Annotated in this window: 54 protein-coding genes, 1 pseudogene and 1 riboswitch (1 of these 56 only partly in view); of the genes and pseudogenes, 30 read left to right on the top strand and 25 right to left on the bottom strand. The window is 69.7% G+C overall.

Annotated features, from left to right (window positions below):
* Positions 1-538 precede the first annotated feature (538 nt).
* From LGR54_RS18465 to LGR54_RS18480, 4 genes are all read left to right on the top strand, one after another.
* The gene (locus tag LGR54_RS18465) at positions 539-964 is read left to right on the top strand and encodes an HIT domain-containing protein (RefSeq protein WP_230363435.1); all 426 of its coding nucleotides are present in this window, start codon (positions 539-541) and stop codon (positions 962-964) included.
* Positions 965-978: 14 nt separating this feature from the next.
* Positions 979-1,947 carry an NAD(+) diphosphatase gene (gene nudC, locus LGR54_RS18470; protein WP_230363436.1) on the top strand — a complete coding sequence of 323 codons (969 nt, stop codon included), beginning with the start codon at positions 979-981 and terminating at the stop codon, positions 1,945-1,947.
* Positions 1,948-2,059: 112 nt separating this feature from the next.
* Entirely contained in the window at positions 2,060-2,479 is a 420-nt protein-coding gene (locus tag LGR54_RS18475; protein ID WP_230363437.1) for a MerR family transcriptional regulator, read from the top strand.
* Positions 2,424-2,894: a carboxymuconolactone decarboxylase family protein gene (locus tag LGR54_RS18480; protein WP_230363438.1), complete on the top strand. Its 471-nt coding sequence runs from the start codon at positions 2,424-2,426 to the stop codon at positions 2,892-2,894. Before LGR54_RS18475 ends, LGR54_RS18480 begins: the two co-directional genes overlap by 56 nt.
* Before the next feature lie 10 nt (positions 2,895-2,904).
* Here LGR54_RS18480 and LGR54_RS18485 read toward each other — a convergent pair whose 3' ends face one another.
* Complete coding sequence (locus LGR54_RS18485) at positions 2,905-4,047, bottom strand: 2'-deoxycytidine 5'-triphosphate deaminase (RefSeq protein ID WP_230363439.1); 1,143 nt, start codon at positions 4,045-4,047, stop codon at positions 2,905-2,907.
* Between the two features lie 226 nt (positions 4,048-4,273).
* Positions 4,274-4,355: riboswitch (SAM riboswitch) on the top strand.
* A gap of 47 nt (positions 4,356-4,402) precedes the next feature.
* Here LGR54_RS18485 and LGR54_RS18490 point away from each other — a divergent pair.
* The 5 genes and pseudogenes from LGR54_RS18490 (at position 4,403) to argE (ending at position 9,907) form a co-directional block, all read left to right on the top strand.
* Entirely contained in the window at positions 4,403-5,617 is a 1,215-nt protein-coding gene (locus LGR54_RS18490; protein ID WP_230363440.1) for an O-succinylhomoserine sulfhydrylase, read from the top strand.
* A gap of 438 nt (positions 5,618-6,055) precedes the next feature.
* Positions 6,056-6,160, top strand: a pseudogene (locus tag LGR54_RS18495) (IS5/IS1182 family transposase); the annotation flags it as partial.
* Positions 6,161-6,710: 550 nt separating this feature from the next.
* The gene (apaG, locus tag LGR54_RS18500; RefSeq protein WP_230363441.1) at positions 6,711-7,103 is read left to right on the top strand and encodes a Co2+/Mg2+ efflux protein ApaG; all 393 of its coding nucleotides are present in this window, start codon (positions 6,711-6,713) and stop codon (positions 7,101-7,103) included.
* Between the two features lie 101 nt (positions 7,104-7,204).
* Entirely contained in the window at positions 7,205-8,656 is a 1,452-nt protein-coding gene (locus LGR54_RS18505; protein ID WP_230363442.1) for a TrkH family potassium uptake protein, read from the top strand.
* A gap of 87 nt (positions 8,657-8,743) precedes the next feature.
* Positions 8,744-9,907, top strand: coding sequence for an acetylornithine deacetylase (gene argE / locus LGR54_RS18510; protein WP_230363443.1), 1,164 nt, complete (start codon positions 8,744-8,746; stop codon positions 9,905-9,907).
* Positions 9,908-10,376: 469 nt separating this feature from the next.
* Here the strand turns inward: argE and LGR54_RS18515 are convergent, their stop codons facing one another.
* From LGR54_RS18515 to LGR54_RS18535, 5 genes are all read right to left on the bottom strand, one after another.
* The gene (locus tag LGR54_RS18515; RefSeq protein ID WP_230363444.1) at positions 10,377-11,426 is read right to left on the bottom strand and encodes an Hsp33 family molecular chaperone; all 1,050 of its coding nucleotides are present in this window, start codon (positions 11,424-11,426) and stop codon (positions 10,377-10,379) included.
* Between the two features lie 135 nt (positions 11,427-11,561).
* Positions 11,562-12,503 carry an ornithine carbamoyltransferase gene (gene argF / locus LGR54_RS18520; RefSeq protein WP_230363445.1) on the bottom strand — a complete coding sequence of 314 codons (942 nt, stop codon included), beginning with the start codon at positions 12,501-12,503 and terminating at the stop codon, positions 11,562-11,564.
* On the bottom strand, positions 12,500-13,702 hold the full coding sequence (locus tag LGR54_RS18525; RefSeq protein WP_230363446.1) for an aspartate aminotransferase family protein: 1,203 nt from the start codon (positions 13,700-13,702) through the stop codon (positions 12,500-12,502). Before LGR54_RS18525 ends, argF begins: the two co-directional genes overlap by 4 nt.
* Before the next feature lie 235 nt (positions 13,703-13,937).
* Entirely contained in the window at positions 13,938-14,456 is a 519-nt protein-coding gene (locus tag LGR54_RS18530) for a Spy/CpxP family protein refolding chaperone (RefSeq protein WP_230363447.1), read from the bottom strand.
* A gap of 24 nt (positions 14,457-14,480) precedes the next feature.
* On the bottom strand, positions 14,481-14,762 hold the full coding sequence (locus tag LGR54_RS18535) for a GCG_CRPN prefix-to-repeats domain-containing protein (RefSeq protein ID WP_370638183.1): 282 nt from the start codon (positions 14,760-14,762) through the stop codon (positions 14,481-14,483).
* Between the two features lie 506 nt (positions 14,763-15,268).
* On the opposite strand from LGR54_RS18535, the gene LGR54_RS18540 reads away from it, so the two are divergent.
* The 3 genes from LGR54_RS18540 (at position 15,269) to LGR54_RS26085 (ending at position 17,566) form a co-directional block, all read left to right on the top strand.
* Positions 15,269-15,778, top strand: a complete 510-nt coding sequence (locus LGR54_RS18540; protein WP_230363448.1) for a GcrA family cell cycle regulator — start codon at positions 15,269-15,271, stop codon at positions 15,776-15,778.
* A gap of 141 nt (positions 15,779-15,919) precedes the next feature.
* Positions 15,920-16,699, top strand: a complete 780-nt coding sequence (locus LGR54_RS18545) for a M48 family metallopeptidase (protein ID WP_230363501.1) — start codon at positions 15,920-15,922, stop codon at positions 16,697-16,699.
* A 366-nt stretch (positions 16,700-17,065) separates the two neighbouring features.
* Positions 17,066-17,566: a transposase gene (locus LGR54_RS26085; RefSeq protein ID WP_370638235.1), complete on the top strand. Its 501-nt coding sequence runs from the start codon at positions 17,066-17,068 to the stop codon at positions 17,564-17,566.
* A gap of 96 nt (positions 17,567-17,662) precedes the next feature.
* On the opposite strand, the gene LGR54_RS18555 is transcribed toward LGR54_RS26085, so the two are convergent.
* The 7 genes from LGR54_RS18555 to LGR54_RS18585 all read right to left on the bottom strand — a co-directional run bounded on the left by LGR54_RS18555 (position 17,663) and on the right by LGR54_RS18585 (position 26,956).
* A complete protein-coding gene (locus LGR54_RS18555) occupies positions 17,663-19,816 on the bottom strand; it encodes a transglycosylase domain-containing protein (protein WP_230363450.1) in 2,154 nt (717 codons plus the stop codon).
* Positions 19,817-19,995: 179 nt separating this feature from the next.
* On the bottom strand, positions 19,996-20,331 hold the full coding sequence (locus LGR54_RS18560; RefSeq protein ID WP_214011070.1) for a multidrug efflux SMR transporter: 336 nt from the start codon (positions 20,329-20,331) through the stop codon (positions 19,996-19,998).
* A gap of 17 nt (positions 20,332-20,348) precedes the next feature.
* A complete protein-coding gene (locus LGR54_RS18565) occupies positions 20,349-23,198 on the bottom strand; it encodes a [protein-PII] uridylyltransferase (protein ID WP_230363451.1) in 2,850 nt (949 codons plus the stop codon).
* A 224-nt stretch (positions 23,199-23,422) separates the two neighbouring features.
* Complete coding sequence (locus LGR54_RS18570; protein ID WP_230363452.1) at positions 23,423-23,974, bottom strand: PRC-barrel domain-containing protein; 552 nt, start codon at positions 23,972-23,974, stop codon at positions 23,423-23,425.
* A 132-nt stretch (positions 23,975-24,106) separates the two neighbouring features.
* A complete protein-coding gene (locus tag LGR54_RS18575; protein WP_230363453.1) occupies positions 24,107-24,703 on the bottom strand; it encodes a hypothetical protein in 597 nt (198 codons plus the stop codon).
* A gap of 115 nt (positions 24,704-24,818) precedes the next feature.
* Entirely contained in the window at positions 24,819-26,144 is a 1,326-nt protein-coding gene (locus tag LGR54_RS18580) for a sensor histidine kinase (RefSeq protein ID WP_230363454.1), read from the bottom strand.
* A gap of 8 nt (positions 26,145-26,152) precedes the next feature.
* On the bottom strand, positions 26,153-26,956 hold the full coding sequence (locus tag LGR54_RS18585; protein WP_230363455.1) for a response regulator: 804 nt from the start codon (positions 26,954-26,956) through the stop codon (positions 26,153-26,155).
* Positions 26,957-27,205: 249 nt separating this feature from the next.
* On the opposite strand from LGR54_RS18585, the gene LGR54_RS18590 reads away from it, so the two are divergent.
* On the top strand, positions 27,206-27,403 hold the full coding sequence (locus LGR54_RS18590; protein ID WP_230363503.1) for a NepR family anti-sigma factor: 198 nt from the start codon (positions 27,206-27,208) through the stop codon (positions 27,401-27,403).
* Positions 27,400-27,954: a sigma-70 family RNA polymerase sigma factor gene (locus LGR54_RS18595; RefSeq protein WP_230363456.1), complete on the top strand. Its 555-nt coding sequence runs from the start codon at positions 27,400-27,402 to the stop codon at positions 27,952-27,954. The genes LGR54_RS18590 and LGR54_RS18595 overlap by 4 nt, the downstream gene beginning before the upstream one ends.
* A gap of 181 nt (positions 27,955-28,135) precedes the next feature.
* Here LGR54_RS18595 and LGR54_RS18600 read toward each other — a convergent pair whose 3' ends face one another.
* From LGR54_RS18600 to LGR54_RS18610, 3 genes are all read right to left on the bottom strand, one after another.
* Positions 28,136-28,309, bottom strand: coding sequence for a DUF1328 domain-containing protein (locus tag LGR54_RS18600; RefSeq protein ID WP_230363457.1), 174 nt, complete (start codon positions 28,307-28,309; stop codon positions 28,136-28,138).
* A gap of 133 nt (positions 28,310-28,442) precedes the next feature.
* Positions 28,443-29,342 carry a LysR family transcriptional regulator gene (locus LGR54_RS18605; RefSeq protein WP_230363458.1) on the bottom strand — a complete coding sequence of 300 codons (900 nt, stop codon included), beginning with the start codon at positions 29,340-29,342 and terminating at the stop codon, positions 28,443-28,445.
* Between the two features lie 111 nt (positions 29,343-29,453).
* Positions 29,454-30,629 (bottom strand): DNA recombination protein RmuC, encoded by a 1,176-nt coding sequence (locus tag LGR54_RS18610; RefSeq protein ID WP_230363459.1) that lies wholly within the window; start codon positions 30,627-30,629, stop codon positions 29,454-29,456.
* Between the two features lie 100 nt (positions 30,630-30,729).
* Between LGR54_RS18610 and def the strand changes: the two genes are divergently transcribed.
* The 3 genes from def to LGR54_RS18625 are packed head-to-tail and all read left to right on the top strand — an operon-like array spanning position 30,730 to position 32,691.
* Complete coding sequence (gene def, locus LGR54_RS18615) at positions 30,730-31,275, top strand: peptide deformylase (protein ID WP_230363460.1); 546 nt, start codon at positions 30,730-30,732, stop codon at positions 31,273-31,275.
* A 55-nt stretch (positions 31,276-31,330) separates the two neighbouring features.
* Positions 31,331-32,248, top strand: coding sequence for a methionyl-tRNA formyltransferase (fmt, locus tag LGR54_RS18620; protein WP_230363461.1), 918 nt, complete (start codon positions 31,331-31,333; stop codon positions 32,246-32,248).
* A complete protein-coding gene (locus LGR54_RS18625) occupies positions 32,248-32,691 on the top strand; it encodes a GNAT family N-acetyltransferase (RefSeq protein WP_230363462.1) in 444 nt (147 codons plus the stop codon). Before fmt ends, LGR54_RS18625 begins: the two co-directional genes overlap by 1 nt.
* 102 nt (positions 32,692-32,793) lie before the next feature.
* Here LGR54_RS18625 and LGR54_RS18630 read toward each other — a convergent pair whose 3' ends face one another.
* Positions 32,794-33,429 (bottom strand): peroxiredoxin, encoded by a 636-nt coding sequence (locus tag LGR54_RS18630; RefSeq protein WP_230363463.1) that lies wholly within the window; start codon positions 33,427-33,429, stop codon positions 32,794-32,796.
* A 177-nt stretch (positions 33,430-33,606) separates the two neighbouring features.
* Here LGR54_RS18630 and LGR54_RS18635 point away from each other — a divergent pair, with 177 nt between their 5' ends.
* On the top strand, positions 33,607-33,870 hold the full coding sequence (locus LGR54_RS18635) for a hypothetical protein (RefSeq protein ID WP_370638228.1): 264 nt from the start codon (positions 33,607-33,609) through the stop codon (positions 33,868-33,870).
* Between the two features lie 67 nt (positions 33,871-33,937).
* Here LGR54_RS18635 and LGR54_RS18640 read toward each other — a convergent pair whose 3' ends face one another.
* Positions 33,938-34,585 carry a helix-turn-helix transcriptional regulator gene (locus LGR54_RS18640; RefSeq protein ID WP_230363464.1) on the bottom strand — a complete coding sequence of 216 codons (648 nt, stop codon included), beginning with the start codon at positions 34,583-34,585 and terminating at the stop codon, positions 33,938-33,940.
* A gap of 169 nt (positions 34,586-34,754) precedes the next feature.
* On the opposite strand from LGR54_RS18640, the gene LGR54_RS18645 reads away from it, so the two are divergent.
* Entirely contained in the window at positions 34,755-35,102 is a 348-nt protein-coding gene (locus tag LGR54_RS18645; protein ID WP_230363465.1) for a DUF952 domain-containing protein, read from the top strand.
* The gene (locus LGR54_RS18650; RefSeq protein WP_230363466.1) at positions 35,099-36,172 is read left to right on the top strand and encodes a quinone-dependent dihydroorotate dehydrogenase; all 1,074 of its coding nucleotides are present in this window, start codon (positions 35,099-35,101) and stop codon (positions 36,170-36,172) included. The genes LGR54_RS18645 and LGR54_RS18650 overlap by 4 nt, the downstream gene beginning before the upstream one ends.
* Before the next feature lie 21 nt (positions 36,173-36,193).
* On the opposite strand, the gene LGR54_RS18655 is transcribed toward LGR54_RS18650, so the two are convergent.
* Genes LGR54_RS18655 through LGR54_RS18670 form a run of 4 tightly spaced genes read right to left on the bottom strand, consistent with a single transcriptional unit; the run spans position 36,194 to position 40,877 of the window.
* The gene (locus LGR54_RS18655) at positions 36,194-37,525 is read right to left on the bottom strand and encodes an MATE family efflux transporter (protein WP_230363467.1); all 1,332 of its coding nucleotides are present in this window, start codon (positions 37,523-37,525) and stop codon (positions 36,194-36,196) included.
* Between the two features lie 4 nt (positions 37,526-37,529).
* Positions 37,530-37,799, bottom strand: a complete 270-nt coding sequence (locus LGR54_RS18660; protein ID WP_214011087.1) for a DUF6460 domain-containing protein — start codon at positions 37,797-37,799, stop codon at positions 37,530-37,532.
* Between the two features lie 19 nt (positions 37,800-37,818).
* A complete protein-coding gene (locus LGR54_RS18665) occupies positions 37,819-39,765 on the bottom strand; it encodes a cisplatin damage response ATP-dependent DNA ligase (protein ID WP_230363468.1) in 1,947 nt (648 codons plus the stop codon).
* Complete coding sequence (locus LGR54_RS18670) at positions 39,762-40,877, bottom strand: ligase-associated DNA damage response exonuclease (protein WP_230363469.1); 1,116 nt, start codon at positions 40,875-40,877, stop codon at positions 39,762-39,764. Before LGR54_RS18670 ends, LGR54_RS18665 begins: the two co-directional genes overlap by 4 nt.
* A gap of 92 nt (positions 40,878-40,969) precedes the next feature.
* On the opposite strand from LGR54_RS18670, the gene LGR54_RS18675 reads away from it, so the two are divergent.
* From LGR54_RS18675 to pdeM, 3 genes are all read left to right on the top strand, one after another.
* Positions 40,970-41,899: a class I SAM-dependent methyltransferase gene (locus tag LGR54_RS18675; RefSeq protein ID WP_230363470.1), complete on the top strand. Its 930-nt coding sequence runs from the start codon at positions 40,970-40,972 to the stop codon at positions 41,897-41,899.
* A gap of 64 nt (positions 41,900-41,963) precedes the next feature.
* Complete coding sequence (locus LGR54_RS18680; RefSeq protein WP_230363471.1) at positions 41,964-44,477, top strand: ligase-associated DNA damage response DEXH box helicase; 2,514 nt, start codon at positions 41,964-41,966, stop codon at positions 44,475-44,477.
* Positions 44,455-45,183, top strand: coding sequence for a ligase-associated DNA damage response endonuclease PdeM (gene pdeM, locus LGR54_RS18685; RefSeq protein ID WP_370638229.1), 729 nt, complete (start codon positions 44,455-44,457; stop codon positions 45,181-45,183). The genes LGR54_RS18680 and pdeM overlap by 23 nt, the downstream gene beginning before the upstream one ends.
* 57 nt (positions 45,184-45,240) lie before the next feature.
* On the opposite strand, the gene LGR54_RS26090 is transcribed toward pdeM, so the two are convergent.
* Entirely contained in the window at positions 45,241-48,369 is a 3,129-nt protein-coding gene (locus LGR54_RS26090) for a tetratricopeptide repeat protein (RefSeq protein ID WP_230363472.1), read from the bottom strand.
* 332 nt (positions 48,370-48,701) lie between these two features.
* On the opposite strand from LGR54_RS26090, the gene LGR54_RS18695 reads away from it, so the two are divergent.
* The 3 genes from LGR54_RS18695 (at position 48,702) to LGR54_RS18705 (ending at position 50,526) form a co-directional block, all read left to right on the top strand.
* Positions 48,702-49,130 carry a MerR family DNA-binding transcriptional regulator gene (locus LGR54_RS18695; protein ID WP_230363473.1) on the top strand — a complete coding sequence of 143 codons (429 nt, stop codon included), beginning with the start codon at positions 48,702-48,704 and terminating at the stop codon, positions 49,128-49,130.
* Between the two features lie 220 nt (positions 49,131-49,350).
* The gene (locus tag LGR54_RS18700) at positions 49,351-49,971 is read left to right on the top strand and encodes a 2-hydroxychromene-2-carboxylate isomerase (RefSeq protein ID WP_230363474.1); all 621 of its coding nucleotides are present in this window, start codon (positions 49,351-49,353) and stop codon (positions 49,969-49,971) included.
* A 48-nt stretch (positions 49,972-50,019) separates the two neighbouring features.
* Positions 50,020-50,526 carry a hypothetical protein gene (locus LGR54_RS18705; RefSeq protein ID WP_230363475.1) on the top strand — a complete coding sequence of 169 codons (507 nt, stop codon included), beginning with the start codon at positions 50,020-50,022 and terminating at the stop codon, positions 50,524-50,526.
* A gap of 42 nt (positions 50,527-50,568) precedes the next feature.
* Here LGR54_RS18705 and LGR54_RS18710 read toward each other — a convergent pair whose 3' ends face one another.
* Complete coding sequence (locus LGR54_RS18710) at positions 50,569-51,573, bottom strand: alpha/beta hydrolase (RefSeq protein WP_230363476.1); 1,005 nt, start codon at positions 51,571-51,573, stop codon at positions 50,569-50,571.
* On the opposite strand from LGR54_RS18710, the gene LGR54_RS18715 reads away from it, so the two are divergent.
* The 4 genes from LGR54_RS18715 (at position 51,554) to LGR54_RS18730 (ending at position 53,664) form a co-directional block, all read left to right on the top strand.
* Positions 51,554-51,895, top strand: a complete 342-nt coding sequence (locus LGR54_RS18715) for a hypothetical protein (protein WP_230363477.1) — start codon at positions 51,554-51,556, stop codon at positions 51,893-51,895. The two genes, LGR54_RS18710 and LGR54_RS18715, sit on opposite strands and share 20 nt — an antisense overlap.
* Complete coding sequence (locus LGR54_RS18720; protein ID WP_230363478.1) at positions 51,892-52,356, top strand: secondary thiamine-phosphate synthase enzyme YjbQ; 465 nt, start codon at positions 51,892-51,894, stop codon at positions 52,354-52,356. Before LGR54_RS18715 ends, LGR54_RS18720 begins: the two co-directional genes overlap by 4 nt.
* A gap of 183 nt (positions 52,357-52,539) precedes the next feature.
* Positions 52,540-53,205: a response regulator gene (locus tag LGR54_RS18725; RefSeq protein WP_370638230.1), complete on the top strand. Its 666-nt coding sequence runs from the start codon at positions 52,540-52,542 to the stop codon at positions 53,203-53,205.
* Positions 53,206-53,316: 111 nt separating this feature from the next.
* Entirely contained in the window at positions 53,317-53,664 is a 348-nt protein-coding gene (locus tag LGR54_RS18730; RefSeq protein WP_230363480.1) for a DUF3088 domain-containing protein, read from the top strand.
* Between the two features lie 383 nt (positions 53,665-54,047).
* Here LGR54_RS18730 and LGR54_RS18735 read toward each other — a convergent pair whose 3' ends face one another.
* Positions 54,048-56,104, bottom strand: partial view of a hybrid sensor histidine kinase/response regulator gene (locus tag LGR54_RS18735; protein ID WP_230363481.1) — the 3' portion only. Its footprint extends 1,513 nt past the window's final position; 2,057 of the gene's 3,570 nt are visible here — the last part of the coding sequence; its start codon lies off the right edge, out of view — the gene reads right to left on this strand; it ends in the stop codon at positions 54,048-54,050.

A 56,104-nucleotide genomic window follows, 5' to 3' on the forward strand; every position in this document is an offset into this window, starting at 1 on the left:
CCTATATCGGGCAGATGCGCGTGCGATGCAAGGGGGAGGGGCGCCGGTGCGCCAATGTCGCGTACCGCATGCCGGCGCTCGGAAGGTTCGGTCGAGCGACATCGCGAAGTTGTGCGTCAACAGCTGGACGGTAGGGACGCCGCTCGGCACGCGGGCATCGGTCAGTCGTCAGGCGGCGCCGGCGCGCCGGGTCCGCCACGAGCGGAAACCAGCCCAGGTCTGTTGCGTATCCCTCGCGCCGGGCGCGCGGCATTGAGAGAGCCGCAGGCACGGTCGTTGGCCGCAAGCTTCTGGAATAGATTGTATTTTCGGTGAGCCGGCTCGGCCGGGAAGATAATCTGCCCGTCAAGCGGCCGAGTGCCGCCCAGACTTTGCCAGAATGCGGTCGGGTACGGGCCCGTTCTACCGGGATCGGCAGGGGACGTTGGCATGGCCGCCTGGGCCGGTGGGCGCGGCGATGCGCGCCGTCGGCATGGCCCCGCGCGCGGCGAGCCGCTATAGAGGGCGCGCAGGGAGGACGGGGCAGCGAATGGACGACATGACGACTTCCGACGGTTTCACCCTCGACGCCCGGCTGGCGGCCGACACCTTCCCCATCGTCGAGCTTCGGCGCTCGACGCTGCTGTTGATGAACGACGCCCGCTATCCCTGGCTCATCCTGGTGCCGCGCCTTCCCGATGCGCGCGAGCTGATCGACCTCGACCCGGCGACCCGCGCGGTGGTGATGCACGAGCTCGACCAGGCGGCGCGGGCGCTCAAGCAGCTGACCTCCTGCGACAAGCTGAATGTCGCGGCGCTGGGCAACATGGTGCCGCAGCTGCACATCCACATCATCGCCCGTTTCGCCACCGACGCCGCCTGGCCGAACCCGGTCTGGGGTCGCGGCGCGCCGGTGCCCTATGCCAGCGCGGCGGCGCAGGACCTGATCGCGCCGCTGAAGGCCGCGCTGGAGGACAGAAGTTGAGCGCAGGAGACGGCGTGAGCCTAGGGGATCTCGACACCACCGGGCTGGGGGAGTGGCCGCATCTCGGCTACAGCGCCTTCCGGCTCGACCGGGCCAGCGACCGGCGCGCCCGCATGCCGGAATTTCTTGCCGACCCGCGCGCCCGCGCCTGCCTGATCGCCGGCGAGACGGTGGTGCTGGCGCGGCGCGGCGAGGGACCTCACGGGGCCATGTTGCCGCTCGCCGAGGCGGCGGCGCTGGGCGGGCGCACCGCCGAGGCCTGCCTGCTCGGGCTCGACGGAGAAGGCGCGGTGCCGCACATGGTGCTGCCGCTGCACGCGGCCTCGGCCGGGGCGCTGGCCGAGCGGGAGGAGTTGCTGCTCACCGATCTGCGCTCCATCGCGGTGCAGGGGCTGGTGTCGCGCGAGGAACTCGCCGAGCTCGCCTGCGCCAAGGCGATGCTGGCCTGGCACGCCCGGCGCAGCTTCTGCTCCAATTGCGGCACCCGGCTGGAGGTGGCGGAGGCCGGCTGGCGGCGCGAATGCCCGCATTGCGGTGCGCAGCACTTCCCGCGTACCGACCCGGTGGCGATCATGCTCACCATCGACGGCGACGAATGCCTGCTCGGCCGCTCCGCCCGCTTCGCGCCGGGCATGTGGTCGTGCCTCGCCGGCTTCGTCGAGCCGGGCGAGACCTTCGAGGAGGCGGCGCGTCGCGAGACCCTCGAGGAGGCCAGTATCCGCACCGGGGCGGCGCGCTATCTGTGCTCGCAGCCCTGGCCGTTCCCGATGTCGGTGATGATCGGATTCCATCTTCAGGCGGCGAGCCGGGAGATCCGCATCGACGACAACGAGCTGGAAGGCGCGCGCTGGTTCCACCGCGACGAGGCACGGCTGCTGCTCACCCGCACCCATCCGGACGGGCTGGTGGCGCCGCCGCCGATGGCGATCGCCCACCACCTGATCCGCGCCTTCGTCGAGGGCCGCGACCCGCCGGCGGGGTGAGGGGCGGCCAGATCGAACCGGCCGGGCCAGAAAGCGTTTGACCAGAAAGCGCTTGACCTGGAGTGCGCTCCAGCACCTAGACAGGTGGGCGTCGTGACGGTTCGGGTGAGAGATGAAGATTGGCGACCTCGCGCGGCGCAGCGACCTGTCGGTCGATACGATCCGTTATTACGAGCGGATCGGACTGTTGCCGACCGCCATGCGCGACGGTGCGCGCCAGCGGCAATATGACGTGTCGATCCTGGCGTGGATCGAGTTTCTCGGGCGGCTCAAGGCCACCGGGATGCCGATCCGCGACATGGTGCGCTATGCCGAGCTGCGCGCGCAGGGCGATGCCACCGCCGGCGAGCGGCGCGAACTGCTGGCCCGCCACCGGGCGAGGGTCCGTGCGCATGTCGACGATCTCCTCGCCTGCCTGACCGTCCTCGACTCGAAGATAGCCGGCTATGCCGGCGCTGGCAGCGAGGAGCCCTCCGATGACGCAGACCGTTCCCACGACGCAGACGACGAACCCATTCACCGAGGGCGGTGACGCCGGGATCCGTGATGGCGGGCCCGGGGCTCCGCACCGCCCCGCCGATCGCTTCGAGGCCGGGTGGCGGGCGCTCGCCCGCATCGATGGTGAGGTCGGCGAGAAAGTGGTGGCGGCGCTGGCCGGCATCGCTCCCGATTTCGGCCGGCTGCTGGTCGAATTCCCGTTCGGCGACATCTACACGCGGCCGGGCCTCGACCTGCGCGCCCGCGAGATCGCCACCATCGCGGCCTTGTGTGCGCTCGGCAATGCCGGCCCGCAGCTCAAGGTGCATATCGAGGCCGGGCTGAATGTCGGCCTCGCGCGCGAGGAGATCGTCGAGATCCTCATGCAGATGGCGGTCTATGCCGGCTTCCCGGCGGCGCTCAACGGCCTGTTCGCGGCGAAGGAGGTGTTCGCCGCCCGCGATGCCTAGCCCTCGCGCGTCAGCCTTCCCGCGTCCAGGGGCGGAAATGCTTGGAAAGCTTCAGCCCCTGCGCCTGGTAGTTGGAGCCGAGCCCCTCGCCATAGAGCGAGCGCGGCTTGGCCAGCATCCGCTCATAGACGAGGCGGCCGACGATCTGGCCGTCCTCCAGGATGAACGGCACCTCGCGCGAGCGCACCTCCAGCACCGCGCGGGCGCCGCCATGCGCGTTGTCGCGCCCGCCCGCCGCCGCATGGCCGAAGCCGGGATCGAAGAAGCCGGCATAGTGGACGCGGAACTCGCCGACCAGCGGATCGAACGGCACCATCTCCGCCGCATGGCTCGGCGGCACGTGCACGGCTTCCTTGGAGGCGAGGATGTAGAAGGCGTCGGGATCGAGCACCAGCTCGCGCCGGCCGCGCGTCACCAGCGGCTCCCAATAGTCGTCGACGTCGCACTGGGCGCGCTTGTCGACGTCGATCAGCCCGGTGTGGCGCTTGGCGCGGAAGCCGAGCAGGCCGCCGAAGCCGGCGCCCGACAGATCGACGCTCACCGCGATGCCGCCGCCGGCGACGTCCGGCTGCGGGGTGTCGACGAGGCGCTCGGCGGCGTTGAGCGCCACGGTCTCGGCCTCGCCGAGGCGGGCGTCGCCACGGCGGAAGCGGATCTGCGACAGCCGCGAGCCCTTGCGCACCAGGATCGGGAAGGTGCGGGGGGAGATTTCCAGATACAGCTTGCCGGCATAGCCCGCCGGGATGATGTCGAAGGAGCGGGCGCGGTCGGCGATGACGCGGGTGAACACGTCGAGCCGGCCGGTGGAGCTCTTCGGGTTGGTCGAGGCGGCGATGCCCTCGGGCAAGGCGAGGGATTCCTGCAGTTCCACCAGATAGACGCAGCCGGTCTCCAGCACCTCGCCCCCGGCGAGATCGAGGCGGTGCAGGGCGAGCCGGGACAGCCGGTCGGCGACATCGGCGTCGGCGCCGGGCAGGAAGCTGGCGCGGATCCGCCAGGCGGTGTCGCCGAGCCGCAGGTCGAGGCTGGCCGGCTGCACCTGGTCGGCGTCGAAGGGCGAGGCCGTGCGGATGGCACCGGCGGCGTTGAGCGCGACGATGGCGTCGTCCGGCAGGATGCCGTCACCCGTTTCGGGCAGACCAAGTTGGGACACGCTTCGTTCTCGCATTTACAGAGTGTCAACGCTCGGGGCACATCGCGGGCGGACCCGGTTCCCGCAGGCTGACGCCTGCGCAGGGTTCGGTCTTTCCACCCGGTGTGGATTTTCTACACACCCGCTTTAGCCGACCACCCGCGCTACGCCAAGCGCGGCGAGGCCCCGGTCGCCTTTCGGATGAGAACATCCGCCTTGACGGCGCGCGCCGTATGGGAGTAATCCCGGCATACCACGTGGTCATTTGAAGCCGACCGGCTTGCCGCCACGCTAAACAAGGTTGCTAAAAAGGTCGGGGCCGCGCGGCGTGTGCGCGTGGGCGACCCCGGTCTATCGATGAACCCGGAGCCGCCGAATGTCTGAAGCCCCCACCGAAAAGCTGACCGCCGCCGAGATCGCCGAGCTGCGTCCCGATACCCGCCTCGTGCATGGCGGCATCCTGCGCTCGCCCTTCGCGGAAACCTCCGAGGCGCTGTTCCTCACCCAGGGCTATGTCTATGACACCGCCGAGCAGGCCGAGGCGCGCTTCAAGGGCGACGATCCGGGCTTCATCTATACCCGCTACTCCAACCCGACCACGGCGATGTTCGAGGCCCGCCTCGCGCTGCTGGAAGGCGCGGAAGTGGCGCGCGCCACCGCCTCCGGCATGGCGGCGGTCACCTCGGCCATGCTGTGCCAGCTGAAGGCCGGCGACCATGTGGTGGCGGCCCGCGCACTGTTCGGCTCCTGCCGCTATGTGGTGGAAGAGCTGCTGCCGCGCTTCGGCGTGACCACGACGCTGGTCGACGGCACCGACCTCGCCGCCTGGCAGGCGGCGGTGACGCCGGAAACCCGCGTGTTCTTCCTGGAGAGCCCGACCAACCCGACGCTGGAGCTGGTCGACATCGCCGCCGTGGCGAAGATCGCCCATGCCGCCGGCGCCCGGCTGGTGGTCGACAACGTGTTCGCCACCCCGATGCTGCAGAGCCCGATCGCGCTCGGCGCCGACATCGTGGTCTATTCGGCGACCAAGCACATCGATGGGCAGGGCCGCTGCCTCGCCGGCGTGATCCTGTGCTCGCAGCAGTTCCTCACCGACCATCTGCAGACCTTCCTGCGCCAGACCGGCCCCTCGGTGTCGCCGTTCAACGCCTGGGTGATGCTGAAGGGGCTGGAGACGCTGCCGCTGCGCGTCGAGCGCTCGCAGGCGAGCGCGGTGGCGCTGGCCGACCGGCTGGCCGGCGAGGCGAAGATCGGCAAGGTGATCTATCCCTACCGCGCCGACCATCCCCAATACGAGCTGGCCAAGCGGCAGATGCGCGGTGGCGGCACGCTGGTGACCTTCGAGGTGGATGGCGGCAAGGCCGGCGCCTTCCGCTTCCTCAACCAGCTGAAAGTGGTGCGCATCTCCAACAATCTCGGCGACGCCAAGAGCCTGGTGACGCATCCGGCGACCACCACCCACCAGCGCTTTGCCCCCGAGGCGCGGGCGGAGATGGGGATCTCCGACGGCATGGTGCGCCTGTCGGTCGGCCTCGAGCATGTCGACGACCTCACCGACGACATCCGCCGCGCGCTGAAGGCGGTCTGAGGGGCGGGCGGCCAGCCCGCGCTGGAGGGGAGGCGGCCATAGGGGAGTGGCTCGAGGCTTCCCGGCCGTGTCCCCCTCACCGACCTGCTGCGCAGGTCACCTCTCTCCAACGGGGAGAGGAAAAGCAAATGGGGGACGCCTTCCGCCGTGTCCTCCTCCCGAACGCCAGTTGCAAGAGAGGATGCCTCCCTCTCCTGGGGGAGAGGGAGGGGTGAGGGGGCTTCGGCACCACCCGAGGTCGTGCCCCCTCAGCGACCTGCTTCGCAGGCACCTCTCCCCAACGAGGAGAGGGAAGGCAGGTGTGGTGTGCCTTCCGCTGTGTTCTCCTCCCGAACGTCGGTTGCAGGAGAGGATGCTCCCTCTCCCCGCATCGAACTCGGCTGTTGGCGAGTTCGATCTCGTGAGGGTCGGATCCGGCAACCGCCTAGGTCCTGAATCCGCTTTTTTTGTAAGCTCAAGCACTTCAGACGGGTCGCCACGCGCTTCGACAAGCTCGCAAGGAATTTCCTCGCCGCCGTCATACTCGCATCCACCCGCCTATGAATCAGAACTTATGAGTCCACAGACTAGGTCGACGGAGAGGGATGGGGTGAGGGGTCTTCGGCGTCTCCCGAGGTCGTCTCCCCTCAGCGACCTGCTTCGCAGGCACCTCTCTCCAGCGGGGAGAGGGAAGGCAGGTGTGGTGTGCCTTCCACCGTGGCCTCTTCCCGAAGGGCCGTCGCAAGAGAAGATGCTCCCTCTCCCCGCATCGAACTCGGCTGTGGCGAGTTCGATCTCGCTGAGGGGCGGATCCGGCAACCGCCTAGTCCGACGGAGAGGGGTGGGATGAGGGGCCTTCGGTGCCACCCGAGGTCCGTCCCCCTCACTGACCTGCTTCGCGGGCCACCCCTCCCCAACAGGGAGAGGAAAGTGAGGTCGGGCGGCAGGCTTTCCCACAGTACGCCCGCGCATTCCGCGCGGGCGTTCGCGGTCGCCTTCCGCCGCCGCCTCGCGATCACCTTACGCCCGCCGTCCACCGGCGCCTTCCCTTGCGGCCTTGCTCCGGCCGTGCAATCGGCCTTCACTGGCGGCGCCGGATTCGAGGAGAACGGGCATGTACAGGGCGACCACGCGCGGCGTGCAGGTGACGGTGACGCCGCGCTTCACGCCGGAGCGCTCCGATCCCGCGCGCAGCCAGTATTTCTGGGCCTACACCATCGAGATCGTCAATCTCGGCGCCAGCACCGTACAGCTGATGACCCGCCACTGGATCATCACCGACGCCCTCGGCCGGGTGCAGGAGGTGCGCGGCGCCGGGGTGGTGGGCGAGCAGCCGGTGCTGCCGCCCGGCGCGCATTTCGAATATACCAGCGGCGTGCCGCTGCCGACCTCCACCGGCTCGATGGAGGGCAGCTACGGCCTCGTCGACGAAGCCGGCGCCGTGTTCGACGTCGAGGTGCCCGGCTTCTCGCTCGACATGCCCGGCACCGCGCGCACGCTCAACTGAATGCCGGGCCCGGCCCGGAGGTTGCCGCTTCCGGCGCATCGGGGAAGCGGCTATGCTCGCTCTCCGTGCAACCCGCCGTGACGAGCCGAGTCCTCGCTTCCGTGATCGATTTCCGACCGATCGCCGCCGTACTCGGCGTGCTGCTGGCCGTGCTCGGCACCTCGATGATGATTCCCGCCCTGGTCGACGTGCTGGCGGGGGAACGCGACTTCATCATCTATGCCGCCACCGCCGCCATCACCGTGTTCGTCGGCCTGTCGCTGTGGCTCGCCGGACGCACCGGCGAGGTGGAGTTGCTCGGCCTGCGCCAGGCCTTCGTGCTGACCACGCTGAGCTGGGTGCTGCTGTCGTTCTTCGCCGCCATTCCCTTCATGTGGTCGGAGACCCGGCTGTCCTTCGCCGACGCCTATTTCGAGGCGATGTCCGGGTTGACCACCACCGGGGCGACGGTGATCGACCATCTCGACGACCGGCCGCCGGGGATATTGATCTGGCGCGCCTTCCTGCACTGGTATGGCGGCATCGGCATCATCGTCTTCGCCATGGCCTTCCTGCCGATGCTGCAGATCGGCGGCATGCAGCTGTTCCGGGCGGAATCCTCCGACAAGTCGGAGAAGGTGCTGCCGCGCGCCGCCCAGCTCGCCAAGGGCATTCTCGGCACCTATGTGGCGCTGACCTTCATCTGCGGGCTCGCCTACCTGCTGGCGGGCATGGACGCGTTCGACGCGCTCACCCATGCGATGTCGACCATCTCCACCGGCGGCTTCTCCACCCACGACGCCTCGATCGGCTACTTCCACAGCGCCGCCATCGAATATGTGGCGATCGTGTTCATGATCGCCGGCTCGCTGCCCTTCCTGCTCTATGTGCGGGTGCTGGCCGGCGACTTCTCGCGGCTGTTCGCCAATACCGAGGTGCGGCTGTTCCTCAGCCTCATCGTCGTCTTCACGCTGGTCTCGATGTTCGAGCAGGTGCGCGGCGGCATCGCCGAGGGCGAGACGGCGCTGCGCCACGCGCTGTTCAACGTCGTGTCGCTGATGTCGACCACCGGCTTCGTCGTGGTCGACTTCACCCATTGGGGGCCGCCGACCGACGCGCTGTATTTCCTGCTGCTGTTCCTCGGCGGCTGCACCGGCTCGACCTCCGGCGGGCTGAAGACCTTCCGCATCGCCATTCTCGGCTCGGCGCTGGTGCAGCACCTCAAGCGCATCGTCTACCCGAACGGCGTGTTCCCGGTGCGCTATGGCGGGGCGCCGATCGACGACGCGGTGGTCGCCTCGGTGCTGTCCTTCGGCTTCCTCTATCTCGGCGGCTTCGCGGTGATCGCCATCGCGCTGAACTGGATGGGCTTCGACCTCGCCACCGCGCTGTCCGGCGCCATCACCGCCATCGGCAATGTCGGGCCGGGCATCGGCCCGCATATCGGCCCGGCGACCAATTTCGCCGGCCTGCCGGACAAGGTGATCTGGATCATGTCGTTCGGCATGCTGCTCGGGCGCCTCGAACTGTTCACCGTGCTGGTGCTGTTCCTGCCGAGCTTCTGGCGCCGGTGAGGATAGCGACCGTTACGGACTTGCCGTGAACCGCGTGATACCGTCTATGCTCGGGTGGATCGACGAAGCGGGAATCCGGGAGCGCTCATGCTGGCAGGCCGTACCACCACCGAGGAATTGCTGGCCTATCTGGTGGGCTTCGACACCACCAGCCGCAATTCCAACCTGCGGCTGATCGGCTTCGTGCGCGACTATCTGGAGGCCTTCGGCGTCGCCTCGGTGCTGGTGCCGAGCGCTGACGGCGAGAAGGCCAGCCTGTTCTGCACCATCGGCCCCGAGGGCGTCGGCGGCGTCTGTCTCTCCGGCCATTCCGACGTGGTGCCGGTGGACGGCCAGCCCTGGACCACCGACCCCTTCACCCTGACGCCGAAGGACGACCGCCTGTACGGGCGCGGCTCCTGCGACATGAAGGGCTTCGTCGCCGCCTGCCTCGCCAAGGTGCCGGACATGGTGGCGTCGCGGCTGTCGACCCCGATCCACATATTGGTCTCCTATGACGAGGAGTTGGGCTGCACCGGGGTGATCCCCGCCGTGCGCAAGCTTGGTGTCGACCTGCCGCTGCCGCGCGCGTGCATCGTCGGCGAGCCGACGCTGATGAAGGTGGTGGACGCGCACAAATCCGGCACCGGCTATGTGACGACGGTGACCGGCCGCGAGGCGCATTCCTCCATGCCGCAGCTCGGCGCCAACGCCATCTTCGCCAGCGCCGAGCTGATCGCCGAGCTCGACCGGCTGCGGGCGGAGCTGGTCGAGGCCGGCGACGCCTCCGGCCGCTTCGATCCGCCGAGCTCGACCCTGCAGGTGGTGGGCATCGAGGGCGGCACCGCCGGCAATATCGTGCCGCGCCGCTGCGTGGTGAAGTGGAATTTGCGCGGCCTGCCGGATTTCGACGAGGAGGCGCTGGTCGCCCGCTTCGAGCGCTTCGCCCGCGAGGTGGTGCTGCCGAAGCTGCGCGCCGAGGCGCCGGAGGCGGAGATCGAGACCCACTTCACCTACCGGGTGCCGCCGCTGGCGCCGCAGCCGGGCTCGCCGGCCGAGCTGATGGCGCTGCGGCTCGCCGGGCAGAACGGCACCTTCGCGGTGTCCTACGGCACCGAGGGCGGGCATTTCCAGGCGCAGGGCGTGCCGACGGTGATCTGCGGTCCCGGCTCGATCGACCAGGCGCATAAGCCGGACGAGTTCATCGAGGTGGCGCAACTGCGCGCCTGCGAGCGGTTTATCGACGGGCTGATCGCCGAGTGTGCCCGGTAGGAGAGCGGCTCGGGGCGGGCCGCCCCGGGGAACGCGGCGAGCCGAGAGGCTGGTCGGCAACGGTTTTCCTTTCGACTGACTTCATCCTGAGGTGACCGGCGGCAGCCGGGCCTCGAAAGGATGCTCGTCCAGATGCGGGCGCAGCCGGAGACCCATCCTTCGAGGCTCGCGGCGCTCGCACCTCAGGATGAGGACGCTTCATAAAGGAAAAGGCGAAACGCGGTTTGCGTGATCCCGGTCGCTTGGGACCTGCCTTTCCGCTCCCCGTCGGGGAGAGGTGGCCGGCGAAGCGGGTCGGTGAGGGGCCCTAGCGATTTGGAAGCCCCGAAGACCCCTCACCCAGCCCTCTCCCCGACGGGGAGAGGGAGCGCGGCGCTCCCGGAGGCTCACGCGATCCCAGACCGGTCCTGCGGACCGTCCGGCATGACGATTGAACGGGCGCGCCGGCTCGCGTCTCGCGAGCGCTGGCTCACGCCTCGTCGGCGGCGGCTTCCGGCTCTTCCGGGCCGACGATCTCCTCGGCCTTGAAGCCGTAGGAGCGGCCGCAGAACTCGCAGGTGACGACGATCTTGCCGTCCTCGACGAGGCTCTCGCGCTCCTCGCGGGAGAAGTTCGCCAGCACGCCGGTGACGCGCTCACGCGAGCAGGAGCACTTGGCGACCACGTTCTCCGGTTCGAACACCCGCACGCCGCGCTCATGGAACAGCCGGTACAGCAGCCGCTCGGCCGACAATTCGCCGTCGACCAGCTCGACATCCTCCAGCGTGCCGACCAGCGACTGGGCTTCCATCCAGGAATCGTCCTCCTCCGACACCGGCAGCTCGCTGCCTTCCGGCGCGTCGCCCGGATGCAGGTCGACCGGGCGGATGCGGCCGCCCTCGGTCGGCAGGAACTGCACCATCAGCCCGCCGGCCCGCCAGGACGAGGCGGCATCGCCCGGATGCACCTCCTCGGCCACCGCGAGGCGGACGCGGGTGGGGATCTGCTCCGACTGGGCGAAATAGCGGTGCGCGGCATCCTCGAGCGTGCCGCCCTCCAGCGCCACGATGCCCTGATAGCGGTTGACGCTGAGCCCCTGGTCGATGGTCATGGCGAGATGGCCGCTGCCGAGCAGCCGGCCGCTGTCGACCGGCTGACCGTGGCCGAGCTCGGCCAATAGTGCCTCAAGCCGCCCGGCATCGAAGCGGGCATAGGCCCGCACGTCCTGCGGGGCGGTGAAGTCCACCACCAGCAGGTCGACCGGCCCGTCGGTGCGGGTCTGCAGGATGAAGCGGCCGGAGATCTTCAGCGTCGAGCCGAGCAGCACGGTGAGCGCCACCGCCTCGCCGAGCAGCCGCTTGACTGCCGGCGGATAGACGTGGTGCGCCATGACGGCGTCGAGCGCGGTGCCGAGGCGCACGACGCGACCGCGCACGTCGAGGCCGTCGACGTGGAAGGGAGTGACCTGGTCGTCCACCGGCTCGGCGAGCGGGCCGCGGGAGGTCAGATCGGGATCGGGGGTGGGGATGGAGTGTGTCATGTCGCCCGCCGATATAGGTGCGAAGGTGGCATTGCGCGAGGGGCGGAGGCCCGCGTCCCTCGCATGGCCGGGCTCGTGCCCGGCGCTGAAACCAAGAGGCGCCCCGCAGGGCGCCTCGCACGTCGAACTCGCAGCCTAGATCGAGGCGCCGTCGAGGCACCAGGCGAGGATGCCCTTCTGCGCGTGCAGCCGGTTCTCCGCCTCGTCGAACACCACCGATTGCGGGCCGTCCATCACCTCGTCGGTGACTTCCTCGCCGCGATGCGCCGGCAGGCAGTGCATGAAGATGGCGCCCGAAGCCGCCCGCTTCATCAGCGCGCTGTTGACCTGGTAGGGCTTGAGCAGGTTGTGGCGGCGCTCGGCCTCCACGTCGCCCATCGACACCCACGTATCGGTGACGACGCAGTCGGCGCCCTCGACCGCCTCCTCGGCGCTGGTGCCGAAGCGCACGCGCGCGCCGGTCTTCTTCACCCAGTCGGTGAGCGCGGCGCGGGGAGCCAGCTCCGGCGGGGTGGCGACGTTGAGCGCGAAGTCGAAGCGCTCCGCCGCCTGTACCCAGGAGGCCAGCACGTTGTTGGCGTCGCCGGTCCAGGCGACGGTGCGGCCCTGGATCGAGCCCTTGTGCTCCTCGAAGGTCATCACATCCGCCATGATCTGGCAGGGATGGCTGTCGCGGGTCAGGCCGTTGATCACCGGCACGGTGGCGTGCGCGGCGAGTTCCTCGAGCGCGGCATGATCGAGGATGCGGATCATGATCGCGTCGACATAGCGCGACAGCACCTTGGCGGTGTCGGCGATGGTCTCGCCGCGGCCGAGCTGCATCTCGGCGCCGGTGAGCATGATCGTCTCGCCGCCGAGTTGGCGCATGGCGATGTCGAAGGAGATGCGGGTGCGGGTGGAGGGCTGGTCGAACACCATCGCCAGCACCTTGCCGGCAAAGGGCTTCTCCAGCGCCACCTTCTGCCGGCGCTTCTTCAGGTCGTGCGAGAAGCGCATGAGGTCGCGCAGCTCGCCGGCGGGGAGGGCGTCGAGGTCGAGGAAGTGCTTCACGCTGCTCTTGCTACCGTTGTTGCTCATGCCGCCGCTCCCTTGGACGCGGCCAGCGATGCCTCGATGCGCGCGCAGGCCGCGTCGAGCTTGGTGAAGGCGGCCTCGATTTCCTGGTCGCCGATGTTCAGCGGCGGCAGCAGGCGCACGACGTTCTCCGCCGCCGCCGGGGCGAGCATGTGCTCGGCCCGCATGGCGGCGATGAGGTCGCCATTCGGCACCAGCGTGCGCAGGCCGATGAGCAGGCCCTCGCCGCGCACCTCGGCGATAACCGCCGGGTGGCGGTCCTTCAGCTCGGCGAGACGCTGGCGCAGCCGGGCGGTGGTCGCTTGCACCTGATCGAGGAAGCCGTCGGCCAGCACCACGTCGAGCACGGCATTGGCGACGCTCATGGCGAGCGGGTTGCCGCCATAGGTCGAGCCGTGGGTGCCGAGCGTCATGCCCTTGGCGGCCTCTTCCTTGGCGAGGCAGGCGCCGACCGGGAAGCCGCCGCCGATGCCCTTCGCCACCGCCATGATGTCCGGCGTGATGCCGGCCCATTCATGGGCGAAGAACTTGCCGGTACGCCCGACGCCGCACTGCACCTCGTCGAGGATGAGCAGCAGGCCCTTCTCGTCGCACAGCGCGCGCAGGGCGCGCAGGAACGGCCACGAGGCCGAGCGCACGCCGCCCTCGCCCTGCACGGGCTCGATGAGGATGGCGCCGGTCTCCGGACCGATGGCGGCCTTCACCGCCTCGAGATCGCCATAGGGCACCTGGTCGAAGCCTTCCAGCGCCGGGCCGAAGCCTTCGAGATACTTGGCGTTGCCGCCGGCCGCGATGGTGGCCAGCGTGCGGCCGTGGAACGCGCCCTCGAAGGTGACGATGCGGCTGCGCTCCGGCGCGCCGTTCACGTAATGGTACTTGCGCGCCATCTTGATCGCGCATTCCAGCGCTTCCGCACCGGAATTGGTGAAGAACATGGTGTCCGCGAAGGTCGCCTCGACGAGACGGCGCGCGAGCTTCTCGGCGCCCTCGATGCGGAACACGTTGGACAGGTGCCACACTTTGCCGGCCTGCTCGGTCAGCGCCGCGACGAGGTGCGGATGCGCATGGCCGAGGACGTTCACCGCGATGCCGGCGGTGAAGTCGAGATATCGCTGTCCGTCCTTGGTGAAGAGCCAGGCGCCTTCGCCACGCTCGAAAACCAGGTCGACACGACTATAGGTCGGCAGGACGGGGTCGATCACCTGCCCCTCCTCTATTGATGACGGCTGTTGAAAGCCTGGGCCCAAAACGAAACGTGCCGCCCTTGCGGGGGCGGCACCCGATGCAGCGGATTTTAAAGCAACGCCGCCGGGGGTCAACATGGCCAGTCAATATGACAGGCCGACAACGAGGCCCCGGCAATAAAAGGCCGGCGGCAGGGGATGCCGCCGGCCTCTGGGGTAGGGTGCGGGTCGGGCCGGGGCTCGACCCGTGGCCTCACTCCTGCTCGTCTTCGAAGATCCACAGCTCCAGTGTCGGCTGCGGCTGGCCGGCGCGGTCGGACATGCCGAGGAAGCCCGGCACGCGGCGCTTCTGCTCCGGCGTCAGCGCGGCCACCAGGGGCTTGGCGGCGGCGATCACCGTCTTGAGGTCCTCCGCCCGCGCCGCTTCGGCGTCGGCGAGACGCTCCAGCACCACGAGGAAGTCGGTCGCCGGCTCGGCGGTGGCGCGCGCGGCGGCGCGGGCGGCGCCGTTCTTCGCCGCCTGGCGGATGGCGGCCTCCACCGGGTCCCAGAGCCTGGCCTGGTCGGGGGTGAGGCCGATCACCGTCTTCAATGCGATCAGCCGGGCGTCGAGCACCGCCTGGGCGTCGGCCTCGGTATAGAGGTCGACCACCGGCGGCGGCGCGTCGGCGGCCGGGGTGGTCTGCGCCAGGACGGGGCCGGCCAGCAGGGCGGTGACGGCGAGGGCGGCCATCGGGGCGAGGCCGGAAAGGCGGGCAAGGATACGTGTCATGCTGGGTCTCCGCTCAGGCCGGGTTCACTGCCAGCCGCCATCGGGCAGGCGGCCATGGTAGGGCGTGTCGCGGCAATGGCCCCAGGGCCCGCGCCACCAGCCGGGAGGGCAGCCATTGCCGTAATAGACCGGGGCGCCGGGCGGCACGGCATAGCCGCCGCCGGGCAGCGGGCCGGTATAGGGCGTGTCGCGGCAGCCGCCCCACGGGCCGCGCCAGGCGCCGGGGCCGCAGCCCTGGGCGACCTTGGTGACGAGGGCGTCGGGGGCGGGCAGCGTCGCGGCGATCGGGGCGGCCGAGGCCGGCATGGCGAGGAAGGCGGCGGCGGCGAGCACGGCGGAGGCGATCAGGCGGGAGGCAACAGGCCGGGAAGTACGGTGGGCCGGCGCGGGGGCGGCGGCGTTTGGATGCGGCGTCATCGGCTTCTCCATCAGGCGCAAATCAGGCGGCGCCATGGATGCATGCCGGGCCAGCCGGAACAATGCCCCGGAAGGGGCACAGGATCATTTCAGAGCCGTTCCAAACCGGACCGTGATCGGGCGGGCCGGACGTGCCGAGTCAAGTCGCTGATCCGACTCACATCCTTAACCAAGTGTTGCGCTGCGGACTCTCAACTGGGGAAAACGATCGTTTCGGCTCTGAACGGACTGGGCGAGAGTCTACGCATATTGTAGCCTCACGACCGTCAGATACGACATCTCGTGCGGCGGCAAATTCCATCGTGGCGTCTGCGGCAATAATCCGGCCGATCCTGTTCGGCCGGAAGGCTGTGGGATTTTGCCCGTACGGTCGATGAGCCCAAGGAGTAACAGCGATGAACTGGACGGACGAGCGCGTCGAGCTCCTCAAGAAATTGTGGTCTGAAGGCCTGTCCGCCAGCCAGATCGCTGCCGAGCTCGGCGGCGTGACGCGCAACGCGGTCATCGGCAAGGTCCATCGCCTCGGTCTCTCCGGCCGCGCCAAGGCGGCGCCCGCTCCGGCGGCCCGCCCGCGCAAGCCGCGCCCGGTGGTGGCCGTCGCCGCGCCGTCCCGCCCGATGGTCGCCGGCAACACCGCGCTTGCCCCGGTGCTGCGCCCGGTGATCGAGATCGAGCCGGAGGAACTGCCGGATCCGGTCGCCAACGTCATCCCGATGGCCGATCGCTGCACCATTCTCGACCTGACCGAGTTCACCTGCCGCTGGCCGGTGGGCGAGCCGGGCAAGGGCGACTTCTATTACTGCGGCAGCCGTACCAAGACCGGGCTGCCCTATTGCTCCTATCACTCGCGTATCGCCTATCAGCCGGTGCAGGACCGCCGTCGCGACCGCCGCGTGGCGCGCTGACGCGCTCGCACGGCGGCGGCTTTCGCCGGCTGCCGTGAGCGGCCCGACGAAGCCGGCCGCGTGAAACCGGCTCGCCCGGGGCGGACATTGGCGCGGACGTGGATCGGCACCATATTGGAGCGCCTCCACCTCGGGCCGAGCATGCTGTTTCGAAGGCCATCGACCACCCGCACTGAGACCCGGACGCCCGCGCCGCGCGAGGCGACCTCGCTGGCACTGCGCGTCGATGGGCGCGAGGTGGTCGTGACGCTGCGCCGCGACGCGCGGGCGCGGCGCTACACTCTGCGCGTCCGTGCCGCGACCCGCGACGTGGTGCTGACCATGCCCGCGCGTGGCAGCCTGAAGGAAGCCACCGCCTTTGCCGAGCGCCATACCGGCTGGATCGCCGTCCGCCTCGCGCAGTTGCCGGTGGTCGTCGCCTTCGAGCCGGGCGCGACGGTGCCGCTGCGCGGCGTCCCCCATCGCATCACGCATCGTCCGGGCCAGCGCGGCACCGTCTGGGCGGAGGTCGATGCCGAGGGCGCGGCCCGGCTCTGCGTCGCCGGGGAGGCGGCGCATGTGGCGCGCCGGGTCGCCGATTTCCTCAAGCGCGAGGCGCGACGCGACCTTACCGAGGCGAGCCGGCGCCATGCCGCGGCGCTCGGCGTCTCGATCAGCCGCATCACCCTGCGCGACACCGCCAGCCGCTGGGGCTCCTGCTCCTCGACGGGGGCGCTGTCCTATTCCTGGCGGCTGATCCTCGCCCCGCCGGAGGTGCTGGACTATCTCGCCGCCCATGAGGTGGCGCATCGCCGCGAGATGAACCACGGCCCGCGCTTCTGGGCGACGGTGGACCGCCTGTTCCCGAGCCGGCACGAGGCCGAGGCGTGGCTGAAGCGGCGCGGGGCCGAGCTGCACCGTTTCGGCGCCGAGACGGCCTAGGTCGTGAGCTCATAAAGGTTGCCGGTTAGGTGAGAGGCTGATCCAAGGCTCGGGAAAGGACCCTTGGATGGCGCGCTACGACCTGAGCGAGGCCGAGCGGCGGGCACATCGAGCCCCGGTTGCCGAACAAGCCGTGCGGGGTGCCCGGGTTGACGGGCGTCGTGTGATCCGCAGGATATTCTACGTGTTGCGGGCGGGCTTGCCATGACGGGATCTGCCGAGCCGCTGCGGCCCTCCACCACGGTCCACAATCGCTACGACGGATGGGCGAAGGCCGGCGTCCGGCTGAAGCTATCCGAAGCTCCGGCAGCGAAATCACCTCAGTCTCTCCACCTCATCGGCAGTTCCATCATCCGGCCCACCAGCATGCCGCCGGCGGAAGAAAGGGCCCCCGGATCACGCCATTGGCCGTTCTCGTGGAGGACCGAGCTCCAAGATCAACGCCTTGGAGAACCAGGACGGGCTGTCGCTCTGGATCCTGCTCTCGGCCGGCCAAGCCTCCGACAAGGCTGCCGTCGTGCCCTCATCGGCGGCCTGCCGCCAGCGCAAGCTCTCGTCGCCGACCGAGGCTGTGACGCTCAGGCCATTCTCGACCGGGTTCGAGATCGTGGAGGCCGCGCCCACATCCCGACCCAGCGCGACCGGAAAATCCAGCGCTCCGTCGACCCGGTCATTTACCGTCAACGCAACCAGATGGAGCGCTTCTTCTGCAAGCTCGAACACTTCAGACGCGTCGCCACGCGCTTCGACAAACGCGCAAGGAACCTCCTCGCCGCCATCCTGCTTGCCTCATCCCGCATATGGCTCAGGACTTATGAGTCCGCGACCTCGGGCATTTTTGAGCGAAGGGGGGACCGGTTCGTGTGAAGAAAATGCGTATTGACAAAACGTAGGGCAATTCCGGTGAACTGGAATTCGCCGGAACTGCTCTAGCCGGGGCCAAGCACCGAGCCGCCGCCGGCCTCAGCCGCCGAACAGCTTGTCGAGCAGCCAGTTGTCGATGGTGGCGGGCTTGCGCTGCGCTTGCGGGCCGCCGGTGACCACCGGCTCCTCCGGCACGTCGCCGGGCGGCAGGTTGGAGGGCGCGATCTGCGGCTGCTCCATGCCGGCGCCGGGCAGCGGCACCGGCGGCACGTCCTTATGCGCCGCCTTCATCACCTGGCTCCACACCTCCACCGGCACGCCGGCGCCCGAGGCCTTCTTGGTCGGCGAGGAATCGTCGTTGCCAAGCCAGACGGCAGCGATGAGCCGGCCCGTATAGCCGATGAACCAGGCGTCGCGGTAATCCTGGCTGGTGCCGGTCTTGCCCGCCACCGGCCAGCCGGGCAGGTCGACGCGCTTGGCGGTGCCGGTGAGCACCACCTGCTGCAACATGCGGTTCATCATCGACACGTGCGGTGGCGCCATCACCAGGCCGCGGTTCGGCGAGGGGGCGTTGTAGAGCAGCTTGCCGCTGGCGCTGTCCTTCACCTGCTGGATCACATGCGCGGCGACGCCGAAGCCGCCATTGGCGAAGGGCGCATAGGCGTCCGCCATCTCCAGCACCGAGACTTCCGAGGTGCCGAGCGCGATGGAGGCGTTGGGTTCCAGCTTGGAGGTGATGCCGAGGCGCTGGGCGGTCTTCACCACCTCGGGCGGCCCGACCTCCAGCGCGAGGCGCACCGCCACCGTGTTGAGCGACAGCGAGATCGCGGTCTTGAGGTCGACCGGCCCGCGATATTCGCGGCTGAAATTCTCCGGCTTCCAGCCCTTGATCTGGATCGGCGCGTCCTCACGCACGCTCTCCGGGGTCAGGCCGCGCTCCAGCGCGGTGAGGTAGACGAACGGCTTGAACGACGAGCCCGGCTGGCGGCGCGCGGTGACCGCGCGGTTGTACTGGCTCTCCTCATAGGAGCGCCCGCCGACCAGCGCCTTGACCCCGCCATCGGTGTCCATCACCACCAGCGCGCCCTGCTCGACGCCGAGCTTCTTGCCGTTCTTGGCCAGCGCGTCCTTCAGCGCCTTGTCGGCCACCGCCTGCAGCGACATGTCGAGCGTGGTCTGCACCACGATGTCGTGCTCGATCGACGGCAGGATGGTCTTGAGCTGGTCGGCGACCCAGTCGGCGACATAGCCGGCGACGTCGGAGGAATTGTTCTTCGCCACCGTCGCCGGCTTGGCGAGCGCCGCCTGCTCCATGTCGGCGGAGATGAAGCGGGCGTCGACCATGGCGTCGAGCACGACGGCGGCGCGCTGCTGCGCGGCTTCCAGATTGCGGGTCGGCGCCAGCGAGGAGGGCGACTTGACGAGGCCGGCGATCATCGCCGCCTCGGCGAGGTTCAGGTTCCGCGCGGACTTGTTGAAGTAGCGCTGCGCCGCCGCCTCGATGCCCCAGGCGCCGGCGCCGAAATAGACGCGGTTCACATAGAGCTCGAGGATCTCGTTCTTGGAGTATTTGGTCTCCAGCCAGATCGACAGGATCAGTTCCTGGATCTTGCGCGAGAGGGTGCGCTCCTGGGTGAGGAACAGGTTCTTGGCGAGCTGCTGGGTCAGCGTCGAGCCGCCCTCGCGCAGCCGCCCGGAGGTGAGGTTGGTGACGAGCGCGCGGCCGAGGCCCATTGGGTCGATGCCGAAATGCGAGTAGAAGCGCCGGTCCTCGATGGCGACGAAGGCCTGGGGCACGAAGGGCGGCAGCGCGCGCAGCGGCACGGCCGAGCCGCGCATCTCGCCGCGGGTGGCGATGGTCTTGCCGTCGGCGGCCTGAATGATGATGGTCGGCGGCCGCTCGGGAATGGCGAGGTTCTGGATCGGCGGCAGCTGGCTCGCCTCGTAGAAGATGAGGCCGGCGACGCCGACTACGCCCCAGATGCCGAGCACGAAGCACCAGTAGAACAGCCGGGACATGAGGCCGCGACGCTTCGGGCCGCGCCCGCGCCCGCCGGAGGAGGCGCGGGAGCCGGCGCTGCCCTTGCCGGAGGATCCCTTGCCGGACGAACTGCCCGACTTGCGCGAGGAAGAACCGCCATTGCGGGCCATGGTGGTGGGACGGTCGTCGGGCGACAGGCGCAAGTCGCCGTGAGCCGTCGATGCGCTCAGCACCGGCTCGCGCCGTTCCCTCTCGCCACTACGTCCTGCCATGCGCGCGGATTGCCCCCGAAAACCGCCGGTAAACGAAACCTAAACCGTGGCGGTTAAACGTGGGGTTAAGGGCGAAATCGCGGCGCGCCATTATTCTCAACAGGTTGCGCCGGAAGCGTTCCCTGCCATTCCCATGGGGCATGCCCGCGTGAGCGGCGGTCGTCCGGTGCCGGCCGGGGTCAGTGCGCCACCGAGTTCGAGAACAGGCTGACGGTGACGACGCCGGCGAGGATCAGGCTGAGGCCGATGATCGCCGGCAGGTCGAGCGGCTGCTTCAGCCACAGCCAGCCCGCCGCCGACACCAGCACGATGCCGATGCCGGTCCAGATCGCGTAGGCGATGCCGGTCGGCAGCACGCGCAGCGCCAGCGACAGGAAATAGAAGGAGATGCAGTAGCCGACCAAGGTGATCACCGTCGGCACCAGCCGGGTGAAGCCCTCGGTCGATTTCAGCGTCGTGGTGGCGATCACCTCGGCGGTGATGGCGATCAGCAGATAGACATAGGTGAGCAGCATCGGGGTTCCGGCGGGCATCAGGCGGCGGGCGAGGCGTCGGGCATCGCGCCGGCATTGGTTTCGTCGTCGGCGTCGAGCACCTGCAGCAGCGCCCGGCGGATCGCGGAATGCCGCGCCGCGCCGATGATCTTCGCCCCCAACAGGTCGGTGACATAGAACACGTCGACCACCCGCTCGCCGAAGGTGGCGACATGGGCGGAGGCGATGTTGAGGTTGAGCCGCGACAGCGTCTGGGTGAGGCCGTAGAGCAGGCCGGGCCGGTCGAGGCCGGCGACTTCCACCACGGTGTGGCGGTTCGACCAGGAATTGTTGAGCGTGACCTCCGGCTCGACGGTGAAGGCGCGCGGCCGCTTGGGGATCTTCTTCGCCACCACTTCCGGCAGCCGGATCTCGCCCGACAGCGACTTCTCGATCGCCAAGGCGATGCGGTCGGCACGGCGGATCTCGTCCGAATCCTGCTCGAAGGCGCGGGTGAGCGAGATGGTGTCGAGCGCGCGGCCGTCGGTGGTGGTGCTGATCTGCGCATCGACGATGTTGGCGCCGGCGGCGGCGCAGGCCCCCGCGATCACCGCCAGCAGCTTGGGATGATCCGGCGCGAAGACGGTGAGTTCGGTGATGCCACGCTTGGGATCGGTGCGGCTGGCGGTGGCCAGCGCCCGGCCCTGCGCTTCCGCCGCCAGGATGAAGTTGGCGTGCTCGACCTTGTGTTCGAGATCGACCCGCAGCCAGTAGCTGGGGTAGAGGCGGTCGATATAGCGCTCCAGCGCCTCCGGCTCCCAGGCGGAACTGGCGCCCGGCCCGGCGGTTCCCGACATGGCGGCGCGGAATTCCGCCTGCGCCCGGCCGACGCGCTGGTTGCGGTTGGAATCCGAGAAGCCGCCGGTGACCACCGGCTCGGTCTCGTAGAACAGCGTGCGCAGCAGCTGCGACTTCCAGTTGTTCCACACGCCGGGGCCGACGGCGCGGATGTCGGCGGTGGTGAGGATGAGCAGCAGCTTCATCCGCTCGAGGTTCTGGACCACGGCGCCGAAATTCTCGATGGTCTTGCGGTCGGAGAGGTCGCGCGACTGGGCGATGGTCGACATCACCAGGTGCTCCTCGATCAGCCAGGCGACGGTCTCGGTGTCGGCCGCCGACAGGCCGAAGCGCGGGCACAGCTTGCGGGCGACGCGGGCCCCGGCCACCGAATGGTCCTCCGGCCGGCCCTTGGCGATGTCGTGCAGGAACACCGCGACATAGAGGAGCTGGCGGTTCTTGATCTGGTGGATCAGCTCGTTGGCGATGCCGTATTCCGGCCGGTCGCCGCGGTCGATCTCGGCGAGCACGCCGATGGCGCGGATCAGATGCTCGTCCACTGTGTAGGAGTGGTACATGTTGAACTGCATCATCGCGACGATCTTGCCGAATTCCGGCACGAAACGCCCGAGCACGCCGGTCTCGTTCATCCGCCGCAACACGATCTCGGCGGTGTCACGCGCGGTGAGGATGTCGAGGAACAGCCGGTTGGCTTCCGGATTGTCGCGCACGCCAGCATCGATGAGCTTCAGCGAGCGGGTGGCGAGCCGCATCGCGTCGGGGTGAAAGGCGAGGCCCTTCTTGCCGGCATAGTGAAAGATGCGGATGAGATTGACAGGGTCGCGCTCGAAGGCGCCGGCATCGGCGACGTTGATGCGGTCGTGATCGACGATGAAGTCCGGGCTTTCCTTCAGCTGGCGGTTGGGCGAGCGGCGCAGCCGGGCGATCATGCGATTGAGCCGCGGCACCGGCTTGTCGTGCCGCTCCTCCAGCGCCGAAGAGACGATGGCGGTGAGGTCGCCGACGTCCTTCGCCACCAGGAAATAGTGCTTCATGAAGCGCTCGACGTCCTTCAGGCCGGGATGCTCGACATAGCCGAGCCGCTCGGCCATCTCGCGCTGCAGGTCGAAGGACAGGCGCTCCTCCGCCTTGCCGGCGAGGAAGTGCAGGTGGCAGCGCACCGACCACAGGAAGCTCTCGCAACGGCGGAACAGCGTCGCTTCCTCCGGCGTGAACACGCCCTTGGCGACGAGGTCGCGGGTCTCGCGCACCCGGTAGACATATTTGGCGATCCAGAACAGCGTGTGCAGGTCGCGCAGGCCGCCCTTGCCGTCCTTGACGTTCGGCTCGACGAGATAGCGCGAGGCGCCGGCGCGCTTGTGGCGATCCTCGCGCTCGGTCAGCTTGGCGGTCACGAATTCCGCCGCCGTGCCTTCGACCACCTCGGCGTCGAAGCGGCGGATCAACTCGTCGAACAGCGCCAGCTCGCCGAGCAGCAGGCGCGCTTCCAGCAGCGAGGTGCGGATGGTCATGTCGCCGCGCGCCTGGCGGATGCACTCGTCGACCGAGCGGGTGGCGTGGCCGACCTTCAGCCCCATGTCCCACAGGACGTAGAGGATGGACTCCGCGACGCTTTCGCCCCAGGCGGTCTGCTTGTAGGGCAGCAGGAACAGGATATCGGTGTCCGAGCCCGGCGCCATCAGGCCGCGGCCATAGCCGCCCACCGCGACGATCGCCATGCGCTCGGCGGTGGACGGATTGTCGACCGGGTAGAGATATTTCACCACCAGCTCGTGGACCAGCTGGATGATCTCGTCCTGCAGCCGGGACAGCCGCTCGGCGCAGCGGCGGCCGGACCCGTCCGCCATCAGCCATTTCTCGGCGACCTTGTGGCCCTCGCCATAGGCGAGCTTCAATCGCTTGGCGACGGCGCTGCGCAGCGCGATCTCGTTGCCGGGCTTGTCGCCGCTGAACAGGCCTTCGGCGAGCGCGCTGAGTTCAGCGCGCATGGCGTCGATATCGAACAGCTCCCGGAAGGGCGCCTCGGTACGGCGGCGGCGAGGTTCGTTCATGGCACGGTCCGGCATGATGGGTCTTCCGCTTTAACCGATCCGGCCGCCGTCGTCATCGGCGGCGAGGGCCGACGGGCGGAACATCGTGCTTTTCGAACCAGATACCGGCAGGCGGGCCACAAACGCGAACATGCCCGGCACGGGCCGGGCATGTCAGGGGGCGATCGACGCTGTACCGAGGCATCGCCCGGCTTACGCCGGGTCCGGCCTTGTCGAGGCTGGGCTTACTGGGTCTTGGGCGCGGCGGCGGCGCTGTTGCTCTGCTCCAGCGTCTTGAACTCCGGCGCGGAATTCAGCTCTTCCTTGGTGAGCGCCACCACGATCTTCTCGCCGTCCTGGGTCGGGGTGGCGGTCAGCGATTTGAAGGAGACGGCCACCGGCTTGGCGCCGATGCCGAGGAAGCCGCCGACATCGATCACCGCGGCGGTGATGGTACCGTCGCGCTCCAGCACCACGTCGCTGATCGATCCGAGCTTCTCGTCGGTCGAGGTGACGACGTCGGTGCCGATCAGATCCGAGCCGAGCCACTGCGTGCCGGTCTGGGCGCTGACGAAGATCGGGGTGGTCGGCACCGCCGTGGTCTGCGCGCTGGCATTCGGCATGGTGGAGGCCGGCGCGGTGGGCGAAGCCGGCGAGGGCGACGTCGCATTGGGCAGGGTCTGCTCGTTAGCGGCGTCGGGTTGCTGCGAACTGGGCGAGGGGCTCTGGGCAAACGCCACGGCGGGGGCGAGCGACAGGGCCGCAAGCGCGGTATAGGTGACAATCCTGTTCGTCATCATCGTACTCCCGTCAATATCAAAATCCGGTAGTCAAGCGACCTTGCGGCCGTCTGTTGGGATAACGATGCCTATACTGTTTGGTTCCGGATTTTTATTTTATCGTCTGGGACGATATTACTTATATACCATTCATTCGATTGTCGAAATATCCGCCAGGCAAACGGTTAGGTTCTCGGTCGGGATGTTCGGCCGCAGGCCCCCGAGCGCCGAGAGGCAGCCGCGCGGCATGGCGGCCGGGGCCGTGCCCGCCGGCGTCGGCGACGTGCCCGGCGCCTTGATATCGATGGCGGGCTTGGGTGCCAGCGGTGGCGCGTCGCGTGCCAGATCGGGCGTCGGCGCCGCCGAGGGCGCCGATGGGACGGTCGTTGCCGGCACGATGATATCGAGGCGCGGGCCCTTGGGGGCGCGGTTGACCAGCGGCGACTGCGTGACCGCCGGCGCGTCAATGGCCCGCGGTGCCGGGTGCGGCACCCGCTCCGGGGTGAAGGCGAGCGCGGCGAGCGGCAGCGCCGCCGCCAGTCCGGTCGCGGCGCCGAAGAGATAGGCAGTGCCGACGAGGCCGGCCCTGGCGATGCCGGATTTCCTTGCGGTGCCCGTCCCGGCAATGGTGGCGCTGGTGCCCGGCCCGGCCGCGCGGGGCTTGGCGAGCTTCAATAGATGTCGGCCCATCATGTCTCGAACCCTCCGGCGAAGGCGCGTGACGGCATCGCGCACGAGGGCGCGCAAGCCGCACCCTCGTCGGGAAGTCCCACGAGCGTTGAGAAAATCCATGACGCCCCGCCTGCTGTGCCAGCGGCGTCGCTATGGTTAACGCGGGGCTAAGCGCGAAGTTCCCGTGGGTTCAGCGGGAAAGAGTGAGATGGTGCTCGGGCACCGAGACGTGGCAGACCAGCCCGTCCGGCTTGAAGTCGAGCTCGACCTCGCCGTCGAGCCCGCGCGCGAGATTGCGTTCGATCACCAGCGAACCGAAGCCGCGCGAGGCCGGGGGAGTGACGCGGGGCCCGCCCTTCTCGGTCCAGCTCAGCTCGAAGCCGCCGCCGGCTTCCGGCTGGCGACGCACCCACTGGATCGCCACCTTGCCGGACGGTACCGACAGGGCGCCGTACTTGACGGCGTTGGTGGATAACTCGTGCAGGGCGAGGCCGATATTCTGCGCCGCCTCCGGCTTCAGGAACAGGTCCGGGCCGGCGATGGAAATGCGGTTGGTGTCCTGGTCGAGATGATGGCCGAGCTGCGAGCGCACCATGTCGTGCAGCGAGGCGCCATGCCAGCTTTCCTGCACCAGCAGGTCGTGCGAGCGGGACAGGGCCTGTAGCCGGGCGCTGAACTGCTCGACGAAGTGGTCGATGGTGGTGGAGTGGCGTGCGGTCTGCCGCGCCATCGCCTGGATCACCGCCAGCAGGTTCTTCGAGCGATGGGTCAGCTCGCGCATCAACAGGCGCAGATGGCGCTCGTTCTCCTTGCGATCGGTGATGTCCACCGCCGCGCCGGTGAGCCCGACCGTGGTGCCGGCAAGATCGCGCAGCGGCTCGATGTGCACGTCGTACCACATCTGCGTGCCGGATTCCTCGACCTCCACCTCGCCCTTGCGCGGCTCGTTGCTGGTGAGGGCCTCACGCTTCAGCAGGGCGAGGGGCTGGGCGCGTTGATCCCCGAGCAGGTCGGCATCGCTGGCGCCGAGCACCTGCTCGACCGGAAAGCCGAACAGCGGCTTGCTGATCGAGGTGTATCGCAGTTCCCTGTCCTGGGTGAAGATCGACACGTTGGAGCCGCGCAGCGCCATCTCGTAGCGCTGCAGCGCCGTGGCGAGCTCCAGCGCGAGACGCCGCTGCTCGGTGGCCACGTGCACCGGCGAGGGGAGGGCCACCAGCACCTTGAGATTGGTCCACAGCGCCACCGCGCCGACCACGTTGAGCCCGGCCAGGCCGAAGCGGATGGTCGACTGCACCCAGGGCGCGACGCCCTCATAGTCGATGGCCGCGGCCAGCGACAGCATGCCGATGGTGAGCAGCAGCGAGGCCAGCAGGAATACCAGCAGGCGCATGCGCGTCGACAGGTCACGACGCAGATACAGCAGACGTACCAGCGCGAGCGTCATGGCGAAGGACGACACGACACTGACGGTGCGCGCCATGTCGTCCACGGAATTGAGCTCGATGAGCGACATGCCTCGACTCAGGCGGTGGCGCGCTGCTCCCTCGGACGCGCCTTGCGCTCGAAGAAGAGGGCCTGGCTGATCACGGCAGCGACCATGGAGGGCTGGAACGGCTTGGCGATCAGGAAGGCCGGTTCCGGCCGCACGCCGGTGAGGAAGCGCTCAGGATAGGCGGTGATGAAGATCACCGGTACCTCGACGCTCTCGATCAGCTCGTTCACCGCGTCGAGGCCGGAGGAGCCGTCCGCCAGCTGGATGTCGGCGAGCACGAGGCCCGGCGGCTTGCGACGGGCGAGGCTGACCGCCTCGGAATGGGTGCGGGCGATGCCGGTCACCCGATGGCCGAGGCTCTCCACCAGTCCCTCGAGGTCGAGGGCGATGAACGGCTCGTCCTCGATGATGAGGACGTCGGTCGCGATCTCCGCCGCCAATTCGCGTCCGGCTTCCTCGACGAGGTTGCGCAGCGTGGCGACGTCGATGTCGAGCACCGCCGCGGCTTCCTCCTCGCTGAAGCCTTCGAGCGAGACGAGAAGGAAGGCCTGACGAACCGGCGGCGTGATGTGGCTGAGCCGCTGCTCGCCCTTCATCGGCGGCGGGCCCGGCTCGGGGCGCCCGTTCAACGTCACCGAGTCCCACAGGCGGGTGAGGAGCTGATAAAGCGCGATGCGCGGTCCGGCTGGATGATCGAGAATGCCGGGTTCGGCAATCAGCGTTTCCAGCAGGGCCGTGACATAGGCGTCGCCAGCGGTCTGGCTCCCGCTCAGCGCGCGGGCATAGCGGCGCAGGAACGGAAGGTGCTGCGCGACAGTTTGTGAGGTGCTCACACGCGTCTCCCCAAGAGTGCATTCGGCAAAGCGTCTGTTAACTCTTGGGGCCGTGCTTGGTTCCTGACGGCCGCGCATTAATCGCTTCAAATTTTTCCGGAATGGGGGAACTCCCTTGCCCCTTCCCGGTTATCGACAGCATGAAGCGACGGAGGCTCCTGTCCAGCCGGTTTCGGAGGCTCGATGTCGGGAAAAGATAAAATGACGACCGAAGACGAAAATGAGGGGCGGGGAGCCGGGGGCGATGCCATGGCCGCTACTCCGCCGCGCACGCCGTCCAGCGTGCTGGATGGCGACATCCAGGCCAAGATCGGCCAGCATCTGCGTGCCATGTATGACGATGTGGTCCGTCAGGGTGTGCCAAACCGCTTTCTCGACCTGCTTTCCCAGCTCGACCAGCCCGCTGGCGCCGGCGGCAAGAAGCCGGGCGGAGGAGCCGGCACGTGAGCACCCTGGATCCCGGGCTGCGCGACGAGATCATTGGCGCTATCCCCAATCTGCGGGCTTTCGCCATCTCCCTGAGCGGCAGCGTCGACAAGGCTGACGACCTGGTGCAGGAGACGCTCCTTCGCGCCTTCGCCAACATATCGAGCTTCAACCCCGGCACGAATCTGTCGGCGTGGCTGTTCACCATCCTGCGCAACCTGTTCCGCTCGGAATACCGCAAGCGGCGGCGCGAGGTGCCCGATCCCGACGGCGCCTTCGCGGCGACGCTGACCACCAGCCCCGACCAGAACAGCCATCTCGACTTCGAGGATTTCCGCGCGGCCCTCGAGCGGCTGCCACCGGACCAGCGCGAGGCGTTGGTTCTGGTGGGTGCCTCCGGCTTCTCCTATGAGGAGGCGGCCGAGATCTGCAAATGCGCGGTCGGCACCATCAAGAGCCGCGTCAACCGTGCCCGCAACCGTCTCGGCGAGTTGCTGGCGCTGGATGCCTCCGAGGATCTCGCCCCCGAGAAGCCGGTGGGCGCCCCGCTTTCCGCGCACGAGCGTTTCTGACGTTTTCGGCCTTTCGTGACGGCCCGGCGACACGCGGCGACGCGTTGCGCCGGGCTTTCGCACGTCCCTCCCGGTTCACTGGAAAAGAAGACGCCCCGCCGCCGAGGAAGGCGCGGGGCGTCGTCGCAGAAGGCCGGCGTCGGGGACGGCGTCGAGGAGAAACGTCTCGGGCGCCCGTTTGCTAGGGCGCCCGTCTGCCGCGGAACACCCCCAGCACCGCCGAGACGACGAAGAGGATGATGGCGACGAAGAAGATGATCTTGGCGATCTCGATCGCCGTACCCGCAATGCCGCCAAAGCCGAGCACGGCGGCGATGAGGGCGACGACGAGGAAAGTGAGGGCCCATCCCAGCATGACAGAACTCCCAGCTAAATGGCGGTGATGAAGCCGCCTTGCCGATGCGCGGGCGTCGATGCCGCCCTGCCGGATCAACGGCACAACCGCGCGGGAGTTCCGTAACCGGCTCAGGACCGGAGCGGATTCGAAGTCAGATGCGCTTGGCGAGGTCGGGAGCCGCCGCCTTGGCCTCGGCGATCAGCGCCGCGACCAGCGGAGTCATCGGCTCTCGGTCCAGCGCCACAAGGCCGATCTGGTGCACGATTTCCGGTTCGCCGATGGGGATGGAGCGGATCGAGTTGGGGAAGGCGAAGACGTCGGCCAGCGTCTTGGCGACCACGCTCGACCACTGGCCGGTGCGCACATGCGACAGGAGGGCGATGGTGGAATTCGCCTCCAGCATCGGTTCGGTGGCCTGGCCGGTCTCGCGCAGTTGCCGGTCGACGATGCGGCGGTTCTGCATGTCCGGGGTGAGCAGGCACAGCGGCACCCGGGCGATCTCCTCCCAGCTGACCTTCTGCCGGTCGCCGAGCGGTGCGTTCACCGAGGTGAGGAAACGGTAGCCCTCCGTGTAGAGCGGCACCGTCTTCACCCGGCCGAGCGGGTCGTTGTCGAGATAGGTGACGCCGGCATCCGCCTCGAGATTCTCGATGAGGCGCAGCACCTCGTTCGAGCTCGCCGAGATCAGGGTGAAGCGCACGTCGCCATGCTTCTGGTGGAACGGCGTCGTCAGCTCGCTCAGCATCGGCATGGCGGTGGGGATGGCGGCGATGCGCATGTGGCCGGACAGGCCCTTGCGCAGCGTGGCGATCTCCTGCCGCATGGCGCGGGTGTCGGCGATGATGCGCCGCGCCCATTCCAGCGCCCGCTCGCCTTCCGGCGTGAAGCCGATGAAGCGCGAGCCGCGCTCGACGAGGCGCACGCCGAGTGCCTCCTCCAGTTGCTTGAGCCCGGCCGACAGTGTCGGCTGGGTAATGCCGCAGGCTTCGGCGGCGCGGCCGAAATGGCGTTCCTTGGCGAGGGCGAGCAGCAGTTCGAAACGATCGATCACTCGTACGCATTCCCGGCGCGTGGGCGAAAGCCGTTATGTATCAGAGGCGATAGCTTTTGCGAATTAGACAGTTGAAAAAGGCGATGCTTCGTCGCACCACCCACCCCGGCGCTATTCCGCCGCGCCGCGCAGCCCGGAGGGATCGGCGGCCTCGCCCTCCGGCGGCTCGGAGAACTCCAGCTGGGCGATGCGCCCGCCGCGCCGGGCGATCTTGTCGGCGGAGGTGAGCGCCTGGGCGACGTCCTCGCTCGCCTGCCCGAAATGCCGGGCGAGGTTGCCGACGCGCTCGCGCAGCCGCTTCACATCCTCCACCAGCGCTCCGCATTCGGCGCGGATGCGGTCGGCCTGCTCGCGCATGCGGGCATCCTTGGCGATGGCCTGCACCACCTGCACCGCCAGCATCAGCAGCGAGGGCGAGACCAGGATCACCCGGGCGCGGAAGGCGCGCTGGATCACCTCGTCGAAATGTTCGTGCAGCTCGGCATAGACCGACTCGGAGGGCACGAACATCAGGGCGACGTCCTGCGTCTCGCCGGCTACCAGATAGCGTTCGGCGATGTCGGCGATGTGCTTGCCGACATCCTGCTTCAGCCGGCTCTCTGCCTGCTTGCGCGTCTCCGCGCTCGCCGCCTCGCGGAAGGCGGTGATCGCTTCCAGCGGGAATTTCGAATCGATCAGCAGCGGCCGGCCGTCGCCGGGCAGGAACACGGCGCAATCGGCCCGCCTCCCATTGGCCAGCGTGTGCTGGAAGGCGAAGCTGTCGCGCGGCAAGGCATCGGCGATGATCGCCTGCAGCCGTCCCTCGCCGAAGGCGCCGCGCGCCTGCTTGTTGGCCAGCGTCTCGCGCAGGCTCATCACCTGGCCCGACAGCTCGCCGAGGCTCGCCCGCGCCTGGTCGACCAGGGCCAGCCGCTCGTTGAGCTTCATCAGGTTCTCGTGCGTCGCCTCATTGGCGCGGGCCAGGCTCTCGCCCATGCGGTAGGAACTGGCGTCGAGCCGCTCGGCCACCGCGCGGGCGAGTTCGCTCTGCCGATGGGCGAGGAGTTCGCCCATCGACTGTACCCGGCCGGCGGTTTCCGACTGGCTGCGGGCGAGTTCGATCAGCCGGGCCTCCAGCTCCTCGGCACGCTCGGCCTGCTCGTCCGCCTCGAAGGCGCGGGCGCGCGCCTGCCGCGCCACCGCCACCAGCACGGCGATGAGCAGCAGGAAGGCGAGCGCGGCGCCGCCGGCCACGAGCTCGGCGAGTGTCACGGCATGCCCGGCGATGACGAACAGAAGCTGATCCATGCTCCGCTTCTAGCAGATTCCGCGTCGTATACGAACGAAAAGGGAACATCGTGGTTTCGAGACCGTTGACCGGCGCGCGCGCGTCGCTTATCTCCCCGGCATGTCCGTACGCCCGCTCGTCATCATCCCCGACAACCGCCTGCGCCTCGTCTCCGACCCGATCGTGCGCGTGGATGCGCGCGTGCGCGCGCTCGTCGACGACATGTTCGAGACCATGTACGACGCGCCCGGCATCGGCCTCGCCGCCGTGCAGATCGGCGTGCCCGAGCGCATCGTCACCGTCGACGTCGGCAAGCGCCGCGCGAAGGAGGAAGAGGGCGACGAGGAGGGGGAAAAGAACCCCATCGCGCTGATCAACCCGGAGATCGTGTCCGCCTCCGAGGACGTGTCGGTCTATCAGGAAGGCTGCCTGTCGATCCCCGATTATTACGAGGACGTCGAGCGGCCGGCGCGCGTCAAGGTGCGCTACATGGACCTCAATGGCGAGATCCAGGAGATCGACGCCGACGGCCTGCTCGCCACCTGCGTGCAGCACGAGATCGACCATCTCAACGGCGTGCTGTTCATCGACCACATCTCCAAGCTCAAGCGCGACCGGGTGATCAAGAAGTTCACCAAGGCGGCCAAGGAGCGGGCCACCCGGTAGCGCGGGCGCGACCGATCCGCCTTCCTTCCTTATCTGTTCCGGCGCGGAGACCCTCATGCGTGTCGTCTTCATGGGAACGCCGGATTTCGCGGTGCCGACCCTGGTCGAGATCGTCGGGGCAGGCCACGAGGTGGTCGCGGCCTATACCCGCGCGCCGGCGGCATCGGGCCGGCGCGGGCTCGATCTCGTGCCCTCGCCGGTGCACCGCACCGCCGAGCGCTTCGGCATCCCGGTGCTGCATCCCGCCTCGCTGAAGGGCGAGGAGGCCGCGGAGACCTTCGCCGCCTTCAATGCCGACGTCGCGGTGGTGGTGGCCTATGGCCGCATCCTGCCGCCGGCGATCCTCCAGGCGCCGGCGCTGGGCTGCCTCAACCTGCACGCCTCGCTGCTGCCGCGCTGGCGCGGCGCCGCGCCGATCCAGCGCGCCATCATGGCGGGCGACAAAGAGACCGGCGTCGCGGCGATGCGGATGGAGGAGGGGCTGGACACCGGTCCGGTCGGCCTCGTCGAGCGGGTGACGATCGGCCCGGACATGACCGCCGGCGAGTTGCACGACCGGCTGATGGGGATCGGCGCCGACCTGATGGGCCGGGCACTGGCGGCGCTGGAGCGCGGCGCGCTCGGCTTCACGCCGCAGCCGGCTGACGGCGTCACCTATGCCGCCAAGATCGACAAAAGCGAGACCCGCATCGACTGGCGTCGGACGGCGAACGAGGTGCACGATCACATACGCGGGCTGTCGCCGTTTCCCGGCGCCTGGTTCGAGCTCGACGGCGCGCGTGTGAAGGTGCTGCGCTCGACACGCGGGGAAGGTTCGGGCGCGCCCGGCACCGTGCTGGACGACCGGCTGACCATCGCCTGCGGCGAGGGCGCGGTGCGCCTCGTCGAGGTGCAGAAAGCCGGCGGCAAGGCGATGCCGGCAGAGGAATTCCTGCGCGGTCACGCGCTGAAGGCGGGCGACGGGGTGGACTGATGATCCGGGCGGTGCGGGCGGACGACTACCAGATCTGGCTGCCGCTCTGGCAGGCCTATCTCGCCTTCTACGAGGCGGAATTGCCGGCGCCGGTGACGCGTACCACCTGGGAGCGGCTGCTCGATCCCGCCGAACCGGTGCATGGTGCGCTCGCCTTCGACGATGAGGGCCGGGCGGTGGGGCTGGTGCAGTGGCTGTTCCACCGCTCGACCTGGAGCGAGGGCGACGTCTGCTACCTCAACGACCTGTTCGTCGACGCCAGCCAGCGCGGCAAGGGGCTCGGGCGCAAGCTGATCGCTCATGTCCATGCCGATGCCACCACGCGCGGCGCGCCGGAGGTCTACTGGCTGACCCACGAGACCAACCTCACCGCGCAGAAGCTCTACAACGCCGTGGCCGAGCGCCCCGGCTTCATCCAGTACCGCCAGCTGACCGGCGAATGAAAACGGGCGCGCCGGAAGCGCGCCCGTTCGATCGATGCCGGTCCGGTCGGCACGGAAGCCGGCTGTCCGCGCCTGCGCCGCCCGGCGCAGCCGGTGCCGGGCTTACTTGCCCGGCTGCGGGACCACGCGCAGATAGGGCTTCAGCGTCTTCCAGCCTTCGGGGAACTTCTCCTTGGCCGCCTCGTCGCTCACCGAGGGGACGATGATGACGTCCTCGCCATTCTGCCAGTTCGCCGGGGTGGCGACGGCGTGTTTGGCGGTCAGCTGCAGCGAATCGATCACCCGCAGGATCTCGTCGAAGTTGCGGCCCGCGCTCGCCGGATAGGTGAGGGAGAGCTTCAGCTTCTTGTCCGGCCCGACGATGAACACCGAGCGCACCGTCATGGTGTCCGAGGCGTTGGGGTGGATCATGTCGTAAAGGCCGGAGATCGTGCGGTCCTGATCGGCGATCAGCGGGAAGTTCGGCGCGTAGCCCTGGGTCTCGGCGATGTCCTGCGACCATTTGGCATGGGCGTCGAGCGGATCGACCGACAGGCCGATCACCTTGACGCCGCGACGATCGAATTCCGGCTTCAAGCGGGCGACCTGACCGAGCTCGGTGGTGCAGACCGGGGTGAAGTTCTTCGGGTGCGAGAACAGCACGCCCCAGGAATCGCCAAGCCACTCATGGAACCGGATCGGCCCCTCCGTGGTCTGCGCTTCGAAATCCGGCACGACGTCGCCAAGGCGTATGCTCATCGGGAGGCTCCAAGCTTATATACATGAAAACCATGTATATATATTATAAACTACGATCCTCGTTCGGGGAAGAACATCGTGGCTTCTACGGTATCGTACGGAGGGAACCGATGCCGTAGGATGACGTTACTAGCGGTGGAGACAGGGTGCTTCCGCTGGGTGTTCTGGAGAGAAACAATGATGATGAAGGTTCTTGCCATTTCCGCCGTCGCGCTGAGCCTCGCGGCCTGCACGACCACCGAGCGTCGCGCCACGGGTGGCGCGCTGATCGGCGGCGGCACCGGCGCGATCATCGGCGGCATTGCCGGCGGCGGCACCGGCGCGGCGGTTGGCGGTGCGATCGGCGCCGGCACCGGTGCGCTGATCGGCGCGGCGACCTCGCCGGGCGACTGCTGGGCCCGCGACGCCTATGGCCGGCGGGTGGCGGTTCCCTGCCGCTGAGCGTCCGCGCTTCGACACGGCATACAGTCGACGGACGGCCCCCTCGCGGGGCCGTTCTCATGTCGGGCTACTGGCTGGCCCACAGGACCCGGGCGACCCAGGCGATGTCCGCCTCCGGGATGATCTGATCGGGAAGGCCGGGGGAGAGCGGGCGGAGTTCCAGCGTCCGGGCGGTGCGCCGCTTCATCTCGCGGGCGAGGACCTCGCCCCGGCGGGTGCGGACGATCACCCGGTCGCCGCGCCGGACGGCGGCGGCGGGAGAGACGACGACGATGTCGCCATCGCGATAGAGCGGCATCATCGCGTCGCCGGCGATTTCCAGCGCATAGGCATGCGCGTCGTCTATGTCGGGAAAGATCGCTTCCTCCCAGCCACTGCCGACCGGCAGCCCGGCGGCATCGAAGAAGGCGCCGTCGCCGGCCCGGGAGAAGCCGATCAGCGGAAGGGAGCGCCCGACGCTCGCTGGATGGGAAGGCCCGCCCCGCGGACTTTGCACCAGTTCCATGAAGTCGTCGAGGCTGGCGCCGGTGGCGACGAGGATCTTGGCGATGCTCTCCGTCGACGGCCAGCGGGGCCGTCCGTCCGGCGCCTCGCGCTTGGAGCGGTTGAAGGTGGTGGCGTCCAGCCCCGCGCGCTTGGCCAATGCCGACGCCGTCAGGCCGTGGCGCTCGGCGAGCCGGTCCACCGCTCGCCAGATCTGGGCGTGGGTCAGCATGATGCAATCCAAACGTGTTTAACATCGTTAACACAATCTAAGATTAGGAATTATACCCTATTGCCCGAGCCGTCCAGTGCCGCTTGCAAGCGAAGCCCCACAGGGCTACAGCCCGAGCGGGCGCCCCCGGCGACGGACACGGCGGCGCCGCGCTCGATGGGGATCGTTCATGGCCGGCTTGATCTACAAGATCTCCCCGCGCGGGGAGTGGGCGCACGCCGCGGCGGCCGGTCGCTTCGACGGCGCGCCCGTCGATCTTGCCGACGGCTTCATCCATTTCTCCACCGCCGCCCAGGTGAAGGAGACCGCGGCCAGGCATTTCGCCAACCAGACCGAACTGGTCCTGGCGGCGATTCGGGTCGAGGCGCTTGATCCGGCGGCGCTGCGCTGGGAGCCGTCGCGCGGCGGCGACCTGTTTCCGCATCTCTACGCGCCGCTGCCGATGAGCGCGGTCGCCTTCGTCCGCGACCTGCCGCTCGGGCCGGATGGGGCACACCAATTTGGAGAGCTCGCATGAGCGCCCTCGATCTCGCCTTGCCGCTCGCCCGGCTGCTCGACCCGGAAACGGCGCATGGGCTGGCCATTCGCGCGCTCGCCAGCCTGCCGGCGGGGACGCCGGCGCCGGACGATCCCAGCCTCGCGATGCGGGCCTTCGGGCTCGACTTCCCGAATCCGGTGGGCCTCGCCGCCGGTTTCGACAAGGAAGCCGAGGTGCCGGACGCCATGCTCGGCGTCGGGTTCGGCTTCGTCGAGGTCGGCACCATCACCCCGCGTCCACAGCCGGGAAACCCGCGCCCGCGCAATTTCCGCCTCGCCGAGGATCGCGGGGTGATCAACCGCTACGGCTTCAACAGCGGCGGCCAGATGCCGGCGCGCGAAAGGCTGCGGCTGCGGCGCGGCCGCGACGGCATCGTCGGGGTGAATGTCGGGGCCAACAAGGAGGCGCTGGATCGCGTCGGCGACTATGTCTCCGGCGTCGAGGCGTTCGCCGAATATGCCAGCTATTTCACCGCCAACGTCTCCTCGCCGAATACGCCGGGCCTGCGCGACCTGCAGGAGGAACGGGCGCTCGACGAACTGCTCGCTCGCATGCTGGAGGCGCGCGACCGCTGGGCGCCGGGCGTGCCGCTGCTGCTGAAGATCGCTCCCGATCTCGCCCTGGCGCATCTCGACGCCGTGGTGCAGGTGGCGCGCCGCCGCAAGGTCGACGGGCTGATCGTCTCCAACACCACCATTTCCCGTCCCGCAAGTCTGCGCGCGCCGCAGCGCAAGGAGACCGGCGGCCTCTCCGGCCGGCCGCTGTTCCCGCTGGCGACCCGCATGCTGGCGGAGAGCTATGTGCGGGTGGAGGGGGCGTTCCCGCTGATCGGCGCCGGCGGTATCGACAGCCCGGAGGCGGCCATCGCCAAGATCGAGGCGGGGGCGACGCTGATCCAGCTCTATTCCGCGCTGGTCTATGAGGGGCTCGGCCTGGTCGGGCGGATCAAGCAGGGGCTTGCCGCCTATCTCGCCGCCGAGGACCGCTCGTTGTCCGAACTGGTCGGCACGCGGGCGCGGGCGCGCGTCGCCGAGCCGTTCCCCGGCTAGGGACGGCGAGCCTTTCCCCGGCTACGCCGGAAAGGTGCGGCGGATCAGCGCCGGCACGCGCCACGCCTGCAGCATGCCGCGTCCCGCCATGAAGGCGAGATAGGCGCACCACAGGCCGGTATTGCCGAACGGGCGGCTGATCCACCAGGCGGCGAAGAACATCAATGCGGCGCCGAACATCAGGTTGCGCATGTCGCGCGACCAGGTGGAGCCGGCGTAGATGCCGTCATAGGCGAAGGCGGCGACACCCATGACCGGGGTGAGCGCCGCCAGCGGCAGATAGGCCCGCGCCGCCTCGCGCACTTCCGGGTTGCTGGTGAGCGCGTCGATCACCGCGCCGCCGCCCAGCAGCAAAGCGAGCGTCGCCGGTACCGCGAAGCCGAAGCCCCAGAACAGCACCATGCCGACCGAGCGGCGGAAGCCGGCGCGGTCGCGGGCGCCGACGCTCTGGCCGCAGATCTGCTCGGCGGCGGTGGAGAAGCCATCGAGGAAGAAGGCGGTGACCATCACCATGTTGTAGAGCACGGCATTGGCGGCCAGCGTGACGTCGTCGGCCCGCGCGCCCTGGGCGGTGAAGAACAGCAGCACCAGCATCAGGAGGCCGGTGCGGATCATGATGTCGCCATTGACGCCGATGGTCTCGACGAGCCGGGCGCGGTCGAACAGCGTAGCGAGCGGCAGCCGCCAGCCCGGCCCGATCAGCCGGCGGGCGGCGGCGAGCCCGGCGACCGTGCCGGCCACCTCGGCGGCGACATTGGCGAGCGCGGCGCCGGCGATGCCGTAATCCCAGTGCAGCACCAGCAGCAGGGTGAGCGCGGCGTTGATGCCGGCGATCAGCACCTGCAGGCCGAGGCCGATATCGGTGCGGGCGATGCCGACCAGCCAGCCGAGCAACACGAAATTGCCGATGGCGAACGGCGCCGAGAACACGCGGATGGAGAAATACACCGCGGCGGCGGTGGTGACCGCCTCGCTGGTGCCCATCAGCCGGAAGGCCAGCGCCCCGACCGGCACGTGGGCGAGGATGATGACGAGGCCGATGGTAGCGCACAGCACTAGCGCGCGGGCGAGGGTGGCACGCACCTCCAGCGCGTCGCCGCGCCCGAGCGCCTGCGCGGTCAGCCCGGCCGTGCCCATGCGCAGCGAGCCGAACACCCAGAACAGGAAATCGAACAGCAGCGCCCCGACCGCCACCGCGCCGAGCAGCACCGCATCGCCGAGCCGGCCCACCGCAGCCGTGGCGACGAGGCCGAGCAGCGGCGTCGTCATCTGCGCCAGCGTCGCCGGCAGGGCGATGGCGAGAAAGCGCCGGTGCGTGACCTCGATCCGGCCGGCGGCGGCGGTGAGGTTCATGGGCCTATTTGCCGCGCTGGGCGACGCGCATGATCAGCCACAGCGGCACCACCACCACCGCGCCGAGCAGGAAATAGCGCCAGAGCTTCTCGACCGCCTCGAAGCCGAATCCGAACAGGCCGTGGACGAGGCGTTGCAGGCTTTCGAGGATGTTCAGCGGATCGAGGCCGAGGGCGCTCATGATCACGCCGATGACCACGGACAGGATGACGAGGCGGACCAGCACCCAGAGCGGCGAGCCGCCCATCAGCCGCGAAATCTGGTTGTCGGACATGGAATCGGCACTCCCCGGTTCAGGACGCATCCCTATCACGCCGGGCGGCGCGGCGGGAGGCGGGCGGCGGCGCCTCGGCGGCGCCAGCGTCGGTGGTTTCGCTGGCGCTTTCTCCCTGCGTGCGCAGCAACGCCTCGAGCGTCGCGAGCTGGTCGGCCTCGCCCGGCGGCTTGTCCCAGCGCAGCCGGGCGATGCGGGGAAACCGCATGGCGACGCCGGAACGGTGGCGGGCGGAGCGGGCGAGGCCCTCGAACGCCACTTCCAGCACCAGCCCCTCGGTGGCGGTGTGCACGACTTCCCGCACCGGGCCGAAGCGGTTCACCGTGTTCCGACGCACGAAGCGGTCGATCTCGGCGAGCTCGGCGTCGGTGAAGCCGAAATAGGCCTTGCCGACCGGCACCAACTCGCCCTCGCCGGCGTTCTCGCCGGTCCAGACGCCGAAAGTGTAGTCGGAATAGAAGGAGGAGCGCTTGCCGTGGCCGCGCTGGGCATACATCAGCACCGCGTCGACGCTGTGCGGGTCGCGCTTCCACTTCCACCACGGCCCCTTCGGTCGGCCGGGCATATAGGGACTGTCGGCCCGCTTCAGCATCACGCCTTCCACCGCCCCGGCATCCGGCCCGGCACCATGGCTGGCCGGATCTGCGCGGGCGGCGGTCAGCTCCTCCCAGCTTGCGAAGGGTACGAGTGGCGAGAGATCCAGCCGGCCGTCGGTTGGATGAGCGGCGATCAGGGCCTCCAACCGGGCGCGGCGGGCGTCGAAGGGTTCTTCGCGCACATCCTCAGTGCCGTCGACCAGCAGGTCATAGGCGCGGATATGCGCCGGGAATTCGGCGATCAGCTTTACCGACACCACTTTGCGGTTCAGCCGCTGCTGCAACACGTTGAAGGACTGCACGCGGCCCTCGCGCAGGATCAGCAATTCGCCATCCACCGCGCCTTCGAAGGCGAGTGTGTCGGCGAGATCGGGGAAGGCGCCGGTGATGTCCTCGCCGGTGCGGCTGTAGAGTCGGGTGGCGGGATGGCCGTCCACTCTGTGCGCTCGCACCGCCTGGATGCGGATACCGTCCCATTTCCACTCGGCGCGGAACTCCTGCGGCGCGAGGCTGTCCCGGTCCGCTTCCTCCAGCGGGTGGGCGAGCATCACCGGGCGGAACGGCGTCGGGTCGGAGGTCTCCGGCCGCTCGCCACGCCCCTCCGCCCAGGCGAACAACTCGGCATAGGGCGGCGACAGGCCGGGCCAGACCAGCTCGACGTCGTCCGGCGAGAGCGTGCCGAGCGCCGCCACCGCCGTCTTGGCGAGCCGGGCGGAGACGCCGATGCGCAGCGAGCCGGTGATCAGCTTCAGCAGCGCCCAGCGGCCGGTTTCGTCCAGACGGTCGAGCAGGCCGGCGAGCACCGTATGCATCTCGCTGCGGCCCATATGGGTGAGAGTGTCGATGACGGCGGCAAGAGATGGCGGGGGCGGGAGATGGCCTGGCCTCTCGTCGAGCCGTGCTTCCCCCTCACCCCACCCCTCTCCCCCACGGGGAGAGGGAGCAGGTTGTGCGGCCTCTGGGAGCGCCGTCTCGTCCGGGGGAAGAGGGTGCTGCGCTACCAAAGCCCTCTCCCCGTGGCGGAGAGGGCTGGGTGAGGGGGCTAGAGGGTCCGACGCTTTTTCCTCGTCCATGACGGAGGAGAGCTCAGGCCGTGCCGGCGCCGGCCACATCAGGGCGACCGTTTCGGAGAGGTCGCCGACATAATCGTAGGACAGCGCGAACAGCACGGGGTCGGTGCGCTCGGCGATGAACTGGCGGATCAGCCCCGGCTTGGCGTTGCGGAACGACAGCGCGCCGGTCAGCGCCGCCAGCGCGAAGCCGCGGTCCGGGTCCGGCACATGGCGGAAATAGTCGGCGATCAGCCGGATCTTGCCGTTGCGGCGCGGCTCATAGGCGAGGCGGTCGATGAGGGCGGCGAAGCGGTTCACGATGCACTTCCCTCGGCGCTTTCCCCGGCACCGTCTTCCGCCGCCGGCGCGCGCGCGGGGGCGTCGCCGCTCTCCGCCTCCTCCTCGCCATAGCCGACGAGGTGCAGCGGGCGCGCCGCCAGCCCGGCCTGGCTGGCCCAATGGACGAGGGCGTCTTCCTGGCCGTGCGTCACCCAGAGTTCCGCGCAGCCGGTGGCGAGGATGGCGTGTTGCAGGTCGTCCCAGTCGGCATGGTCGGAGACGACCAGCGGCAGCTCGACGCCGTGCTGGCGGGCGCGGGCGCGGATGCGCATCCAGCCCGAGGCGAAGGCGGTGACCGGATCGGCGAAGCGCCGCGACCAGACTTCCGCCAGCGAGCCGGGCGGCGCGATCACCACCGCGCCGGGCAGCTCCTCCGGGCCGGTGTCGCGGGCGGGCTTCACCGGGCCGAGGGCGATGCCCTGGCTCTCATAATAGGCGGTGAGCCGCTCCATGGCGCCGTGCAGCAGGATCGGCCGGTCGTGCCCGGCAGCGCGCAGCAGCGCGATCACCCGCTGCGCCTTGCCGAGCGCATAGGCGCCGACGATGTGGGTGCGCTCGGGGAACAGCGCCAGCGATCGGGTGAGCTTGCTGATCTCCGCCATCGGGTCGGGATGGCGGAACACCGGCAGGCCGAAGGTCGCCTCCGAGATGAACACGTCGCAGGCGACCGGCTCGAAGGGCGTGCAGGTGGGATCGCGGCCGGGCTTGTAGTCGCCGGAGGCGACGATGCGGCAACCGTCCTTCTCCACCCGGATCTGCGCCGAGCCGAGGATATGGCCGGCCGGGAAGAACGTGACCTTGACGCCGGAGACCTCGACCGTCTCGCCATAGGAAATCGCCTGCGTCTGGCCGGCGAAATCCTCGCCGTAGCGGATCGCCATGATGTCGAGCGTCTGGCGCGTGGCCAGCACCGCGCCATGGCCGGCGCGGGCGTGGTCGGAATGGCCGTGGGTGACGAGCGCGCGCGGCACCGGCCGGGTCGGATCGATGAAGAAATCGCCGGCAGGTGAATAGAGCCCGCGCGGCGTTGGGCGCAGCAGGTCTTCCGGGCGCAGGGGGGAAGGCGCGGTAGAACGCTCCGTCGAATTCATGGGCCTTGCGAAACTCTCTTACCAAGCGGCGTCGGGAAGGATATAGGGCGTCGCCCCGCGTTTTGCCGATCCCTCGGCTACAGAGACCTCCCATGGCTGGCGCTCCGCTCTTCCTGTCGTCCGGCGATCCCACCCTCGATCGCCGCATCGACTGGGCGCGCGCGCTGATGGCCGAGGGCAATGCCGCCGATGCGGTGGCGCTGCTCGACGAGGTGGCGGGGCGGGCGCCGGACTTCCTGCCCGGCTGGTTCCTGCTCGGCGAGGCGCGCGAGGCGCTGGGCGACACGGCCGGCGCCGGCGACGCCTATGCCCGTGCCCGTGCGCTCGATCCCGATGATCGGCTCGGTGCGGCGCTGCGGCTCGCCCGGCTGGGGCGCGACGATGTGCCGGAGATGAGCGCCGCCTATGTGCGCACCCTGTTCGACCAATATGCCGAGCGTTTCGACAAGGCTCTGGAGCGGCTCGACTATCGTGGGCCGGAACTGATCCATGGCGCGCTTGCGGCGGCCTGCGACGGGCTGGGCCGGCCGTTCGCCTTCGCCCGCGCCCATGATCTCGGCTGCGGCACCGGCCTTGTCGGGGTGCGGCTGGCCGACCAGGTCGGCGAGATCGACGGGGTCGACCTCTCGCCCAACATGATCGCGCTCGCCCGCGCCCGCGGCGTCTATGCGCGGCTGGTGGCCGGCGACATGGTGGACTATCTGCGCGAGGTGCCGGCGCGCGAGGCCGATCTGGTCTTCGCCGGCGACGCCTTCTGCTATCTCGGCGATCTCGTGCCGGTGCTCGCCGAAAGCCGGCGGGTGCTGGAGGAGGGCGGGCTGCTCGCCTTCACCGTCGAGACCCATGCGGGCGAGGGCATCCTGCTGCGCGACACGCTGCGCTATGCGCATGGGGAGGCTTATGTCCGCGCGGCACTGGCGACGGCGGGGCTCGCGCTGCTCTCCTGTGAGGCGGCTTCCACCCGCACCGAGAAGGGCGAGCCGGTGCCGGGTCTCGTCATCGCGGCGATCCGGGCGGCGTAGTCTTTTCGACCGATGTTCCCGTTTTGCCCTCGCTTTTCCGCCGGAACGCGCTAGCCTCGCGCCTGTGACCGTCCTTGACCGCCAGAGCGCCATTGACCTGCCCGAGCCGTTCCACAGCTGGTTCGCCGGCCGCGGCTGGGCGCCGCGCGCGCATCAGTTCGCCTTGCTGGAGCGGGCGCGGCAGGGGCGCTCGACGCTGCTGATCGCCCCCACCGGCGCCGGCAAGACGCTGGCCGGCTTCCTGCCGACGCTGGTCGAGCTCGCCGAACGGCCGCGCAACCGCAACAATCCGCGCCCACCGGGGCTGCACACGCTCTACATCTCGCCGCTGAAGGCGCTGGCGGTCGACGTCGCCCGCAATCTGGAGCGGCCGGCGGAAGAGATGGCGCTCCCCATCCGCATCGAGACCCGCACCGGCGACACGCCGGCCTCGCGGCGCCAGCGCCAGCGCCGCGACCCGCCGGACATCTTGCTCACCACGCCCGAGCAGATCGCGTTGCTGCTGGCCTCCGCCGACGCGCCGCATCTGTTCGGCGACCTCCGGCGGATCGTCCTCGACGAGCTGCACGCGCTGGCCGGCTCGAAGCGCGGCGACCTTCTGAGCCTTGGCCTTGCGCGCATCCGCGCGCTGGCGCCGGAGGCGCAGACGGTCGGGCTGTCGGCGACGGTGGCCGATCCCGACACGCTGCGCCGCTGGCTGGTGCCGCAGCGGGGGACAAGCGAGATGGGCGATCTCGTCATCGCCGAGGCGGGGGCGGCGCCGGAATTGTCCATGCTCGACAGCGTCGCCCACGTGCCCTGGGCCGGGCACACGGCGAAGCATTCCCTGGGCGAAATCTACGCGCTGATAACGGCCAACACCACGACGCTGGTGTTCGTGAACACCCGCATGCAGGCGGAGCTGCTGTTCCAGGAACTATGGCATATCAACGAGTTGAACCTACCCATCGCCCTGCATCACGGTTCGTTGGACGTCTCGCAGCGCCGCCGCGTCGAGGCGGCGATGGGCGAGGGACGGCTCAAGGCGGTGGTGTGCACCTCCTCGCTCGACCTCGGCATCGACTGGGGCGCGGTGGACCTCGTCATCAATGTCGGGGCGCCGAAGGGGTCCTCGCGCCTCATGCAGCGGATCGGTCGCGCCAATCACCGGCTCGACGAGCCCTCGCGCGCCGTGCTGGTGCCAGCCAACCGCTTCGAGGTGCTGGAATGCCGCGCGGCGATGGAGGCGGTGCGGGCCGGGGCGCAGGACGGCGCGGTGGAGCGCTCCGGCGCGCTCGACGTGCTCGCCCAGCATGTGCTCGGCATGGCCTGCGCCGGGCCGTTCGACGCCGACGCGCTCTATGAGGAGATCCGCTCGGCCGACCCCTATTCCGCCTTGCCGCGCAAGGACTTCGACGACGTATTGGCCTTCGACGCGACGGGGGGCTACGCGCTGCGCGCCTATGAGCGCTTCGCCCGCATCCGCCAGATGAAGGACGGCCGCTGGCGGGTGGCCAACCCGATGGTGGCGCAGCAATACCGGCTCAATGTCGGCACCATCGTCGAGGCGACCATGCTGAAGGTGCGCCTGGTCGGCGGAAAGGCCCGTTACGGGGGACGCGTGCTCGGCGAGGTGGAGGAGTATTTCGTCGAGACGATGAGCCCCGGCGATACCTTTGTTTTCGCGGGAGAAATCCTCGAGTACCGCACCATCGTCGAGGACACCGTGCTGGTGGTGCGCTCGCACGCCAAGGAACCCAAGGTGCCGTCCTATGAGGGCGGCAAGTTCCCGCTCTCCACCTTCCTCGCCGCCGGGGTGCGGGCGATGCTGGCCGACCCGGCGCGCTGGAAGAGCCTGCCGACCCAGGTGCGCGAATGGCTGGAGATCCAGCGCCGGCGCTCGCGGCTGCCGGGGCGCGAGGACCTGCTGGTCGAGACCTTTCCGCGCGGCGGGCGGCATTATCTCGTCGCCTATCCCTTTGAGGGGCGGCTCGCCCACCAGACGCTCGGCATGCTGCTGACGCGGCGGCTGGAACGGGCGCGGCTCAAGCCGCTCGGCTTCGTCGCCAACGACTATGCGCTTGCGATCTATGGCATTTCCGATCTCTCGCTGGCGATCCGGCAGGGCCGGCTCGACCTTGGCGAACTGTTCGACGCCGACATGCTGGGCGACGATCTGGAGGCGTGGCTGGCGGAGGCGGCGCTGATGAAGCGCACCTTCCGCCAATGCGCCATCATCGCCGGGCTGATCGAGCGGCGCTTCCCCGGCAAGGAGAAGAATTCCCGGCAGGTCACCATGTCGACCGACCTCGTTTACGACGTATTGCGCGCGCATGAGCCCGACCATGTGCTGCTGCGCGCCGCCCGGCAGGACGCCGCCACCGGGCTGATGGACCTCAAGCGGCTTTCCGGCATGCTGATGCGCATCCGCGGGCGAATCGATCATGTCGAACTCGACCGGGTGTCGCCGCTGGCGGTGCCGGTGATGCTGGAGATCGGCCGCGAAATGGTCGGCGGCGAGGCGGCGGACGCGCTGCTGGCGGAGGCCGAGGACGAACTGGTCGAGGAGGCGATGCGTGGCGATTACCGCGTGCAGTGAGGTGGACGATGCGGCCGATCCGTCCGATGCGGCCGGCGTGATCGCGCTCGCCGGGGCCGAATTGCGCCTCGACCCGGCCGGCGGGCTGTTCTGGCCGGCCGAGCAAATGCTGATCGTCGCCGATCTGCACCTGGAGAAGGGCTCCTCCTTCGCCGCGCGCGGCATCGCCCTGCCGCCCTATGACAGCCGTGCCACGCTGATGCTGCTCGCCGGAATGGTGGAGCGCTGGCGGCCGCGCGCGGTGGTGTCGCTGGGCGACACGCTGCACGACCGCCGCGCCGGCAGCCGGCTCGGCCCGGCGGAACGCGACCTGCTGGCGGGGATCGGCCATGGCCGGGAGATGTTGTGGATCGCCGGCAACCACGACCCCGATGTGGTGCCGGAGCTCGGCGGCGTGCATCTGCCGGAGCTGGCGGTCGGCGGCCTCGTGCTGCGGCACGAGCCGCGCGCGGGGGCGGTGCGCGAAATCGCCGGGCATCTGCATCCGGTGGCGCGGGTGGTGCGGCGCGGACGCGCGGTGCGCCGGCGCTGCTTCGCCACCGACGGGCGGCGCCTCGTCATGCCGGCGCTCGGTGCCTATGCGGGGGGCCTGAATGTACGCGACCGGGCGCTGGCCGGGCTGTTCGCGCCCTCGTTCGAGGCACATCTGATCGGCGGGGCGCGGACCTACCGCCTCGCCCACCATGTCTGCGCGCCGGATCGCTGAGCGACGACGCGCGGGGGCTCGCTCCGCGAGGCGGGTTTCAGTTGCGCGAGGCGGCGGTCAGTTGCGCGAGGCGGTCTTGCGGGTGAGGCCGAGATCGCGGTCGGTGAGGCCGGAGCCGCTATTGGCCTTGGCGTCGGCTTCCGCCGGGGTCCAGAGCAGCAGCGCCTTGCGGGCGGAGGCGAGGGTGTCGGCATCGAGTCGGGTGGCGATGTCGTCGCGCTTCGCCGCCGCTTCCTGGTCGCCGCGCGCGGCGGCGAGCGAAAACCACCGCCAGGCCTGGACCGGATCGGCGTCGACGCCGAAGCCGCGCGCATAGAGCACGCCGAGATTGTACTGGCTGTCGCGCACGCCGTAGCTGGCGGCCTGCTGGAACCAGACGGCCGCTCCGGCGTAGTCCGGCGCGGCGCCGTCGGCGAGCATCACGCCGAGATTGTGCATGGCCCGGACATTGCCGCCGGCGGCGGCGGCCTCGTAGAGGGCCCGCGCCCGGACGAGGTCGCGCGGCAACCCCTCGGCGCCCTTTTCATAAAGCGTACCCAGCCGGTAGGCGGCCGGCGCCGAGCCACGGGCGGCGGCAACGGCGAACCACTGTGCGGCGCGCGCGGCGCTGGGGGCGACGCCGTCGCCTTCCATATAGCGATCCCCTACCTCATAGGCGGCCTCGGGATCGCCCGCCTGCGCGGCGCTGCGGAGGCCCTGGCTACCAAAGGTGCCCGGCAGGTCGCCCGGTATTTGCGGGGCCTCGAGGCTGGAGGAGCCCGGCAGCGGCGCCATCGGCGTCGACGGAGCGAGCGGGGGGATCGGCAGCGCCGGCGCTTCCGGCGCGGCCATGGGCGGCGCGGCGGGACGCGGCGAGACCGAGCCGGTGATGTCGTCCGGGGTCGGCACCACCGGCAGCGAGCGGGCGGTCGAGGTGGCGGCCGGCGCCGAGGCGCGCAGCCGGCCTTCCTTCATGCCGCTGAGCAGATGCCAGGAGGCGAAGGCGAGCGCCGAGCCGCAGACGCCGACCAGCAGCATGGCGCGGATGCGGGCCAGCCAGCGGGTGGAGCGGGCGCGGCTGGCGCGCCCCTCGGCGATGCGGGCGCCGGCGGAAGCGCCCTGCGGCGCGGCATGCGGCACGCCGCGGGCGGCGCGGCGGGCCTGGGCGATGAAATTGATGCGGGCCGGTCCGGCGCTGGCAACCTCCGGGGTCTCCCGGTCCGACGCGGGCGGATCGCGGGTGTCGTCGAGAGCGGCGGCATCGGTCGACAGCTCGACGGGGGGCTGACGGGGGCCGGCCGCCGGCACGGCGCCATCGAGGACGGGCGCGGCGACGGCGGGCGCGCGCGGCGTGGCGGCGGTCGCCGGGTGTGGAACGGGTATAGCGGGTGCTTCGCCGGCGGCTCGGGCCGCGGTGCCGGTCGATGCCGCCGGCGTGACGGCGGCGGCGACCGGATCCTGCGCCGGCATCCGCGCGTCATCGCCGCGCGGCGCCGGGCCGGCGGGCGGGGGCGGTGGGACGCTCACCAGGCTGGCCCGGGTCTCCTCCATCTGGATGAACAGGTCGTTCAACGCCCGCTCGATGCCGGCGAGCCGGTTCGGCTGGGCGTGCTGCGCCTCCAGCCGGTCGGCCAGCGTGGCGATCTGGCGGCTCAGCGTCTCGAAGGCGGCGGTGTCGGGCACCGGGATCGGCAGCGGGGGCCGCGCCGGGGCTTCGGCCGGGGCCGGGCGTTCGATGCGCTCCAGCCGTTCGCCGAGGCCGCGCAGCAGCTGCTCGACGCCGGACGGCGCCGCCTGGCGCAGGGCCGAGAAGTTCTGGGCGATATTTTCCTGCAGGTCGTCGAGCCGGCGATGGACGCCGCCGAGATCCACCTCGGCCGGCCGCGCGGCCTGCGCATCGAGCCGGGCGGCGAGCTGGCCGAGCCGCTCGTCGATGCCGGCGAGCGCGGCGCGTAGCGAACTCTCCTGCGCACCGGCCTCACGGCCGACGCGTCCGACCAGCAGCGTCACCTGCTCGACCAGCTGGCGTACCGTGTCATTGGAGAGGGCGCGGCCGATGACGGCGCGGATCTCGCCGGCCTGCGCCTGCAGCCGGGCGATGGCGGCGCCGTCGACCTGCTTGGCGGCGACGAGGTCGAGCTTGCGGGACAGGCCGTCGAGCCGGCCTTGCATCACCGAGCCATATTCCGGCAGCCGCAGCGCCGCGATCATGTCGCGCAGCGCCGAGAGGGTGGCGCAGAGTTCCTTGTCGCGCAGCCCGGTGGCTTCCACCCGCGCGGCGAGACGGGAGACGGTGCGTTGCAGCTCGTCCACCGCCTGGCGCGGGGCCAGATCGCCAAGCGCGACGCGCATCTGGGCGACCTCGCCGCGCAGCGCCTCGAAGGCGGCGGTGGCCGCCGGGGCGGTGGCCGGCATAGGCGGCATCGGTTCCGGTACGGCAGCGGAGGGCGGGGCGTCGGCGGAGAGGGAGGCGGCCGGCCGCGACGGTGCGCGCAGTTCGACCGGCGGCGCGGCGACGCGCGCGGCGTCGGGATGCCCGGCACCGGCGGGGGAGCTCGATGCCGCGGGTGGCGGGGCAGCGGCTGCCGCCGTGGCAGCGGAGGGGGGCGACGCGTCGGGGGTGGTGGCCTGGCGCCCGGAAGGGGTGCGTGGGCGCGCCGGGGCCGGCGGGGGGGCGACCTCGAGCTCGCGCTGGCGGGCGGCAATCTCGGCGACCGCGGCCTCGATGCTGGCCGCGCTCGGCGCTTCCGCCGCCGTGGTTATGGGCCGGCGGGCAGCCGGCATGGATTTGGCGGGCGTCGACCTCGCAGGCTGGGCGGCGGCGGCACGCAGGCGGGCGTTGGAATCGCCGACCAGCGTGTCGAGCTGCGCGCGGATGTCGTTCAGCGCGGCTTCCACGCGCGAGGTGGCGGGCGCCGCGACGGGTTCCCGGACGGGCTCCGGCACCGGCGGCGCGGCGAGGCGGCTCATGGTGCTGGTCAGCTCGTGGATGCGGCGACGCAGATCGGCGATGTCGCCGACCGCCGCGCCACGCTCGCCGCTGCCGAGAGGACCGAGCAGGCGCTGGTGCAGCCACTCGTCCAGCGGCAGCCCGGCGCGGCGGGCGGCTTCGTTCATCGCGGTCCAGGCGGCAGGGGGGATCTGCTCGGCCTGGGTGGGGGCGCCTTGCCTCACCGTCTTCTCCGTCGCGTCAGGCGTCGTCGACACGGGAGAATCACCGGTCGCGACGCTGGAGGCTGCTGCGGCGACTGTTTCGTTTCTTGGTAAATGCCGGGTTAATGCGTAGCGACCGAGGGCATTCTCCTACCGCCCACTGGGGTCCGCGAGCGGCTTTACCTGCCCGGGAATGATAGGAAGCTAATTAAGGTAATATGGTAATTTCACATATATATCATATATTTATATATACGTTTAACAGTAAGTTTCCCTAAGGGAGGGTGCTAATTTCTCCCGTAACGGCAGGTGGGTCGGTACAAATTCGGACAACGCTGCTGACGCGATCCCTTCGCGTCCCGTTAACCCGACCAGGAGACCCCGCGATGGATTTCACTTCCTACGAGCAGGATCGTGCCGTCGATACCGCCGCCGCGTCCTCGGGCGATGCCCTGTACTTCACCATCGGCGACCTCGCTCGCGAGTTCGACGTGACCCTGCGCGCCCTCCGCTTCTATGAGGACAAGGGCCTGCTGGCCCCGCGCCGCGAAGGCCTGACCCGCCTTTACACCCCCTCCGACCGTTCGCGCCTTGCCATCATCCTGAAGGGCAAGAAGCTCGGCTTCACCCTCGCCGAGATCAAGGCGATGGTCGCGCTGCGCGAAGGCACCGCCACCATGAGCGGTCTCGCCCTGACCCGCGAGAAGTGCGTGGAGCAGCTCGGCCTGCTCGAGCAGCAGAAGGCGGAGATCGAGGACGCCATCGGCGAGCTCAAGCAGATGATCGCCTCCTACCCGGTCCGCAACGCCGCCTGAACGGCGCGTGCGGAAAGGTGTTGTGCAGACCACCGAAGCGGCGCCCCACGGGCGCCGTTTTCGTTTTGTCGACGTGCGATCCGGCTCGCGCCGGGCTTGAAGCGCCGGCGCCGCTGCGCTTCAAAGGAGGCGCGGTGGCCACCCCGGTCGCCGGACTGTGGAATGAGCGCCTGTGCCGTCCGGGCACCCGCCCGGCCGTGAGCGCTCCAGCGAGGCGCGGATGAGCCGTTCCGTCGATTATTTCTTCTCCGTCGTCAGCCCCTGGGCGTTTATCGGCCATGCCGCCTTCATGGGGGTCGCACAGCGCCACGGGCTCGAGGTGCGCTATCGGCCGGTGCAGCTCGGCGGGCTGTTCGCCGAGACCGGCGGCCTGCCGCTGCCCAAGCGCCACCCGGCGCGCCAGCGCTACCGGCTGGTCGAATTGCAGCGCTGGCGGGAGGCGCGCGGGCTCGACCTCCATTTGCATCCGGCGCATTGGCCGTTCGACGGTGCGCTGGCCGACCGGCTGGTGCTCGCCGCCGCCGAGGCCGGCCATGATGTCGGCCCGCTGGTCGGGCGGCTGATGGCCGGGGTGTGGCAGCGCCAGGAGAACATGGCCGACCCGGCGCAGCTCGCCGCGGTGCTGGCCGAGCTTGGCCTGCCGGCGGGGCTGCTGGAGGCGGCCGGAACCGAGGCGACCGGGGCGCTTTACGAGGCCAACCGCGCCCGCGCGATCGAGGCCGACGTGTTCGGCTCGCCCGCCTATGTGCTCGACGGCGAGGTGTTCTGGGGGCAGGATCGGATCGATCTTCTCGATGCGGCGTTGTCCAGCGGACGGGCGCCGTTCGCGCCGGAGGCGTAAGCGCACCCCGGCGGCACATGCCGGACGACCGGCAGCAGGGAGGCTTCCATGATTCGCATCGCTCTCGCCGCGCTGTTCGCGCTCCTGCTCGCCGCCGGCGCCCACGCGCAGCCGGCCGCCGCCCCGCCGCCGCCGGGCGGGCCGGAGGCGGCGCCGCATTTCAGCATGCAGCCGGTGGAGGGTGGGGTGCTGCGCCTCGACACCCGCTCCGGCGCGATGAGCTTCTGCGGCAGCCGTGGTGGCGTGTGGCGCTGCGAGGCGCTGCCCGACGAGCGGGCGACGCTGGAGGCCGAGATCGCCCGGCTGCGCGACCGGCTGGCCTCTACGGGTGGCGGCGGCGTGCCGGACATTGCCGGGCCGCCGCGCCAGCCGCCCTCCGTCGACGCCACTCCCCCGGCGCCGGACGCCACGCCGCCGGCCAAGCCGGACGAGGAGCGCGGCCGCTTCGACGCGGCGATGGAGGAGGCGATGCGCAAGGCGGAGGCGATGTTCCGCCGCTTCTACGAGATGATGGAGCGGCTGCGCAGCAACCCGCCGCAGGGCGAGAAGCTCTGACGCGGGATGCTTTGGGCGCCGGTCGCCGAGGCTCGCCGCCGCTCAGCTGGCGGCGAGGAAGCCGACGATGCGGGCCAGCGCCTTGTCGGCCAGCGAGCCGGGAAAGCCGATGAAGACGTGGCAGCCGCCGGGATACACGGCCAGTTCGGCGCGGTTGCCGGCGGCGAGCCAGCGCGGCGCCATGAACAGCGTGTCGTCCAACAGCGCGTCGCGGGTGCCGATGGTGAACAGCGCCGGCGGCAGGCCGCCAAGATCGCCATGCAGCGGGGAGATGTCCGGCGTCGCCACCTCGCCGCCCTCGCGCAGGTAATGGCCGACGAAGACGTTGATGTCGCGGGTGTTCAGCACCAGCGGCTCGTCGCCCCAGTTGCGGGCGCTCGGGGTGAGGCCGAGATCATAGCAGCCGGCATTGAGGTTGGCGGCACGGAATGGGGAGAGCCCGTGCCGGTCGCGCAGCCGCAGCAGCGTCGAAACGGAGAGATTGGCGCCGGCGGATTCGCCGCCGATGACGAGGCGCTCGGTGCCGAAGCGGGCCTTGCCCTCGCGGACCAGCCACAGCGCCGCGGCCTCGCAATCGTCCGGCGCCGCCGGCCACGGGTTCTCCGGGGCGAGGCGGTAGTCGACCGACACCACGGCGAAGCCGGTGCGCTCGACCAGCCGGTGGTTGAGCCCGTCATTCTCGCGCGCCGAGCCGAGGCACCAGCCGCCGCCATGGATGTGCAGATAGACGCCCTTGGCCGGCTCCGGCGGGGTGTAGATGCGCAGCGCCACCGGGCCGTGCGGGCCGTCGATCTCCTCGACGCTGGCATAGGGGCTCTCCGGCGCCAGCGGGAACGGACCCTTGCCGTCCAGCCGCAGCTTGCGCAGCAGCGCCATCGGGAACACCCAGCGGTCCGGCACCGCCCCCAGCGCCTTGACGATGCCGGCATTCACCGCGCGGGTCTCCGGCGAGACCGCCGAAGGCGCGAACACCGAGGGATCGATGACGAGCTCGGGCTGGCTGGCGGCGGAAAGGGCGGAGGCAGGCGTGGAGGAGGAGACGGTCATAAGCGGAAGGCGCTCCATGATGGCGTGGGTCGAGGACCGTGGGGTCGTGGACTTGGCGGTCAAGGACGTGGCGGTCAGGGACGTGGCGGTCAGGGACGTGGCGGTCGAGGACTTGGTAGCCGGAGACTTGGTAGCCGGAGACCTGGCAATCAAGGACTCGGCGGTCGGGAAATCGGCAATTGGGTCGGTAAACGGTAGCTGTGCGGAACACCTTGTCGACCATGTGGCGATCAAGGGCGTGCATCCGCGATGGAACGCGCCTATCCAACCCCAGCGACGCCCGTTCGTCCAGCGCCGCCCGATAATGGGAGCCATGCCGTGACCGAGATACGACAGAGCACGCCGCGCGAGACAAGGGTGACGCGGCGGGTCAGCGCCGAGCTCGGGATCGACACGCACGGGCGCGGTTTCACCGACATCACCCGCGCGGTGGCGCGCTTCCTCGCCGATATCGGTGCCGGCGACGGCGAGGTGTCGCTGTTCTGCCGCCACACCTCGGCCTCGCTGACCATCCAGGAGAACGCCGATCCCGATGTGCGGCTCGACCTCCTGACCGCGCTCGACCGGCTGGCGCCGGAGGATGCCGGCTGGGTGCACGACCTTGAGGGACCCGACGACATGCCCGCCCATGTGAAGGCGGTGCTGACCGGCATCCACCTCGCCATTCCGGTGGTGGAGGGGCGCATGCAGCTGGGCACCTGGCAGGGAATTTATCTGGTGGAACACCGCGCCATGCCGCACCGCCGCGAATTGACGGTGGCATTCGTCGGCGATGGCAACTAAAGCTCTCTGTCAGAGACGAATGTTCAGTTTGACCATTGCCGCCGCGCCGTCGCCGCGATAGGCATCCGACGCTACGTGTTACAGCGGTAATGCTTGCATGAGTGGTGCGACCGAACCATGATCGCGGCGCGGCATATGCGACCAACGGCGTATGCCGGCTGAAGCCGAGAGGGCCTTTTGCAGGTGGGTACGACGAGTTTCAGGCTGGCCATCGCTGATGATCACCCCTTGTTTCGCGGGGCGCTGCGCGAAGCGGTGACGCGACAGTTTCCGCAGGTCGAATTGTTCGAGGCCGGTGGCTTCGAGGATCTCCAGGCGCTGCTCGAGCGCGAGAGCGAGATCGATCTGGTGCTGCTCGACCTCACCATGCCAGGGGTGCGCGGCTTTTCCGGCCTGATGTATCTGCGCGCGCAATACCCGGCGATCCCGGTGGTGGTGGTCTCCGCCAATGAGGAGGCGGGGGTGATCCGCCACTGCATGGAATTCGGCGCGGCCGGCTTCATTCCCAAGACCGCTGCGGTGGAGACGATGCGCGATGCCATCGCCGCCGTGCTGGAGGGGCAGACCTGGACGCCGCCCGATATCGACCTTTCCGCCGGCAGCGACAAGGAGACGGCGGCGCTGGTGGCGCGGCTCGCCACGCTGACCCCGCAGCAGGTGCGGGTGCTGATGATGCTGTCGGAAGGCCTGCTCAACAAGCAGATCGCCTATGAGCTCGGCGTCTCCGAGGCGACGGTGAAGGCGCATGTCTCGGCGATCCTGCAGAAGCTCGGGGTGGAGAGCCGCACCCAGGCGGTGATCGCCGCCTCCAAGATCGAGGCCGGGCAGTGGTCGCAGGTGGCGAGCTGAGGCCGAGGGCCTGACCGGGCGCCTCGCCCGGACGCTGCCCGCCTGTTCCACGCGCGGTGTTTCCGCCGGCGCGACGCGCGCCGGCCCCCCGCATCCACCGTCGAGCCCGCCATGTCCCGCGACACGCTGTTCCTGCTGAAGCCGGGCTTCGCCGATCCGGCCTATCCCGGACAGCTGTTCTATTGCTGGCATTGCGCGCTGATCGAAGGGGTGCTGGCCTCGTTCCCGGACCTCGCCGAAGGCCTCGATGTCGAGCGGATCGCCTGGCCGCGCCCGCGACAGGCGGTGATCGACCTCGTGGGACAGGCGAACCAGTCGCTGCCGCTTCTGGTGCTGGCGGCCGGGGCGTCCTCGCGTCACCAGACCGACGCGCATGCCGGACGCGGCTTCGTCGCCGACAAGGACGCCATCCTCGCCACGCTCGCCGAGCGGCACGGGTTCCCCGACCCGCATCCCTGAGACGTCCGGGGCTTTCCTTCTTGGCGCTGCAAACCGCGAGCGACCGGCGGCGCATGGGCGTCGTCGAAGCCGGAGGCATCCGGTTTCGGTGGGGCCGCGCGGGAGGCTGCTCCCCACCTCTCTCCATTTTGGGAGAGGCGGCCTGCGAAGCGCGGCGGTGAGAGGCCTCGCGGCAGGGGGGTGCCTACGATCGTGGAGCGCCGGCAGACCCCTCGCCCCAGCCCTCTCCCCGCCGGGGAGAGGGAGCAAGGCGCGCGGGAATGGGGGCGTGAGGGTGGCCCCCCGATGGGGAGGTGGGGCTGTTGCGCGGGGCGGGAAGGACTTTCCGGGCTGGCTCGGGGTCTATGCCGGCGGCTCGACCGACGGGTTCCCGCTTTTCGCTCTCACTCCGCCGCCATCCGTGCCGCCCGCCACTGGGCGAGCAGGGCGCGTAGCGCCGCCGGGCGCACCGGCTTGTTCAGCACCTCCATCTCGGTCTCTTTGGCGGTGTCGCGCACCTTCTTCGAGCGGTCGGCGGTGATCAGTACCGCCGGCAGCGACTGGTCGAGCTTCCAGCGCAGGTGCTTGGTCGCCTCGATGCCGTCGGTGTCGTCGAGATGGTAGTCGATCAGCAGCACGTCCGGCCGGGCGCGGGCCTCGCGCAGCATAGCGAGCGCGCCGGGCACGTCGGCCGCCTTCAGCACCTGGCAGCCCCAGCCCGACAGCAGCGTGTCCATGCCGTCGAGGATCGCCGGATCGTTGTCGATGCACAGCACCGACAGACCGTTGAGCCCGGCGATCGGCACCGCCGTCGCGCGCGGGGCCGGGCCGGCCTCGGCCGGGATCGGCGGGGCGCTCGGCACCTCGACCGCGAACATGCTGCCGCGTCCGGGCTGCGAAGAGAGCTCGATCGGGTGGTCGAGCACCCGCGAGATGCGCTCGACGATGGAGAGCCCCAGGCCCAGCCCGCGCGCGGCCTTGGCGCCCTGGTCGAGGCGCTGGAACTCCTTGAAGATCAGCTTCTGCTTGGAGGAGGGCACGCCGAGCCCGGTGTCGTACACCTGGATGCGCAGCCGGCCGCGCCGGTGCCTGACGCCGATCAGCACCCGCCCGCGCGGGGTGTATTTGATGGCGTTGGAGACGAGGTTCTGCAGCAGGCGCCGCAGCAGCCGGCGGTCGGAGCGCACCGCCGCCGAACTGGCGGCGAAGGTGAGGCGCAGCCCCTTCTCCTTGGCCAGCGGGGCGAATTCCACCTCCAGCTGCCGGAAGATGTCGTCGAGCCGGAACGGCCCGATATCCGGCTTCATCGCGCCGGTGTCGAGGCGAGAAATGTCCAGCAGAGCGCCGAGGATCTCCTCCACCGCCTCCAGCGAGGCGTCGACATTCTGGGCGAGGCGGATGTTCTCCGCCGTCACCGCGCGCTCGACAAGGCTGGTGGCGTAGAGCCGGGCGGCGTTCAGCGGCTGGAGGATGTCGTGCGAGGCGGCGGCGAGGAAGCGGGTCTTGGAGATGTTGGCGTCCTCGGCATCCGACTTCGCCTGCGCCAGCTCGGTGTTGAGGTGCTCCAGCGCCTTGGTGCGCTCCTTGACCCGCTTCTCCAGCGTCTCGTTGGCGCGCTCCAGCGCCTCGGCGGCCTCCACCGTCGGGGTGATGTCGGTGAAGGTCACGACCACGCCGCCGTCCGGCATGGTGTTGACGCGCACCTCCATCACCACGCCGCGCGGCGACAGGCGCTCCTGGAAGCTGGCGTTGCGGCGGTTGTAGCGGCTCAGCCGCTCGCGCACGATCTGCTCGATCGGCCCCGGCCCGAACAGCCCGCTGCTGGCGGCGATGCGCAGGATCTGGTCGATGCCCACCCCGATGCGCACCGCTTCCGACGGCAGGTCGAGCATCTCGCCGAACTGGCGGTTCCAGAAGACGAGGCGCAGGTCGCGGTCGAACACCGCGATACCCTGGCGGACATGGTCGAGCGCGGTCTGCAGGATCTCGCGATTGTACTGGATGGCGGCGGAGGCATCGTCGAGCAGCTTCAGCGCTGCCTTGGTTGAGACGGTGCGCTTCCTCAGCATCAGCGACAGCACGAGGCGCGAGGAGGCGGCGCCGATGGCCGAGGCGAGCAGGTGCTCGGCATAGCGCACCAGCTGGAAATCCGCCTCGCGGGCGGGATCGAGCGACAGGCCGCGCATCGCCGACACGCTCTCGAAGGAGGCGCGCGTGCGCTCCTCGCCGAGATAGCGGGCCACCGTGGCGGTGAGCTCGCCCACCGTGACCGGCGAGCGCCACAGCCGGAAGCTCGGCGCGGAAGGCGAGCGGTCCGCCTCGACGAAGACGCTGGCCTGCAGCCGCTCGATCGGGCTGGGGTGGCGCATCATCGACACGGTGACGAAGATGATGAGATTGATGCTGAGGCTCCACAGCACGCCATGGGTGAGCGGCGCGGCGTGCAGGCCGAGCAGCGCCT

Origin of the sequence: Ancylobacter sp. Lp-2 (assembly GCF_020523795.1) — a bacterium.
Classification (GTDB): domain Bacteria; phylum Pseudomonadota; class Alphaproteobacteria; order Rhizobiales; family Xanthobacteraceae; genus Ancylobacter.

Coding starts and splice junctions, on each gene's coding strand:
- LGR54_RS18590 (WP_230363503.1), top strand. CDS start 27,206: ATGGCCGCTACTCCGCCGCGCACGCCGTCCAGCGTGCTGGATGGCGAC.
- def (WP_230363460.1), top strand. CDS start 30,730: ATGTCCGTACGCCCGCTCGTCATCATCCCCGACAACCGCCTGCGCCTC.
- LGR54_RS18540 (WP_230363448.1), top strand. CDS start 15,269: ATGAACTGGACGGACGAGCGCGTCGAGCTCCTCAAGAAATTGTGGTCT.
- LGR54_RS18625 (WP_230363462.1), top strand. CDS start 32,248: ATGATCCGGGCGGTGCGGGCGGACGACTACCAGATCTGGCTGCCGCTC.
- LGR54_RS18555 (WP_230363450.1), bottom strand. CDS start 19,816: ATGGCAGGACGTAGTGGCGAGAGGGAACGGCGCGAGCCGGTGCTGAGC.
- LGR54_RS18710 (WP_230363476.1), bottom strand. CDS start 51,573: ATGACCGTCTCCTCCTCCACGCCTGCCTCCGCCCTTTCCGCCGCCAGC.
- fmt (WP_230363461.1), top strand. CDS start 31,331: ATGCGTGTCGTCTTCATGGGAACGCCGGATTTCGCGGTGCCGACCCTG.
- LGR54_RS18700 (WP_230363474.1), top strand. CDS start 49,351: ATGAGCCGTTCCGTCGATTATTTCTTCTCCGTCGTCAGCCCCTGGGCG.
- LGR54_RS18530 (WP_230363447.1), bottom strand. CDS start 14,456: ATGACACGTATCCTTGCCCGCCTTTCCGGCCTCGCCCCGATGGCCGCC.
- argF (WP_230363445.1), bottom strand. CDS start 12,503: ATGAGCAACAACGGTAGCAAGAGCAGCGTGAAGCACTTCCTCGACCTC.
- LGR54_RS18660 (WP_214011087.1), bottom strand. CDS start 37,799: ATGTCCGACAACCAGATTTCGCGGCTGATGGGCGGCTCGCCGCTCTGG.
- LGR54_RS18535 (WP_370638183.1), bottom strand. CDS start 14,762: ATGCCGGCCTCGGCCGCCCCGATCGCCGCGACGCTGCCCGCCCCCGAC.
- LGR54_RS18695 (WP_230363473.1), top strand. CDS start 48,702: ATGGATTTCACTTCCTACGAGCAGGATCGTGCCGTCGATACCGCCGCC.
- LGR54_RS18480 (WP_230363438.1), top strand. CDS start 2,424: ATGACGCAGACCGTTCCCACGACGCAGACGACGAACCCATTCACCGAG.
- LGR54_RS18570 (WP_230363452.1), bottom strand. CDS start 23,974: ATGACGAACAGGATTGTCACCTATACCGCGCTTGCGGCCCTGTCGCTC.
- LGR54_RS26085 (WP_370638235.1), top strand. CDS start 17,066: ATGCCGCCGGCGGAAGAAAGGGCCCCCGGATCACGCCATTGGCCGTTC.
- LGR54_RS18650 (WP_230363466.1), top strand. CDS start 35,099: ATGAGCGCCCTCGATCTCGCCTTGCCGCTCGCCCGGCTGCTCGACCCG.
- LGR54_RS18490 (WP_230363440.1), top strand. CDS start 4,403: ATGTCTGAAGCCCCCACCGAAAAGCTGACCGCCGCCGAGATCGCCGAG.
- LGR54_RS18565 (WP_230363451.1), bottom strand. CDS start 23,198: ATGAACGAACCTCGCCGCCGCCGTACCGAGGCGCCCTTCCGGGAGCTG.
- apaG (WP_230363441.1), top strand. CDS start 6,711: ATGTACAGGGCGACCACGCGCGGCGTGCAGGTGACGGTGACGCCGCGC.
- LGR54_RS18580 (WP_230363454.1), bottom strand. CDS start 26,144: ATGTCGCTCATCGAGCTCAATTCCGTGGACGACATGGCGCGCACCGTC.
- LGR54_RS18675 (WP_230363470.1), top strand. CDS start 40,970: ATGGCTGGCGCTCCGCTCTTCCTGTCGTCCGGCGATCCCACCCTCGAT.
- LGR54_RS18640 (WP_230363464.1), bottom strand. CDS start 34,585: ATGCTGACCCACGCCCAGATCTGGCGAGCGGTGGACCGGCTCGCCGAG.
- LGR54_RS18670 (WP_230363469.1), bottom strand. CDS start 40,877: ATGAATTCGACGGAGCGTTCTACCGCGCCTTCCCCCCTGCGCCCGGAA.
- LGR54_RS18475 (WP_230363437.1), top strand. CDS start 2,060: ATGAAGATTGGCGACCTCGCGCGGCGCAGCGACCTGTCGGTCGATACG.
- LGR54_RS18655 (WP_230363467.1), bottom strand. CDS start 37,525: ATGAACCTCACCGCCGCCGCCGGCCGGATCGAGGTCACGCACCGGCGC.
- LGR54_RS18600 (WP_230363457.1), bottom strand. CDS start 28,309: ATGCTGGGATGGGCCCTCACTTTCCTCGTCGTCGCCCTCATCGCCGCC.
- LGR54_RS18545 (WP_230363501.1), top strand. CDS start 15,920: ATGCTGTTTCGAAGGCCATCGACCACCCGCACTGAGACCCGGACGCCC.
- LGR54_RS18635 (WP_370638228.1), top strand. CDS start 33,607: ATGATGATGAAGGTTCTTGCCATTTCCGCCGTCGCGCTGAGCCTCGCG.
- LGR54_RS18560 (WP_214011070.1), bottom strand. CDS start 20,331: ATGCTGCTCACCTATGTCTATCTGCTGATCGCCATCACCGCCGAGGTG.
- LGR54_RS18705 (WP_230363475.1), top strand. CDS start 50,020: ATGATTCGCATCGCTCTCGCCGCGCTGTTCGCGCTCCTGCTCGCCGCC.
- LGR54_RS18730 (WP_230363480.1), top strand. CDS start 53,317: ATGTCCCGCGACACGCTGTTCCTGCTGAAGCCGGGCTTCGCCGATCCG.
- LGR54_RS18610 (WP_230363459.1), bottom strand. CDS start 30,629: ATGGATCAGCTTCTGTTCGTCATCGCCGGGCATGCCGTGACACTCGCC.
- argE (WP_230363443.1), top strand. CDS start 8,744: ATGCTGGCAGGCCGTACCACCACCGAGGAATTGCTGGCCTATCTGGTG.
- LGR54_RS18465 (WP_230363435.1), top strand. CDS start 539: ATGACGACTTCCGACGGTTTCACCCTCGACGCCCGGCTGGCGGCCGAC.
- LGR54_RS18645 (WP_230363465.1), top strand. CDS start 34,755: ATGGCCGGCTTGATCTACAAGATCTCCCCGCGCGGGGAGTGGGCGCAC.
- LGR54_RS18515 (WP_230363444.1), bottom strand. CDS start 11,426: ATGACACACTCCATCCCCACCCCCGATCCCGATCTGACCTCCCGCGGC.
- LGR54_RS18630 (WP_230363463.1), bottom strand. CDS start 33,429: ATGAGCATACGCCTTGGCGACGTCGTGCCGGATTTCGAAGCGCAGACC.